General features: G+C 70.7%; 42 protein-coding genes and 4 pseudogenes. 26 read left to right on the top strand and 20 right to left on the bottom strand.

Going from position 1 to position 57,671, the window contains the following annotated elements; all coding sequences use genetic code 11:
- Positions 1-494: 494 nt before the first annotated feature.
- The 5 genes from R2S09_RS27070 (at position 495) to pglZ (ending at position 10,187) form a co-directional block, all read left to right on the top strand.
- The gene (locus R2S09_RS27070; RefSeq protein WP_316743793.1) at positions 495-857 is read left to right on the top strand and encodes a hypothetical protein; all 363 of its coding nucleotides are present in this window, start codon (positions 495-497) and stop codon (positions 855-857) included.
- Positions 854-2,146 carry a hypothetical protein gene (locus R2S09_RS27065; RefSeq protein ID WP_316743791.1) on the top strand — a complete coding sequence of 431 codons (1,293 nt, stop codon included), beginning with the start codon at positions 854-856 and terminating at the stop codon, positions 2,144-2,146. The genes R2S09_RS27070 and R2S09_RS27065 overlap by 4 nt, the downstream gene beginning before the upstream one ends.
- A 22-nt stretch (positions 2,147-2,168) precedes the next feature.
- Positions 2,169-3,158, top strand: coding sequence for a hypothetical protein (locus R2S09_RS27060; protein ID WP_316743790.1), 990 nt, complete (start codon positions 2,169-2,171; stop codon positions 3,156-3,158).
- A gap of 220 nt (positions 3,159-3,378) precedes the next feature.
- The gene (locus R2S09_RS27055) at positions 3,379-7,272 is read left to right on the top strand and encodes a phage resistance protein (RefSeq protein WP_316743788.1); all 3,894 of its coding nucleotides are present in this window, start codon (positions 3,379-3,381) and stop codon (positions 7,270-7,272) included.
- Positions 7,269-10,187 carry a BREX-2 system phosphatase PglZ gene (gene pglZ, locus R2S09_RS27050; RefSeq protein WP_316743786.1) on the top strand — a complete coding sequence of 973 codons (2,919 nt, stop codon included), beginning with the start codon at positions 7,269-7,271 and terminating at the stop codon, positions 10,185-10,187. The genes R2S09_RS27055 and pglZ overlap by 4 nt, the downstream gene beginning before the upstream one ends.
- Positions 10,188-10,374: 187 nt before the next feature.
- Here the strand turns inward: pglZ and R2S09_RS27045 are convergent, their stop codons facing one another.
- The 3 genes from R2S09_RS27045 to R2S09_RS27035 all read right to left on the bottom strand — a co-directional run bounded on the left by R2S09_RS27045 (position 10,375) and on the right by R2S09_RS27035 (position 14,137).
- Complete coding sequence (locus R2S09_RS27045; protein ID WP_316743784.1) at positions 10,375-11,427, bottom strand: CBS domain-containing protein; 1,053 nt, start codon at positions 11,425-11,427, stop codon at positions 10,375-10,377.
- Positions 11,424-13,241, bottom strand: coding sequence for a DUF262 domain-containing protein (locus R2S09_RS27040; protein WP_316743782.1), 1,818 nt, complete (start codon positions 13,239-13,241; stop codon positions 11,424-11,426). Before R2S09_RS27040 ends, R2S09_RS27045 begins: the two co-directional genes overlap by 4 nt.
- Before the next feature lie 170 nt (positions 13,242-13,411).
- The gene (locus R2S09_RS27035) at positions 13,412-14,137 is read right to left on the bottom strand and encodes a DUF4839 domain-containing protein (RefSeq protein WP_316743780.1); all 726 of its coding nucleotides are present in this window, start codon (positions 14,135-14,137) and stop codon (positions 13,412-13,414) included.
- A gap of 286 nt (positions 14,138-14,423) precedes the next feature.
- Here R2S09_RS27035 and brxD point away from each other — a divergent pair, with 286 nt between their 5' ends.
- Entirely contained in the window at positions 14,424-15,773 is a 1,350-nt protein-coding gene (gene brxD / locus R2S09_RS27030; RefSeq protein WP_316743778.1) for a BREX system ATP-binding protein BrxD, read from the top strand.
- A complete protein-coding gene (locus R2S09_RS27025) occupies positions 15,773-17,980 on the top strand; it encodes a DEAD/DEAH box helicase (RefSeq protein ID WP_316743774.1) in 2,208 nt (735 codons plus the stop codon). The genes brxD and R2S09_RS27025 overlap by 1 nt, the downstream gene beginning before the upstream one ends.
- Positions 17,981-18,102: 122 nt before the next feature.
- Here R2S09_RS27025 and R2S09_RS27020 read toward each other — a convergent pair whose 3' ends face one another.
- The 3 genes from R2S09_RS27020 to R2S09_RS27010 all read right to left on the bottom strand — a co-directional run bounded on the left by R2S09_RS27020 (position 18,103) and on the right by R2S09_RS27010 (position 25,987).
- Positions 18,103-18,672, bottom strand: a complete 570-nt coding sequence (locus R2S09_RS27020; protein WP_316743772.1) for a hypothetical protein — start codon at positions 18,670-18,672, stop codon at positions 18,103-18,105.
- A 119-nt stretch (positions 18,673-18,791) separates the two neighbouring features.
- Positions 18,792-25,070, bottom strand: a complete 6,279-nt coding sequence (locus R2S09_RS27015) for a DUF3320 domain-containing protein (RefSeq protein ID WP_316743859.1) — start codon at positions 25,068-25,070, stop codon at positions 18,792-18,794.
- Positions 25,022-25,987, bottom strand: a complete 966-nt coding sequence (locus tag R2S09_RS27010) for a DUF4011 domain-containing protein (RefSeq protein WP_316743771.1) — start codon at positions 25,985-25,987, stop codon at positions 25,022-25,024. The genes R2S09_RS27015 and R2S09_RS27010 overlap by 49 nt, the downstream gene beginning before the upstream one ends.
- Between R2S09_RS27010 and R2S09_RS27005 the strand changes: the two genes are divergently transcribed.
- The 4 genes and pseudogenes from R2S09_RS27005 to R2S09_RS26995 all read left to right on the top strand — a co-directional run bounded on the left by R2S09_RS27005 (position 25,971) and on the right by R2S09_RS26995 (position 28,986).
- Complete coding sequence (locus tag R2S09_RS27005; protein ID WP_316743769.1) at positions 25,971-26,426, top strand: Hsp70 family protein; 456 nt, start codon at positions 25,971-25,973, stop codon at positions 26,424-26,426. The two genes, R2S09_RS27010 and R2S09_RS27005, sit on opposite strands and share 17 nt — an antisense overlap.
- Positions 26,427-26,869: 443 nt before the next feature.
- Positions 26,870-27,409, top strand: a complete 540-nt coding sequence (locus R2S09_RS27000; RefSeq protein WP_316743767.1) for a hypothetical protein — start codon at positions 26,870-26,872, stop codon at positions 27,407-27,409.
- 84 nt (positions 27,410-27,493) lie between these two features.
- Positions 27,494-28,198, top strand: a pseudogene (locus R2S09_RS40645) (hypothetical protein); the annotation flags it as partial.
- Positions 28,199-28,239: 41 nt separating this feature from the next.
- Complete coding sequence (locus R2S09_RS26995; protein WP_316743765.1) at positions 28,240-28,986, top strand: YcnI family protein; 747 nt, start codon at positions 28,240-28,242, stop codon at positions 28,984-28,986.
- 211 nt (positions 28,987-29,197) lie between these two features.
- Here the strand turns inward: R2S09_RS26995 and R2S09_RS26990 are convergent, their stop codons facing one another.
- Positions 29,198-30,037, bottom strand: coding sequence for a CDP-alcohol phosphatidyltransferase family protein (locus R2S09_RS26990; protein WP_316743763.1), 840 nt, complete (start codon positions 30,035-30,037; stop codon positions 29,198-29,200).
- Between the two features lie 107 nt (positions 30,038-30,144).
- Between R2S09_RS26990 and R2S09_RS26985 the strand changes: the two genes are divergently transcribed.
- The 5 genes and pseudogenes from R2S09_RS26985 to R2S09_RS26965 form a co-directional block, all read left to right on the top strand.
- Positions 30,145-31,128 (top strand): zinc-binding alcohol dehydrogenase, encoded by a 984-nt coding sequence (locus tag R2S09_RS26985; protein ID WP_316743761.1) that lies wholly within the window; start codon positions 30,145-30,147, stop codon positions 31,126-31,128.
- A 128-nt stretch (positions 31,129-31,256) separates the two neighbouring features.
- The gene (locus R2S09_RS26980) at positions 31,257-31,655 is read left to right on the top strand and encodes a 6-carboxytetrahydropterin synthase (RefSeq protein ID WP_316743759.1); all 399 of its coding nucleotides are present in this window, start codon (positions 31,257-31,259) and stop codon (positions 31,653-31,655) included.
- Positions 31,652-32,836, top strand: coding sequence for a glycosyltransferase family 4 protein (locus R2S09_RS26975; RefSeq protein WP_316743757.1), 1,185 nt, complete (start codon positions 31,652-31,654; stop codon positions 32,834-32,836). Before R2S09_RS26980 ends, R2S09_RS26975 begins: the two co-directional genes overlap by 4 nt.
- Positions 32,833-33,873: an SAM-dependent methyltransferase gene (locus tag R2S09_RS26970; protein ID WP_316743756.1), complete on the top strand. Its 1,041-nt coding sequence runs from the start codon at positions 32,833-32,835 to the stop codon at positions 33,871-33,873. The genes R2S09_RS26975 and R2S09_RS26970 overlap by 4 nt, the downstream gene beginning before the upstream one ends.
- Positions 33,870-34,781, top strand: a pseudogene (locus R2S09_RS26965) (lysylphosphatidylglycerol synthase transmembrane domain-containing protein); the annotation flags it as partial. The gene R2S09_RS26970 and the pseudogene R2S09_RS26965, both read left to right, overlap by 4 nt.
- Positions 34,782-34,876: 95 nt before the next feature.
- On the opposite strand, the gene R2S09_RS26960 reads toward R2S09_RS26965, so the two are convergent.
- A complete protein-coding gene (locus tag R2S09_RS26960; RefSeq protein ID WP_316743753.1) occupies positions 34,877-35,653 on the bottom strand; it encodes a creatininase family protein in 777 nt (258 codons plus the stop codon).
- A 38-nt stretch (positions 35,654-35,691) separates the two neighbouring features.
- On the opposite strand from R2S09_RS26960, the gene ribA reads away from it, so the two are divergent.
- Entirely contained in the window at positions 35,692-36,363 is a 672-nt protein-coding gene (gene ribA / locus R2S09_RS26955; RefSeq protein WP_316743752.1) for a GTP cyclohydrolase II, read from the top strand.
- A 55-nt stretch (positions 36,364-36,418) separates the two neighbouring features.
- On the opposite strand, the gene R2S09_RS26950 is transcribed toward ribA, so the two are convergent.
- A complete protein-coding gene (locus R2S09_RS26950) occupies positions 36,419-37,651 on the bottom strand; it encodes a serine hydrolase domain-containing protein (RefSeq protein WP_316743751.1) in 1,233 nt (410 codons plus the stop codon).
- Between the two features lie 240 nt (positions 37,652-37,891).
- Complete coding sequence (locus tag R2S09_RS26945; protein ID WP_316743749.1) at positions 37,892-38,527, bottom strand: TetR/AcrR family transcriptional regulator; 636 nt, start codon at positions 38,525-38,527, stop codon at positions 37,892-37,894.
- A 123-nt stretch (positions 38,528-38,650) separates the two neighbouring features.
- On the opposite strand from R2S09_RS26945, the gene R2S09_RS26940 reads away from it, so the two are divergent.
- Positions 38,651-39,112 carry a PPOX class F420-dependent oxidoreductase gene (locus tag R2S09_RS26940; RefSeq protein WP_316743747.1) on the top strand — a complete coding sequence of 154 codons (462 nt, stop codon included), beginning with the start codon at positions 38,651-38,653 and terminating at the stop codon, positions 39,110-39,112.
- 30 nt (positions 39,113-39,142) lie between these two features.
- Here R2S09_RS26940 and R2S09_RS26935 read toward each other — a convergent pair whose 3' ends face one another.
- Complete coding sequence (locus R2S09_RS26935; RefSeq protein WP_316743745.1) at positions 39,143-40,015, bottom strand: NAD(P)-dependent oxidoreductase; 873 nt, start codon at positions 40,013-40,015, stop codon at positions 39,143-39,145.
- A 109-nt stretch (positions 40,016-40,124) separates the two neighbouring features.
- On the opposite strand from R2S09_RS26935, the gene R2S09_RS26930 reads away from it, so the two are divergent.
- Together R2S09_RS26930 and R2S09_RS26925 are read left to right on the top strand one after the other, a co-directional pair.
- A complete protein-coding gene (locus tag R2S09_RS26930) occupies positions 40,125-40,733 on the top strand; it encodes a TetR/AcrR family transcriptional regulator (protein WP_316743743.1) in 609 nt (202 codons plus the stop codon).
- Entirely contained in the window at positions 40,730-41,071 is a 342-nt protein-coding gene (locus tag R2S09_RS26925) for a VOC family protein (RefSeq protein ID WP_316743741.1), read from the top strand. Before R2S09_RS26930 ends, R2S09_RS26925 begins: the two co-directional genes overlap by 4 nt.
- A 44-nt stretch (positions 41,072-41,115) precedes the next feature.
- Here R2S09_RS26925 and R2S09_RS26920 read toward each other — a convergent pair whose 3' ends face one another.
- Both R2S09_RS26920 and R2S09_RS26915 read right to left on the bottom strand, forming a co-directional pair.
- A complete protein-coding gene (locus tag R2S09_RS26920) occupies positions 41,116-42,474 on the bottom strand; it encodes an MFS transporter (protein ID WP_316743740.1) in 1,359 nt (452 codons plus the stop codon).
- Between the two features lie 161 nt (positions 42,475-42,635).
- Positions 42,636-43,301 (bottom strand): TetR family transcriptional regulator, encoded by a 666-nt coding sequence (locus R2S09_RS26915; protein ID WP_316743738.1) that lies wholly within the window; start codon positions 43,299-43,301, stop codon positions 42,636-42,638.
- 183 nt (positions 43,302-43,484) lie between these two features.
- On the opposite strand from R2S09_RS26915, the gene R2S09_RS26910 reads away from it, so the two are divergent.
- Positions 43,485-44,417, top strand: a complete 933-nt coding sequence (locus R2S09_RS26910) for a shikimate dehydrogenase (protein WP_316743735.1) — start codon at positions 43,485-43,487, stop codon at positions 44,415-44,417.
- 49 nt (positions 44,418-44,466) lie between these two features.
- Positions 44,467-46,257 (top strand): TIM barrel protein, encoded by a 1,791-nt coding sequence (locus tag R2S09_RS26905; protein WP_316743733.1) that lies wholly within the window; start codon positions 44,467-44,469, stop codon positions 46,255-46,257.
- Positions 46,258-46,289: 32 nt separating this feature from the next.
- On the opposite strand, the gene R2S09_RS26900 is transcribed toward R2S09_RS26905, so the two are convergent.
- Both R2S09_RS26900 and R2S09_RS26895 read right to left on the bottom strand, forming a co-directional pair.
- Positions 46,290-47,504, bottom strand: a complete 1,215-nt coding sequence (locus tag R2S09_RS26900; RefSeq protein WP_316743731.1) for an FAD-dependent monooxygenase — start codon at positions 47,502-47,504, stop codon at positions 46,290-46,292.
- A 153-nt stretch (positions 47,505-47,657) separates the two neighbouring features.
- Positions 47,658-48,023, bottom strand: a complete 366-nt coding sequence (locus R2S09_RS26895; protein ID WP_316743728.1) for a hypothetical protein — start codon at positions 48,021-48,023, stop codon at positions 47,658-47,660.
- A gap of 388 nt (positions 48,024-48,411) precedes the next feature.
- On the opposite strand from R2S09_RS26895, the gene R2S09_RS26890 reads away from it, so the two are divergent.
- Complete coding sequence (locus R2S09_RS26890; RefSeq protein WP_316743727.1) at positions 48,412-48,999, top strand: TetR/AcrR family transcriptional regulator; 588 nt, start codon at positions 48,412-48,414, stop codon at positions 48,997-48,999.
- A 95-nt stretch (positions 49,000-49,094) separates the two neighbouring features.
- Here the strand turns inward: R2S09_RS26890 and R2S09_RS26885 are convergent, their stop codons facing one another.
- The 3 genes and pseudogenes from R2S09_RS26885 to R2S09_RS26875 form a co-directional block, all read right to left on the bottom strand.
- Positions 49,095-50,471 carry an MFS transporter gene (locus R2S09_RS26885; protein ID WP_316743725.1) on the bottom strand — a complete coding sequence of 459 codons (1,377 nt, stop codon included), beginning with the start codon at positions 50,469-50,471 and terminating at the stop codon, positions 49,095-49,097.
- A gap of 141 nt (positions 50,472-50,612) precedes the next feature.
- Complete coding sequence (locus tag R2S09_RS26880; RefSeq protein ID WP_316743724.1) at positions 50,613-51,542, bottom strand: amidohydrolase family protein; 930 nt, start codon at positions 51,540-51,542, stop codon at positions 50,613-50,615.
- 103 nt (positions 51,543-51,645) lie between these two features.
- Positions 51,646-52,672, bottom strand: a pseudogene (locus R2S09_RS26875) (amidohydrolase family protein).
- A gap of 372 nt (positions 52,673-53,044) precedes the next feature.
- Between R2S09_RS26875 and R2S09_RS26870 the strand changes: the two are divergent.
- From R2S09_RS26870 to R2S09_RS26860, 3 genes are read left to right on the top strand one after another with little or no spacing between them, the layout of a single operon-like run.
- Positions 53,045-53,704, top strand: a complete 660-nt coding sequence (locus R2S09_RS26870; RefSeq protein WP_316743723.1) for a response regulator transcription factor — start codon at positions 53,045-53,047, stop codon at positions 53,702-53,704.
- Positions 53,705-53,715: 11 nt separating this feature from the next.
- On the top strand, positions 53,716-55,119 hold the full coding sequence (locus R2S09_RS26865) for a HAMP domain-containing sensor histidine kinase (RefSeq protein ID WP_316743721.1): 1,404 nt from the start codon (positions 53,716-53,718) through the stop codon (positions 55,117-55,119).
- Entirely contained in the window at positions 55,116-56,111 is a 996-nt protein-coding gene (locus tag R2S09_RS26860) for a TAXI family TRAP transporter solute-binding subunit (protein WP_316743719.1), read from the top strand. The genes R2S09_RS26865 and R2S09_RS26860 overlap by 4 nt, the downstream gene beginning before the upstream one ends.
- 161 nt (positions 56,112-56,272) lie before the next feature.
- Here R2S09_RS26860 and R2S09_RS26855 read toward each other — a convergent pair.
- A pseudogene (locus R2S09_RS26855) lies at positions 56,273-56,712 on the bottom strand (histidine phosphatase family protein); the annotation flags it as partial.
- Positions 56,708-57,592 (bottom strand): phosphogluconate dehydrogenase (NAD(+)-dependent, decarboxylating), encoded by an 885-nt coding sequence (gnd, locus tag R2S09_RS26850; protein WP_316743857.1) that lies wholly within the window; start codon positions 57,590-57,592, stop codon positions 56,708-56,710. The gene gnd and the pseudogene R2S09_RS26855, both read right to left, overlap by 5 nt.
- Positions 57,593-57,671: the final 79 nt, after the last annotated feature.

The following is a 57,671-nucleotide window of genomic DNA, read 5'->3' as shown; positions in this document are numbered from 1 at the left end:
CACTGTCTCCGTCCGGCTTCCGCTTCGCGTCTCCACGCCGTCCGGTTACGTGGCGGACCTGTCGGAGTTCACGCATGCCGGCTGGTCCACGGAAGGCAAGGACCCCTCGGGATTCGGCACCTGGATGGATGGCTGCCCGATCAGCGGCGAAGAAGCCGGCAACCCGGGGTCGTCGGAAGTGGCACTGCACTGAGCTCGCAGCGGGCGTGCGGCGGGCCGTGTCCGCTTGCTGCCCGGTCGAGCCGATCACCGAGTACCGGGAAGCCACGTCCGAGCCTCGGGATGCTGGGGCGGGGCAAGGCAAGCGGAACGATCTCCTGGTTCCCGCCGGGGCGTGCCAGTCTTCGGATCACTTGGCGGGCAGCAGAGCCCTCATCCTTTGCGCGCCTTGATCGGAACTTTGCCACTCCTTGACCGGGATCGCGAGAGCAAACCGGCTCGGTGATCTACCGTCTTCGGGCCGGTCAGCCGACTCAGGGGGAGCAGAAGACGCCATGGGCGACCACAGCGACGGCAAGATACTCGACATCAAGATCGCCGATCTGAAGGCGACGGCCCCGGATTTCCATACGCACAGCTCCGACCTGGCCAAGGCGCTGACCAAGCTCAAGACGGCTCTGGCGGCGACCGGTTCGCCGTGGGGCGACGACGAACAGGGGCAGAAGTTCCACGAGTGCTACGGCCCGCACGTCAAGAGGATGGAGGCCGCCGCCGGGATTCTCGCGCTCGGCCTGGCCAGCATCGAAGCGGCCATGACCGACATGGCCGACGGTCACATCGACAACGAACTACTGGTCCGCTCGATGTTCGGCAAGATCCAGCCCGCCCCACACGACGGCAACGGGAGCGCGCGGTGAGCGCAGCCGACAAGGCCAAAGAGATCGTCCAGGACTTGACCGGCATGTGGTGGCCGGATGCCGACGAAGGGGGGCTGCGCGACGCGGCCAAAGCCTGGCGGGACTTCGCCGACGACCTGGAAGACGTGACGACCGCCGCGAACAAGTCGGCGCGCGGCATCATCGAGCACAACAAAGGCGAGGCGATATCCGCCTTCGACGACCCGTTCTGGCGTCGCTACTACTACGACGGCCACGGCTGGCTCCAGGACATGATCGATGGCGCCCGCGACATGGCCAAGGCCCTCGACCAGTACGCCGACGTCGTCCACAAGGCCGTCAAGCATCTGGAACACGAGCTGGAGATCGTCGGCGCCACCATCGTGGCCGGCACCGCCCTGGCGGTCTTCACGCTCGGCATCTCCGAAGGCGCCGCGGCAGCCGCCACCGCCTCGATCCTGGAGCTGTCCGCCACGCTCGGTGTCACCGTGTCCACCGAGATCGCCACCATCGCCGGCACCACCCTGGCCACGGCCGCCATCGGTGGACTCGAATCGATCACGGTCGACCTCGCCGTGACCCAGCCCGTCGCCATGGCCACCGGCGAGAGCAAGGGCCTCAGCCTCGACGAGGTGAGCGACTCCGCCCGCTACGGCATGGAGTTCGGCGGCGCCTTCGGGGCAGGTGGGAGCACAGCCCGAATCGTCGCCGAGAACGGCGGCATGGAAAGCCTGTTCAACGGCTTCCGGCTGAACAGCGCGGCCCTCGACGAGATGGGCAAGTCTCGTACGTGGAAGCTGATCCAGTCCCCCGACTCGAAGATTCCCGTTCCTCCGGCGCGGGCCGGCGACTACGAGTTGGTCTCGGGCGACCCGGTCTACTTCGGAAAGAACACCACCACGGTGGGTTACGACGAGCGCACCCTGAACAACCTGCAACGGGTCGCCCGTGTCCCCGGCGTACACGACGTGGTCGTCCACGGCACGGACAAGGGGGTGTTCGTACCCGGTCGTATCAATGCCGCAGGAAAAACCCTGACGGACTTCGAAGTTCACCCCAACCACATCGCGGATGCCATCCGCAGCAACCCCAACTATCACGGTGAGCCCGTACGCCTTGTCTCCTGCTATTCCGGGGCTGATGCGAAGCCGCCCGAGCTGCCCCTGGCCCAGTCCGTCGCCAACGAGCTCGGCGTGCCCGTGACCGCACCCACGAGCAAGGTGGGCACGTCCCCCGATCTCGGCCTCAATCAGATCCCCACTATCGGCAACAATGGCTACTGGCGCACCTACCTGCCCATGGCCCACTAGCGGCAGGCACACAGGAGTGAAGATGACCAAGCGAGCGGGCTTCTACCGCGAGACCGGCGGTCTGGACGCCGCGGTAGGCGACGCGCCGTCCCTGCGAGCTGCTGTGCGCAGCAGCGGGCCCTCGGACGAGGACCGCATCCTCGCCTATCTGGAATCGGCTCGGGAGATCTACAGCACGATGGGCGCTCGGCGCGACGCCCTCACCGACGACGAGTGGATCGTGGGCTCCGAATCCCTGCTGACCGACGGCACCTGGATCTGGCCGATCGACCTCGTTCACTACGTGCGCCGTCACCACGTTGCCCTCCCCCAGGAACTCCTGGACCACATCCGGGCCAACAACTACACGGTGCCTGTGGTGCCCGACGAACAGGCCAGGCACATCTTCCAGGAGGAGTTCCCGGACCACGCCCCCGCTACGGCCCCGTCCAAGGCCGCGGGCTTCTTCACCTGGTACGTGCCGAAGCTGGACAGCGCGCGTGCCCAGCAGCTCCTCACGCATCTGGAGAACGCCGGGCTCTCCGCCGTGCATCCGCTGACCAATGCCCTCTTCGGGTTCCGTGAGACGCCGGTCGGAACCCGTGAGCCGCTGATGGGTGATGGCGCGGCCCTGGCCGCCGCCTTGGCCGACGATCGATACTCGAAGGCCGAGTTCACCTGCTGGATGGGCTACGACCAGTCCCTGACCGGCATCGTGCGACGCACGGACGAGACGACGCAGAGCATCACGCTGCGTCTCAGCGACGTTCCCGCGCCCGACCGCGAGGAGGCGGTCGCGGCACTGGTGCGCACGCTCGACCAGGATGCGGCCGACTGCCGTGGGTTCGTCATCGACCGAGCCGGCGTTTCGGCCTCCCAGGATTGGGACCGCATCCTCGTGGGCACCGGAGGGCACTTCACCGTGTGGCCCGACACCGTCGGCATCCTCCGGGACCGCGTGGGCGACCACCCTGAGCTGGCCGACAGCAAGCCGACTGCTTACGGCCCGCTCGACGTCTTCCACCGCGCGTGAACAGGTTTGTGCGGGCCTCGCCGGCGCTTATGGTCGTCTGCGACACCTCATTCCTGGTCGTACCGGAAAATGGTTCCGCACGGGTACCTGTTTTCGGTACGACTGGTGGAGTGGGGTGCCTCCGGCGTCGGCTACATGGCCGCCGGCGGGTGACCCCAGACACCCCACACGATCGAGTACAACGGTGGCGGAGGCCACCAGATGGAGAGCGTGACCGGTAATGGCCCAGCAGCCGCCCCTTCTCCGCGATGTCATCGACATCAAGGAGTCCATCTCCACCTCGGACTTCGTGCTGTCCCTCTCCGAGGCGACGACACCCGAGGGCGCCGAGCACGCGCTCAAGGACTACGTGGTCACCGAGCGGCTGCTGGAGAACTTCGACGAGGCGCTGGACCTCATCAAGTCCGCGCTGGACGGGCACCGCTCCAAGGCGGCATATCTCCACGGCTCCTTCGGTTCCGGTAAGTCACACTTCATGGCCGTGCTGTACGCGCTGCTCAGCGGCAACCCGGCCGCCCGCGCCCGGACCGAGTTCGACCCGGTGCTGACCAGGCACGAATGGCTGAGCACGGACGGCAGGAAGTTCCTGCTCGTGCCGTACCACATGCTCGGCGCGAAGGCCCTGGAACAGCGGGTGCTCGGCGGATACGTGCACCACGTCAAGAAGCTGCACCCGGACGCCCCGACCCCGCAGGTGTACCGGACCGACTCCCTCTTCGCCGACATCCGCGCCATGCGCGCCAACATGGGCGACGAGGCCGTCATCCGCGGCCTGGGTACCAGCGACGCGGACGACGAGGAGGAGGACGAGTGGGGCGAGGGCTTCGCCTGGACCCCGGAGCTCCTCGACACCGCGCTCGCCGCCGAGGAGAACCACGAGGCGGGCGTATCGCTGAATCTCCTCAACCCCTCCACCCCGTCCGAGCTGCGAGCCAAGCTGGTCAACGACGCCGGCACCAACCTCCTCCCCGGCTTCACCAAGAACGCCGCCGAGGACGAGCACGGCTTCATCTCGCTGGACGCCGGTCTGTCCGTCATCGCCGAGCACGCCAAGTCGCTCGGCTACGACGGCCTGATCCTGTTCATGGACGAGCTGATCCTGTGGCTGGCCACCCTCATCCACGACCAGAAGTTCGTGGCGCGCGAGGCCAGCAAGATCACGAACTTCGTGGAGGGCGGCGACGCCCGCCGCGCCATCCCCGTCGTGTCGTTCATCGCCCGCCAGCGCGACCTGCGCGAGCTGGTCGGTGAGGAGGTGTCCGGCGCGGCCGAGTCGTCCATCCAGGACACCCTGAACCTGGCCTCCGGCCGGTTCGACAAGATCACCCTGGAGGACCGCAACCTCCCGCAGATCGCCCACGCCCGCCTCCTCAAGCCCAAGGATGCCGAGGCGGCCAAGCAGGTCGACGCGGCCTTCGAGCAGACCAAGCGGGTCGGCCCGCAGGTCTGGGACACCCTGCTCGGCTCGGAGAAGGGCACGACCGGCGCGGACGCGGAGTCGTTCCGGCTGACGTATCCGTTCTCGCCGGCGTTCATGGACACCCTCGTCCACATCTCCTCCGCGCTGCAGCGCTCCCGCACCGGTCTGAAGCTGATGGGCCAGCTCCTCGCCGACCACCGCGACGAGATCCGCCTCGGCCAGCTCGTCCCCGTCGGCGACCTCTACCCGGTGATCGCGGAGGGCGGCGACAAGCCGTTCACCGACAGCCTGAAGGTCGTCTTCGAGGCCGCCGACAAGCTCTACAAGACCAAGCTGCGGCCGTACCTGCTCAGCTCGTACGACATCACCGAGGACGACGTCGAGCAGTACCGCAACCGTCCCGAGTCCCTCACCGACCCGAAGCGACTGGGCGGCTGCCGGATGTTCCTCGGCGACAACCGGCTGGTGTGCACGCTGCTGCTCTCCGCGCTCGCGCCCAGCGTGCCCGCCCTGTCCGAGCTGACCATCCGGCGGCTCGGCGCGCTCAACCACGGGTCGGTGCTCGCGCCGATCCCGGGCGCCGAGGTCGGCATCATCAAGAACAAGGTCGCCGAGTGGGCCGCCCGGTTCCCCGAGATCAAGGAGACCGGCACCGACGCCAACCCCGGCGTGCGGCTGGAGCTTTCCGGCGTCGACGTGGACTCCGTCATCGCCAACGCGCAGGTCAACGACAACCCCGGCAACCGGGTCGCGCTCGCCCGCCGCCTGCTCTCCGAGGAACTGGGCGTCGAGCACGGCCAGTTGAGCGACCAGCTCAGCTTCACCTGGCGCGGCACCGCCCGCACCGCCGAGATCGTCTTCGGCAACGTCGCCGACGAGGACGAGCTGCCCGACCACGACCTGATGCCGCAGGAGGAGGGCCGCTGGCGCATCGCCATGGACCTCCCCTTCGACGAGGGCGAATGGGGACCGGTCGAGGACGTCAACCGCATCCAGCGGCTGCGCGAACGCCAGCAGGGCGAACGGTCCCGCACCGTCGCCTGGCTGCCCGCGCACCTGTCCGCGCAGCGCTTCGCCGACTTCCGGCGCCTCGTCGTCATCGACAAGGCACTCGCCGACGAGCACCGCTTCGACACCCAGTACGCCGGCCACCTCAACGCCGACAACCGCAGCCGTGCCAAGGGGCTGCTCGAAACACAACGCGAGGCACTGCTCAAGCAGGTCAAGGGCGCCTTCAAGCAGGCGTACGGCCTCGCGCAGAAGCAGCCCGCCGACGTCGTGCCCGACTTCGACGACCACCTCGTCGCCCTGCCCGACGTCGACGGCCTCACTCTGTCCTTCGGGCAGAACATGCACGACGGCATCCGGCACGTCGCGGGCAAGCTGCTCGCCCACCAGTACCCGGCCCACCCCGACCTCGACCCCGACGCCACCGGCACCGCCGTCAAGCCCGCCGACACCAAGAAGGTGTTCACCCACGTCCGGGCCGCCGCCGAAGCCCGCGACGGACGCGTGGAGGTCCCGGCCGCCGACCGCAAGCTCATGCAGCGGATCGCCGGACCCCTGCGCCTCGGACAGCAGAAGGAGGCGTACTTCGAGCTGTCCCGCTACTGGGCCGACCACTTCCGGCAGCTCGCCCGCTCCCAGGGCGTCACAGGTGACCTGTCGCTGATCACGCTCACCGACTGGACCGACAAGCCCGACCCGCGCGGCCTGCCCGACTTCCTCGCCCGGCTCGTCGTCGCCGCCTTCGCCGAGATGGACGACCGGGTCTGGGTGCGCGGTGGCACCGTCCTCGACCCGGCGCCCGAGCTGAGTGCGATCAAGGACCACGACGCGCTGCGCAGCCAGCCGCTGCCCGCCGAGTCCGACTGGGACACCGCACGACAGCGCTTCGAGACGATCTTCGGTTCGAAGCCGCCCGCGCTGCGGCGCGGCCGGATGGTCAACCAGTTCGCCCGCCAGATCATCGAGGCCGCCCGCACCCACCGCGACCACGCGGCCGACCTGGTGCACCAGTTGGAGGCCCACGCCTCCTTCCTCGGCCTGGACCAGACCGCCGACACCGGACGGCTCGCCCTCGCCCGCCGCTCCCTGGAACTGCTGGACGCGGTCACGGCGGAGTCCGGCAAGGGCGCGGCCGGGGCGAAGAAGACCGTGGAGGCCCTCGCCTCCTTCGCCCTGGGCGAGACCAGCGCCGACCGGTACGGCACCTCCATCAAGAAGGCCCGCGCCGTCGCGGAGGCCGTCGCCTCCGCCCCCTGGAGCACCTTGGAGCTTGCCGCCGGACTCGGCCCTGAGGGCGAGGCGCTGCTCGACTCGCTGCGCAACGTGGCCCGCGACGACCAGCGCACCGCCGACCTGCGCGACGCCCTCACCCGCACCCAGCGCGAGGTCGTCGCCCTGATCAAGCGCGCCCAGGCCGCCGCCACCCCGCCGCCCGCGCCCGTCACCCCCCAGCCCTCCTCGGCCGGTGACCTGTCCCTGGACACGCCGACCAGCGACCCGCGCATCCCCTACACCCAGCCGCAGGAGACGCCCTCCCCGGCGAGCGGTGGCGCTACGGCGCGGAAGTCCGGACGCCGCAGCACGACCGTGTCCCGGGCCGCCGCCGACCTCCAGGCGGAGCTGGCCGAACTGGCCGCCCGCCACCCGAACGCGACCATCGAGATCACCTGGCAGGTCATCGAATGACGGACACCGCCACCGCCGCGCCCGGTGCGGTACGACTGAACGCCGCGACCGTCACCCAGTACCTGTCCTCCCAGACGCACCTCGCCGCCTCCCTGACGGGGCAGGAGCAGGGGCGGCGCCGGGTCGTGCTGCTGCGGTCCGCGCCGCAGTGGGACGGCCCCGCCGAACCCGTCTGGGGCGAGGGCCTCACGGCCGGTGTCGCGGTGGCGCCGTCCCCACTCGCCGTCCACGAACTCGTCCTCGACCACCTGGCGGGCCGCCGCCCCGGCCCCGCCGTCCTGGTCGTCCTCACCGACCGCGAGCAGCACGAACTGGACCCGGCGATCCTCGCCCGCGTCCACAAGCTGCGCATCGACACGGTCGACAGCTGGGACGTCGTCCGCGAGGCGTTCGGCGCCCGGCAGATAGACCCCCGGCTCAAGGACGTCAACTGGGCCGCCGAGGCCCTGCTCGACGCCACCCCGCCCGGCGGCTGGCCGGCCGTGCCCGGCGGCTGGCTGTCCCGCCAGTACGCCCTCACCGCGCTCGCCCAGCGCCGACTGTGCCTGGGCCGCTACGACACCGAGGGCGGCACGCGCCGCCCCGGCGACGACCGGCTCGACGCCCAGGCCCTGCTGCACTGGTCCACCCGACCCGGAGCCCCCGAACGGTTCCTGGCCCTGCGCGGCCCCGAACGCTCCGGACTGGCCGCCTTCCTCGGCGAGGAGGATCAGGCGGGCCTCGCCGGACGCGCCCTGCTCGCCCTCGTCGACGCCGAACGCGGCGCGGACGCCGCCGCCTTCGGCCTGGTGTGCGCGGCGCTGTGGCAGCACGCCGAGCCCGCCCCCGAGATCTACCGGGCCCGGGGCCGCGCCGAACGCTACTTCGGCGACCAGCCCCCGGCGACCGGCGAGCAGCTCGACGCCCTGGTGACCGTCCTCGGCCGGGCCGCCGAGGAGTACGTGACCACGCTGCTGGCGACCGGACACCGCACCGGCGGCACCGACGCCGAGCAGGCACGCGAGGCACGCCGCACCACCGGCATCGTGCTCGACCGGGCGTCCGCGCTGGCCCGCCAGTTCGGCGCGGAGGAGGGCGCGGCGGCGAGCCCCGTCCTGCGCGGCGGACTCGAGGCCCGGTTCACCGCCGTCGGCCGAGCCCTCGCGGCGGGCGACACGGCCGCGGTGACGGACGCCGTCCGTCGCCTGGAGGACCACCGGCTGGCCGCCGAACCGGAGGAGTCCGCCCGCATCGAACGCGCCCGCATGGGCCAGCGCCTCGCCCGCTGGCTGGCCACCGACCCGCCCGCCGACGCCCCCACCGTCGCCGACGCCATACAGCGGCACGTCGCCGAGACCGGCTGGGCGGACCTCGCCCTGGAGCACATCGAGGCCGGCGGCGACCCTGACCCCGTCCTCAAGGCCGCCTACGACACCCTCGGCACCCGGGTCAGGGACCGGCGCCGGCAGATCGACGCGTCCTTCGCCCGCTCCCTGGCCGCCTGGACGCAGGCCGGAACCCAGCCCGGCTCCATGCTCACCGTCGAGACCTTCCTCGACCGCGTGGTCGGCCCGGTGGTCCGGCGCGGGGAGGAGCGGCGGGTGCTGCTGCTCGTGCTCGACGGCATGAGCGCCGCCATCGCCAACGAGCTCGGCGAGGAACTGCGCAGCTCCTGGGCCGAGTTCGACCCGCTGCCCGAAGGCGACATCCCGCAGCGACGGGCCATGGCTGCCGCCCTGCCCACCGTGACGGCAGTGTCCCGCACCTCGCTCTTCGCGGGCACCCTGATGAAGGGCACTCAGGCTGACGAGAAACGGCTCTTTCCCGCACTGAAGCTGTGGAGCGGGGCCCCGGCCGCCGTGTTCCACAAGGACGACCTGCGCACCGAGACCGCGGGAGACACCTTCGGCCCGGCGCTCACCGAGGCGCTCGCCGACGGCAGGACCCATGTCGCCGTTGTTCTCAACGCCATCGACGACCGGCTCGCCAAGGAGCAGAAGCTCGGCGACGGCGCCTGGCGGATCGACGACGTGCCCGGCCTGCGCGACCTGCTGCGGGTGGCGGCCGCCCAGGGCATGGCGGTCGTCCTCACCAGCGACCACGGCCACGTCGTCGACCGGCACGGTACGAAGGTCGACACCGCCGCCGATCCCGCGTCCGCCCGCCACCGCCTGCCCGGCGACGGCCCGCTCGCCGAACGCGAGGTCGCCCTGTCCGGACCGAGGGTGGTCTGGCCCGAGCCCGGCGCGTCCGTCGTCGCCCTGTGGGACGCCGATTCCCGCTACACCGCCCTCAAAGCCGGCTACCACGGCGGGGCGTCCCTCGCCGAGGTCACCATCCCGCTGCTCGCCTTCCTGCCCTTCGGCGCGGAGCCCCCCAAGGGGTGGCGGGAACTGGGCGACCAGCGGCCGAACTGGTGGGCCCCGGAGGATACCGGCAGAACGCCGCTGGCGAGTGAGCCCACCGTCCGGCCGGCCGGAACGGTCCCCGCTCCCAAGAAGCCGACCGGGAAGGTCAAGAAGGAGCAGGCGGAAGTCGCCCGGACCCACGACGCGCTCTTCGACGTCGCGCTGACCACCGGGGGAGAGGACTCCCTGCTCACCCCGGCCGTCGTCTCGCGAACCGAGACAGTGGTGACGGCGCTGCTCGACTCGGAGACGTACCAGGCGCAGCTCGGTGGTCTGGCCCGCAAGCCGCAGCAGGAACAGGTGCACAAGGCACTCGCCGCTCTGCTGGACGCGGGCGGCACCCTGCCCGTGACCGCGCTCGCCCAGCGCGCCGGCATGCCGGTCACCCGAGGCGACGGCTTCGCCGCCGTCCTGCGACAGCTCCTCAACTACGACGGCGTACAGGTCCTGGAGACCCTGCCCGACGGCCGCACCTTGCGGCTCCACGGGGCGCTGCTGCGGGAGCAGTTCGCCTTCGGAGCGGGCTGACGACACGGCTCGGGTGCCTCAGGAGCAAGGTCCGAGGCACCCCGAGTGGTCCGTCGTCAGACGGTGATCTCACCCGCGTAGGCGGTGGCCGACGATGGGGCTGCGAGCTACGCGACACCTGCACGAAGACGGTGTGAGCCGAGATCGCGTGCCCGCGGTGAGAGAGGAGCGGCCCCACCCCGCTACCTCACGGCGCGAACTCCCGCAGCACCTTCGCGAAGGTCGTCAGCTCGTCGATCATCTCCGGCGGGAGCGGCTTCTCGTCGAAGTGGGCGATCCGGTTGCGGATGTCCTTCACCCGCTTCAACAGGCCGATGAACTGTTCCCTGGGCATGTTGGGCCACTTCAAGGCCGCCCAGTTGCGGTCGGCCCGCTCGGCGAGGGATTGCTTCGTCTGGTCGCCGTCCAGGAGCCTCAGGTAGTCGCCGAACATCAGGTCCGACACCTGGCCGGTGCGGTGTTCCGGTTTCTTGTTCGTCTGGACCGCCTTGATGGTCTCCGTGTCCAGCGCCGCGCCCAGGCAGCGGCGCAGCAGCGATTCGATCTCGCCCACGATGAAGAAGGGGCGTGCCGCGCCTTCGAATCGATCTGTGACGTCCGCGGCGGTGACGATGCCCGAGAGGCAGCCGTCGTCGCCGCGGACGAGCAGGTAGCCGTGCTCGCGGATGACCGGGAGGGCGGCGAAGAACTCCTGGCGGGCGTCGAAGACGGGCAGTTCGTCCCTCTCCATCGCGTTGTCCAAGGTGGCCGGCTTCCCAGCCCCGTACATCTTGGCCACGGACCCCCAGGTGACCACCCCGTGGACCTGCGCCATGCCGGTGGTCACCGGGATCTGGGAGTAGCCCTTGGTGCGCATAAGGAAGGTCGTCTGGGACAGAGGAGTGCCTGGTCCCACGGACACCAGGCCGCGCCGCGTCGAGGGCATGTCGCCGAGCAGCAGCCGCTGCGGCAGGGCGTGCGAGGGCAGGGCCTCGTCCGCCTCGTCGGCCTCACCCTCCGGTGCGGCCGACGTGCGCTGCGCCGGAACGGCCGCCAGCGGCACGACGTCGACAGTGCTGCGCAGACCGCAGACGGCGAAGTCCGGCAGCGTGGTCAGTCCGACGTCCGTCAGGGCCTGCGAAATCCGGTGAACCGTTCGGTGGTCGCGGACCCTGACCCGGAACAGGTCGAGGATCTCCTGCACGGACACGGTCCTGCCCTTGAGCGAGGCGACGTCCTGCTCGTGAGGCATGGTCGTCATCGGGCGTCGTCCTCCGGCAGGTCGCGGAGCATCGTCTTCTTGCCCATGGCGGAGTGCACCAGGTCCTGCAACTGCTTGGAGCGGTCGTGGTAGAAGCGCTCGTAGTCGTTCTCGCGCAGGGCGTACGGATCGATCAGGTGGGTGGTCAGGACGTCGTCGAACCATTCGGGACGCGTGTCGGACGCGGCGATCATGGTGGCCAGGTAGGACGACGGCGCACCCGTCATGTCCATCGCGGCACGGTACGACAAGGGTGTCTTGTTCACGATCGAACTCGTGGGCAGCCCATGGCTGTTACCTCGCCGGAACCACGTCTTGGGGAAGATCTGCCGGATGTCCACGCTGTACTCGTCCAGCCGGCCGGGACTGAGCGGGGCGTCCGTGTGATGCCAGTCCACGGCCCCCTGCTTGATCAGCAGGGCGTAGATCCCCTTGTAGGCGGCGCTGTTGCGCGTGGTGAGGGTGTCGAGGCGGTCGGCGAAGAAGAACGCCTCCGTGACCGTCTCGGGCGCCCTCTCGTCCTGCGAGATCCAGGGGACGAGCTGTTCGACGTCCTTGGTGAAGCGCGTCTCTGTGGAGCCGCCGTACATCTCACCGAGGACCCCGCACCAGTACCACTGCTCGATCTTCTCCTCCGCCCCCAGCCCGCCCGTCGCCCTGTCCAGGATGGCGCGGACGGCCGCGAGCGGGACGAGCTGCGTCTTGTACGGCAGATCGGCCGGGCGGACGATGCACTGCCGCTCCAGGAAGTCGCCTACCCAGGCGAAGGCGTCGGCGAGCTTGGGTGCCAGGCGCACGAAGTCGGCCAGAGGAAGGTCCAGCAGATCGCGGCGCTTGCAGGACACCGTGGCCCCGAGGCCCTGCTGCTTCCGCTCCCAGGTGCGCACCAGCGCGATGGCCTGGAGGAAGTCGATGCTGCTCAGCCCGTTCTCGAGGCCGCTCTCCAGACGGCCGAAGACCGGGTACTTGCTCGCCAGCGCCTGCTTGATCTCCCGCCACACCTCGGGAAGCTGGTAGTAGTCCCCGGTGCGTTCGACGTAGTCGCGGTCCCCGGCGTAGGTCGCGGTGAGCAGTTCGAAGACGTTCAGGGGCACACCGCCCGTGTTGACCCGCTCGAACACCGCGCAGACGGCGTCCATGGAGGTGGAGGCGGCCAGCCGGATCATCGGCACCTGGAAGGCGCGGACCTGCTGGAGGACCGCCTCGTCGAACTGGCCCCACAGGTCCCAGTTCCGGTCCTCGTCCGCCTTGATGTACGCCTTCTTCCACTCGTTCACGCGCTGGGCGTCGAAGACGAAGTGCAGGGGGAAGAGGCCGGCCGCGCACTCGGCCTCGGTGGTGCTCAGGTCCAGCACCACGGTGCGGTTGAAGTCCGTCCGGAGCACCTTGTCGGCCGGGACGGACACGATGGCCTCGTCGCGGTCCACCGACGGTCCGACGGCCTTCGCGATGTCGACGTAGTACCACCGCTGGATGGGTTTGTTCCGGGCGTCCGCCGTCTCCACCGGGGCGTCCAGCCACAGGGCCTGGAAGAGGGAGGTGAGGCGCTGCTGCCCGTCCAGCAGCAGGAGGTCGGCCGCCGGATCCCCGTCCGGCCGTGCACCGGTGAGGGTCCGGGACCGGAACCGGGTGGCGCCGCCTGTCTGCAGCGTCATCACGACGCCGAGCGGGTAGTCCAGCGTGACCGTCGCGATGATCGCCCGGATCCGGTCGTCGTCCCACTTCCAGTTCCGCTGGAAGTCGGGCAGTTGTAAGGAGCCCGAGGCGACATCCGCCAGTACGTCCTTGAGCTTCACGTTGTCGAGGGCCGCCATGTGACTCCACTCCCCGCCCTGTTGTCTGTACGGAGAGTGATTTCAGCAGTGCTCTGTGGTGGCGGTCAAGGCGGTTCGCAGGGGTAGGTGCCGGGATCAGGATCCACGTCCCGGCCCGGCGCCCGTGAGCGAGTCCGACCAGATCCTGCACGCGTGACGGCCTGTCTTGGTTACCGGGTTTCCGTCGAGATCGGTTCGAGGAAGAAGAGGCACTGGACCGCGTTGAACTCTCCCACCTTGGCGACGAAGCGGAACTTGTCGCCTGTGCCGACGGTGGCGGGGATGTTCTTGCCGGTCAGTCCCAGGTCGGAAATGTTGACGTTCTCGTACTTGAAGGTCGGGCCGGCCGTCGTGTTCGGTCCCTTGTCGCCAGGGCCGAGGAGGAAGTCGTAGCGGGTGTCGTAGTCACCGTGGGGTGTCATGTCCACGATTGAGCCGTTGAACGCGATCGTCTGGCCTTTGTGCCTCGTCGCAAAGTCCAGGTTCGCATCGTCGCACGAGTCCGCCTTCAGGAGTGCTGCGAACTTCGGGTCGTTCTGGGGCGTAGTCACCTTGGTGGCAGCTGCCTTGGTCGCGGTCGGAGTCGGCACAGCGGAAGGCTTCTCGCCCGCAGCCGCTGCCGACTTATCCGCTCTGTCCGTTTTCTCGTCTCCGTTGCTGAGTGCAGAGGCAACGCCGATGACGACGGCCAGGATCACGAGGACGGCGGCCGCCACGCCGATCAGGAGCCACGGCAGCGGCTTCTTCGGCCGGCGGAAGTTGAGGGTGGAACGGAGCTTGCCCTGCGCCTGCTCCACGAGCTCCCAGCCATCCTTCTGCATCTTCGAGATCACCAAGCCGTCGGTGCCGCGAACTGTCCGCACGGTCTTGTACTCGTACTTGATCTCGTCGGCCATGCGGCTCCGCCCCCTGAATCGACTGCTCATACCAACCGCCTTGCGCAGCATAGGGGAGCCCGCGACTTCCGCGCGGAGTGCCGATGCGCCGCCGGTGCCCCGCCGACAGGAGGGACAGATGCGCCACGACGCGGCACATGTCGAGCGTTGCCATCTGGATGACCGACGTGAAGCCTCCGAGGGCACGAACGCGACCTCGCGGTGAGACTGGCAAGGCGCTTACGAACTGCACATCGTGAACCTTTGCCGAGGCACTGATGCGCAAGAAGATGGGACACTGGTCCCCGTGAGCACCACCGGATCCAAGCGCCCCGCCCGGGTCAGCGTCGCCCGCCGCCGTACCGTCATCGACGCCCTGCGCCGCGGGGCCGTGCCCGAGAGCGGACTCGATCTGCTCGCCACCGGTCTCGACCGGTTCGAGGCGGCCCTCGATGGGGAACTGGACACCGTCGCGTCCGGCGGGTCGGTGTTCAAGGCTGTGCGCGGTGAGTACGGCTCCGGTAAGACCTTCTTCACCCGTTGGCTGGGGGAGCGGGCCAAACGCCGAAACTTCGCCGTGGCCGAGATCCAGATCTCCGAGAACGAGACGCCGCTGCACAAGCTGGAGACGGTCTACCGGCGGCTCACCGAGCGCCTCACCACCTCCAGCTTCCCGCCCAGCGCCCTGCGCCCGGTGGTCGACGCCTGGTTCTACGCCCTGGAGGAGGATGCTCTCGCCGCCGGGGCGACCGAGGACGAACTGCCGGGCGAGGTCGAGAAGCTGCTCGTCGCGCGGCTCGCCGAGGTCTCCCGGGACGCCCCGTCGTTCGCCACCGCCTTGCGCGGCTACCGGGCCGCCCTCGCTAACGGCGACGAGGCGACCGCCGCGGCCGTGCTGGCGTGGCTCGGCGGCCAGCCCCACGTCGCGGCCTCCGCACGCAGGGCCGCCGGCGTGCGCGGCGACCTCGACCACTTCGGGGCCCTCGGTTTCGTGCAGGGGCTCCTCACCGTGCTGCGCGATTCCGGGCACACCGGACTGTTCGTCGTCCTCGACGAGGTGGAGACCCTGCAACGGGTCCGCTCCGACGCCCGCGACAAGGCGCTCAACGCGCTGCGGCAGCTCATCGACGAGGTGCACTCCGGGCGCTTCCCCGGCCTGTACCTCGTCATCACTGGCACGCCGGCCTTCTACGACGGTCAGCAGGGCGTGCAGCGCCTGGCCCCGCTCGCCCAGAGGCTCGCCACCGACTTCACCACCGACCCGCGCTTCGACAACCCCCGGGCGGTGCAGATCCGGCTGCCCGGCTTCACCCAGGAGTCCCTCGTCGGCCTCGGCGTCACCATCCGGGATCTGTACGCGGACGCCGCCACGTCACCCGAGCGCGTGCGGACGGTCGTCGACGACGCCTACGTCGCGGACCTCGCGCGGGCCGTCGGCGGAGCGCTGGGCGGGAAGGTCGGGGTGGCGCCCCGACTGTTCCTGAAGAAGCTCGTCGGGGACGTCCTCGACCGGGTGGACCAGTTCGACGACTTCGACCCACGCAGGCACTACAAGCTGACCGTCGCGAGGAGCGAGCTCACCGACGTGGAGCGGAACCTGGCCGCCACGGTCACCGGCGGTTCAGCGTCCGCCGACGACATCGACCTGGAGCTGTGATGGCGGACGTCGACAGCACGGACGCGGCTGGGCCGACCGGGGAGGGGGCCGACGTACTCGACCGGCTCGACCCCGTCGTCCTGCACCACATCGTCAACACCCTCGGCTGGCCCGACCTGCGCCCACTTCAACGTGCGGCGATCGTCCCGCTCATGCAGGGTGAGGACGCCGTCCTGCTGGCCCCGACGGCCGGCGGCAAGACGGAGGCGGCCTGCTTTCCGTTGCTGTCAGCGATGGCCGAACGGCGGTGGACAGGAACCTCGGTGCTCTACCTGTGTCCGCTCAAGGCGCTTCTCAACAACCTGGTCGGCCGCATCGACGCCTACGCCCAGTGGCTGGGACGGCGCGCCGCCCTCTGGCACGGCGACACCAAGGAGTCGCAGCGGCAACGCATCCGCACTGAGGCGCCGGACATCCTGCTGACCACTCCCGAGTCGCTCGAAGCGATGCTGATCGGCGTCAAGACCGACCATGCGCGGCTGCTCGGGAGCGTGCGGGCCGTCGTCATCGACGAGGTGCACGCCTTCGCGGGCGACGACCGCGGCTGGCACTTGCTTGCCGTACTGGAACGCCTCGAGCGGGTCACCGGCCGGCCCATCCAGCGCATCGGCCTGTCCGCGACCGTCGGCAACCCGAAGCAGTTGCTGCACTGGCTTCAGGGCGCGAGGGCGGGAAGCCGAACAGGTCGCGTGGTCGCCCCGGAGGTGAAGCCGCCCGCGTCTAGTGGGAATGGCGACAGCCGGGGGGCCATCACCGCACAGCACCCTCGACCGGCGGGAGAGGTGGAGCTGGACTACGTAGGCTCCCTCGACAACGCCGCCAAACTCATCGCCGCCCTGCACCGGGGCGAGAAACGCCTCGTCTTCTGCGACTCACGGGCACAGGTCGAGCAACTGGGTGCCGCGCTGCGCGCCCGCGAGGTGACCGTCTTCCTGTCGCACGCCTCCCTCTCTGTCGACGAGCGAACCCGCTCCGAGCAGGCCTTCGCCGAGGCCCGCGACTGCGTCATCGTCTCTACCTCCACCCTCGAACTCGGCATCGACGTAGGCGACCTCGACCGTGTCATCCAGATCGACTCACCCGCCTCCGTCGCCTCCTTCCTGCAGCGCATCGGGCGCACCGGCCGGCGTGCGGGGACCGTACGCAACTGTCTGTTCCTCGCCACGCGCCAGGACACGTTGCTGCAGGCGGCGGGGCTGCTCCTGTTGTGGGCGCGCGGCTGGGTAGAGCCCGTCCTGCCGCCGCCCGAGCCCCGTCATCTAGTGGCCCAGCAACTGCTGGCCGTCACACTGCAACAGCACAAGCTGGGCGATCACTTGTGGGATCAGCAGTGGAATGGGCTGGCCCCCTTCGACCGCTCCGCGACACCCATCCTGCGCTTCCTCACAGATGAGGGCTTCCTTGACTCCGACGGTGGCATGCTGTTCGTCGGCCCGGAGGCGGAACGTCGATTCGGCAAACGGCACTTCATCGAACTCACGGCGTCGTTCACCGCACCCCCGCAGTTCACCGTCCTGTCCGGCCGTACCGAGATCGGCCGCAGTGATCCGAGCGTGCTCACCGAGGAACGGCCAGGTCCCCGGCGGCTCCTGCTGGGCGGGCGTAGCTGGCAGGTGACGTATATCGACTGGCTGCGCAAACGCGTCTTCGTCGAACCGGCGGACGGCGGCGGCGTCGCCAAGTGGATGAACGGCGGCATCGCCGGACTGTCCTACGCCCTCACCCGCGCCATGCGTGAGGTACTGCTCGGCGAGGACCCGCCCGTGTCGCTCACCCGCCGTGCCTTGGCATGTCTGGCCGAACAACGTGAGAGCGACGCACCGGACACCGTGCACCCGGGCGGCACTCTGATCACTCGCGTAGGAGCGGACGTCCGGTGGTGGACCTGGGCTGGCTACCGCGCCAATGCGACCCTCGCCGCCACGTTGCAGTCGGTCACCGATCCCCTGCAACGCCCCGCCGATTGCTGGGTGCGGCTGCGTGAGGATCTCACTCCGGCCGCTTGGCGCGAGGCGCGCGAGAACGTCGGCGAGAACCTGGTGCTTCCTGATGTGGACCACCGAGCGGTCCGCGGCCTGAAGTTCTCTGCTGCCCTCCCGGAACGTCTGGCCGTCGCCACGGTCGCGGCTCGGCTCGCGGACTTCGAAGGCGCCCGCACGGTGTTGTCGGAGCAGGTGCGTCTCGTTGCCCCAAGCGGTTCCGTATGAGACCTCGGAAGCATGTGCCTGAGTGCCCGTAAAGCGGCCTTCCCCGGCCGAAGCCACGCCGTTGTTTTGCGCCGATTGCGGCCCGGAACGGAGGGGTCGCCCCGCTGCGGCAGGCACGCCGCTCACCTGCTCGGTGCCTCCACGCGTGCGGTGACGCCAAGGTCACGACGCATCTCGTCACGTAGGCCGGTCAGCCGAACCCAGAGGCCGTCCATCCGTCGGCTCAGTTCCTGGAGGCTCTCCTCCCGCTCCGACGACCCCGCGTCCAGACGCTTGACCAGTCCGTAGATCTGCCGCAGTGTACCGTTGGCGGCGCCCAGAACGGGCAGCACAGCGTCGGACACGATCATGTGAGACTCCGCATGTTGGACGACGTAGGCAATCCAGCGCTCCTCCAATTCCGCCCTTTGCGTATCGTCGAGGGTGCCGACTTGGCGAAAACCGTGCATGCACGCCGCCAGAGCGTCCCGAGCCGCTCGCGCCGTGGCGTTCAACCGCGTGTACGCGGACCGCCGTTCCTCGAGCAACCGGCTGTCCCACTCACGGATCCGATCCTCCTTGCGATGCCGCTCTATCCGCTCTTGGTCACGAGCCCATACACGTTCCGCCCCACGCTGCGCAAGGAACGCGGAAGCCAGGGAAACCCCGCCCCCGATCGCCGCAGCCGCGAGCGCCAACAACGCCGCACCCATCACTCGTCTCCCTCGCCCAGCGATTTCACAGCTTTCTTGCCGACATCCCCGTCCCCCCCCGGCCTTCACCGCCGTCGACGGGTAGCGGTCCTCTCAACAGCACATCCAGCGGTGGATCGTCACCCGGCGGCATTGCCCGTCGGCACGAGTCCCGACGGCCCCGTGGTGACCAACCCGCGGGCAATCAACTCCTCGACGTCCGCCTCGAACCCCGCCCGGATGTCCGGTCCCAGGCGTAGCCACCCGAAGAACCGGGCTGCCTCTCTGGCCAGTTCTTCGCTACGCATGCCCGGCGATTCGGACAGAACGCCCAGTAGGGCGACCTGACGTTCGGCCGGGGGCACCTGTGAGACCTTCTTACGATCGAAGTCCGCACTCGGCGTACGGGCCGTCGTCACCTCACGATCCGGCAGGTCCCACGCCGTTCCCACCCTCACTGCCCGCTTCTTCTTGCCCAGCCGCGTCAGTGCCTTTCGAACACTGGCTTGCACGATCTGCCCGGCCCGCTCGAGGCCCCAGGCCTCCCGCATCCTTCCGATCAGCACTTCCTCCTCGACGGGGCCCTCAACCGAGATGATGTGGCGAGCCACCTCCGCCACCAGGCCGAGTGCCTGGGGCTCGCGGAGATCGATGCGACCGAGCCCCGTCTGCTTGCCCAGAACGCGCCGCAACTCGTACAACTCCTCGCGACGCATGGCGCGGTACGGCCGGCTCCACGCCGAGCGGTCCGACTCCTCGACGGGAACGATCTCGATGCCTGCCGACGTCGGTTCGGACACGACGACCGGGACCGGTTCGACGGCCGGTGCGTGAGGGTCGACGGCGCAGGCGGCCTCGACCGCCTCACGCAACCGCCGCTGTGCGTCCTTGCGGTTGCGGTACCAGTCCGTCCCCCAGATCCGGTGGAGGTTCCACCCCAGGCCGCGCAGGATCTCCTCTCGCAGCCGGTCACGATCGCGGGCCGCGCGCGAGGAGTGGTACATCGCCCCGTCGCACTCGATGCCGAGCGCGTACGAGCCGGGAGCTTCCGGGTGCCGGACGGCCATGTCGATCCGGAAGCCGGCCACGCCCACCTGGGGCTGAACGTCGTAACCCCAGCCGCGCAAGGTGTCGAGCACGTCCTCCTCGAACGGGCTCTCCGGCGCGGCGCCCGCGTCGGGTGCCGCCGTGGCCAGGATCGTGGGGCCCTGTTCCGCGTACTGCAGATACCGCTTCAGGTGCTGAACGCTCTTGTTCGTGCTGTCGGGGAGTTCCGATCCGTGGAAAGAGGCCACGACCTCCACCCGGTGCCGTGCGCGGGTCACGGCGACATTCAGGCGCCGCCAGCCGCCCTCGCGGTTGATCGGACCGAACTGCGCACGGAGCTTGCCCTGCGCGTCACGGCCGTAACCGACCGACAAGATGATGACGTCGCGTTCGTCACCCTGCACCGTCTCCAGGTTCTTCACGAAGAATCCGCCGAGACGATCCTCCGTGAAGTACTCGTCGAGGTCGGGCCGGGTCGTGCGGGCCCGGGCGACCGCGTCCTCGACGGCCTCGGCCTGAGCCTTGGAGAGGGTGACGATCCCCAGGGTCAGATGGGGCCGCGTCGAGAAGTGGTGGATGACCCGCTCGGCCACCACCTCGGCCTCACGAACGTTGTCGCGCCGATTGCTGCGGTCGTACACGCCGTCGGCCTTGTAGAAGGCGACGCCCACGTCGCGGCCGTCGGTGACCGCACCCGGGAACACGACCATGGAGTCGTCGTAGAACTCGTGGTTGCTGAAGGCGATCAGGTTCTCGTGCCGGCTGCGGTAGTGCCAGCGCAGCGACAGCTCGCGCAGCACTCCACTGGCCTTGCAGGCGTCCAGGATGGACTCGAAGGAGTCGGGCGTCTCCTCGTCCCACTCGTCGTCATCGTCAGAGTCACCGCCGGCACTGAAGAACGACGTGGGCGGAAGCTGCCTCGGGTCGCCCGCCACGATCAACGCGTCGCCGCGGTAGACCGCGTTGACAGCGTCCTGCGGAAGGACCTGGGACGCCTCGTCGAAGATCACCACGTCGAAGCAGAAGTCGGCGGGCAGGTACTGGCTGACCGTCAACGGACTCATCATCAAACACGGTTTGAGTCGCTGCACGACATCGCGTGTCTCGTCGAGCAGCCGTCGTACCGGCATGTGCCGTCGCTGCAGCTTCGCCTGGCGGCTGAGAATCGCGGCCTGCCCCGTCGTAGCCCTACGAGGGCGGCGCGCATTGCACGCGGCGATCACCGTTGCGTGGGCGGCCTGTACCAATCCTTGGTCCAGTCGCCGGTACCGCTCAACCAATTGATCCCGATCGGTGGCCCGCCCCGCCGTGAGCCTGCTGTCGACCGCCAGCTGATCTTCCACCCAGGCGCGCAACACGGTGCGTTCCACGGCCACGGGAAACAAGGAGGCCGGTACGTTGCGGTCGGCCAACTGCGCCGGCAGATCCGCCAGCCCGTAGCCGCTGAGCACGTCGCGGGCCTCGGCGGAACGGATCCAGGCCTCCGGGCCGTACGGATCGTGGGACATACGGTCCAGCAGTGCCTGAGCGGAAGGGAATCCGGCTTCCAGCTCGTTGTGTATTTCCGCCGCCCGAACCGGTTCGAAGCGGCCTGAGAGAAGCTTCGCCCGGTCCAGCCAGTCGCGGTAGCGGCGATGCACCGACGAATCGGCGCTCGTGCGCAGCAGCAGACGAGCGGCCTCGAAACTCAAGGAAGCCCCCACACCGCTGACGGAAGCCGCGCGCCTTACATCGAGGGTCCAGTCCAGAGCGCTGAGGACCGTCTCGCGAGCGGTGTGGATTCCTTCGTACAGGGCACCGAGCAGACGGCGGTGTTCCCCGTCGGCGTTCAGGAAGTCCTCCTCGACGGCGCGGGCCGTCACCACCGCTGCCACCGAGGATCGCGCAGCGGCCAGTGTCAGCCAGTCCGTGCTGCTTTCCGAGGGGCCGGTGGCACGAGCCACTGAGTGAATCAGGGAGACTGACTCCTCCAGGGGATCGAGGTGGGCGCGCAGCCAGGCCATGCTCTCGGGGAGGGAACGGGCCCGCAAACCGAAGGCGGCAGGAGCCAGGGCAGGAGTTTCGGTGAAGGTCTCCCAGTCGTCGCACTCGGCACGCAGGCGGGCCGCCGCCTCCAGCAGGCCCGGAACGGCGGGCCGTCCGGCGCAGAGGGTACGGACAAGACCGCCGCACCGTGCCGGTTCAGCCAGTTGCGGTCCGGCGAGACGGTACGCGTCGGACGCGGCGGCGAGCGCCGTCGCCAGGGCGGTGGTGCGGGGTCGGCCGTCGGGAGCGTATTCGCCCAGGAGCCCAACTGCTTCAGGAGCAGCTGGTTCCATCCTGGTCCCGTCGCCCGCGGCCGACATACGCACGGCTTGGCGCAGCAGTTCCTCCTCCACCGACGCTGTGCCGCCGGTGGCCAGTTGCTCGTCCAAACGAGTGTGCAGGCCCGCATACCAGGAACACAGCAGTTCCCGATCGCGGGCCTCCTCGGACAGGAAAGCCGTGTCCTCCCGCTGAGCCGCATGCGCTGCGACGACCGCGGCGCGCGCAGAAGCGAGGGTGTGTCCCTTGCCCCTGGCGAACTCCCGGCCTCCGATGGACTCCACGGCGTCGATGTATCGCACGGCGTTTTCCAGTGCCGGGACATGGGCGCGCAGCCAAGTGGCTGCTGCGGCCGGTCCGAGACGGCCCAGTGCCGTGCTGTGCTCGCGCAGTCGCGGTTCCCACAGTGCCGAGGACCAGCTGCTGAGGTCGTTCTCCAGCTGCTTGCCCCACTCGAGAAGGGCGGCATCGGGAGCGCGTCCATGGGCCAGTTGGGCAGTCAGGAAGCGGCGTCGGTTCGGGTCGGCCAGCACAGTCGGTGCGAGTCGATGGGCCTCCTCGGCCTGTCGTAGCGCGCCGTTCAATGCGTCGAGATCGGGTAGATCGTCACCGGCATGGGCACCGAGCAGTTCCGCGTTTTCGGTCACCGCGATACGCACAGCGTGGTGTGCCTGCCACCAGGCCGCAGCTTTGGGGAGCTCCTCCTGCAGACCGCTGCTCCAGGATCCGCCAGTACTGATCTGTCCGATCGTCTTCCGGTCGGCCCGGACCTGCGAAGACAGTCCCGCGGCGAAGCGCCGGCCGTTCTCCGAGAGGCGGCGCGCAACGTCGGTCAGGCCCGGCGTGTAGGGCGTGTCGGGCCCGAACAGCCCGTGGGCTTCCTGCCTGGCCCTGTCCAGGACGTCCATAAGGTGATGCAGTTCGTCGACCGTGCGACGAGCCCGCGGCAGTACAGCTGGGTCGAACCAGGCCTCGGGGGCTCGGTGGCTTGCGGTGGCCAGTGCGACCAGCTCCGCTACCGATCGCGTCCCGGACGCGGTGTCGCACAGCTCGCAGCCCAGCAGCTGCGCTGCTTTCCTCGCGCACTCGGCGGTGCCCTGGAGCATGTCGGCGAGATCACCCCAGCGCGAGGCGAGAGCGTCTGCCTCCTGCCGGTTGAGGACGGTGACATGGACACCGGCCGGTTCCAGAGTGGTGAGCGCGAGTTCCGCGGACTCCGGCTCCTGGGGCAGATGAGGCGGCATGTCCGCCCATCCCGGACCCGCGTGCTCCTGCGCGGACATCCGCGCCGCGATCGTGCGGTCACGACGGGCCTCGAACTCTCCTACTGCCGTGGCCAGGAGTTCGAGGGCCGCCTGGTGCGCGGCTGTGAAACCCTCTGGAGTGAACCATGCCTCCAGCGGGCGGTGCGGGACAGCGGACAGGTCCGCCAGATCGCACAGCGCTCGTGCCTCGGCAAGTGAGCCTGGTTCGTCAACGCCCAGAATCCGGACCAGCTCGCGAGCCGAGGCGATGGCACCCTCCACAACGTCCACGGCCGCCCGGATGTCCCGAGCGAGGTACGTGGCCCGTGGCTCGGTCAGGCCGGTCAGGTCCAGGCCTCGTGGCTCGAGGGAGGCCAGAGCCCGCTCAGCGGCAGGTGCTTCCGAGTGAAGACGCGGGGAGACCTCCTGCCAGCGAGCACCGACCAGGTCCTGTGCGGACTGCTGGGCGCTTCGGAGACGACGCAGCGCCTCAAGGAAGGACTCGACCGGATCGGTCACGGCGTGCGCGATGTCGGCATCGGTGAGCCACCACTCGGGCACGGGTTGCCGCTCTTCCAGCAGGCCGAGCAGCCGGACGAGCCGGTCGACCTGATCCGACGTCGTGAACGGCGCACCGTCGGTGTTGAGGGCCTCGTAACCGTCCAGGACAGACACGAGTCCGCTCAGGGCCGTGCGCGCTTCCTCCAGTGCGGGACCGGGGTGAGGCAGGTCCGTTCGCAGGCCGCGCCACGGGAAGTCCGGGTCGGCCACGGCCTGCCAGGCGTCCGCGATGGCGCCAGCAGCATGGAGTATGCGTTCCAAGTCTGTCGCGGCCAGAGAAGATGCGTCGAACCGCGGAGCTAGGCCCGCATCAGAGCTGGAGAGGTAAGCGACGGGGGCGTCATCGAGCCGTCCCACCTGCCCGATGACGTCGTGCAGCGTGCGGCCCAGGGGCTGACGGGTCTCGTTCATCGCGGCGGCGTAAGCGGACAGCGCCTCGCGGTCGAGGCGTGCCTGAGCCCTCTCCTGGGCAGGCAGCTCGGCGGCGTGCGGCTGCTCGGAGAGGGCTCGGCCCAGTTCCTGCGCCACGGCCTTCCGACTGGTGTTGCGGCTGTGCAGGGCGAAGGCGTACGAATCCAGCCCCACGGACTTCAGACGCTGAAGCACGACGTCCAGCGCCGCCGCTTTCTCACTGACGAACAGCACACTGCGGCCGGCGTGCATCAGTCCGGCGATGATGTTGGTGATGGTCTGGCTCTTGCCCGTCCCTGGAGGACCATCGAGCACGAAGGACCGTCTCGCCACAGCAGCTGCGACAGCCTGCCGTTGCGAGGTATCCGCGTCCAGGACCAGCGGAGTGTCCTCCGGAGGCGCCAGTTCATCGACCCGCTCCGCAGGCACTTCCTCGAAATCGAAGCGGTCGGAGGCGAGGGCGTTGTCAGGCCCCACCGCGATCGCACGCACCAGATCGCTCGCCAGAAGCCGATCCTCGTTCTCGAGCAAATCCCGGTACATCGACTCCTTGTGGGAGGCGAAGAGCGCCATGACGGCCCGTTCTTCCACCTCCCACTGCGACTTGCCGGACACGGCCTTGCGCACGGCTTCGACCACCGTGGTCACGTCACGGCAGTCCGTCTCCGCGACGGCGGCCCAGTCGATGCCGAACTGCTCCAGCTTGATGGGCAGCGCCGGATTGAGCTGTGGGTCTTCGTCGTCGTTCGCCTGGAGCAGCAGCTGTCCGGTGGGGGTCCGTACGAGTTCCACAGGGAAAAGGATCAGCGGTGCCTGACTGCTGGTGTTGGCACCGTCCTCGCGCCAGTGCAGGATGCCGACGCCCAGGTGCAGGGTCCACAGACGTAGTCGTTGAACACTTGCGTCGCCTTGGAGCGAAGAGAGCGCAACGCTCGCTGCAGGGCGGGCGCTGTGGTCTTCTGCGTGACGACGTCGTTCTCGCCGGGGGGAGGCAACTCTGCCTCCTCGCCTTCCGAAGACACCTCGTCGGGCAGCGCAGCGAAGTGCAGCGCACGGTTCTCCAGCAAACTCACCAGGTCCGCCGGCGAGGGGGCCGACACCTCCAGTGTCGAACTACGGGTGTGCCTGAAGTTCAGCAGCCGGTTGCGTCCGCTGAGGTCCACGAGTGACGTTCGCCAGCCTGCGAGGACCGCCTTGAGGCGTTCCAGGTCGCTGCTGCCCCCGACTGCACCCGGATTTGTCGTCACGGTCGTCCCTGCTCTCACGTTGCACACCTCGGGCCCGACGAGGGAAAGCACAGACGTGTTCCTGGGGCATGGCAACGTGGGCAGGCCCAGCGTTGTCTCAATGATCCCCTCCGAGCGACCTGTTCGCCTTGTCGCCCTCGCCCCCCACGGACGGAGAGATTCTATGGTGATGCCATGGAAATCAGAAGTGCGTCTGGTGTTCACTTCTGCACCAAGGCTCCACGATCTTCTGATCCACCGTCTGTCCGCAAGCCTGGATGCACCTTCAGGTAGGCCGGGCGCACTCCGAGTGAGTCGTCGCTCCCGAAGCAGGGAAGCGGGTAGCCGCGACGGGCGTTTTCGCTGGTGGATGACATCCGGGCAGACTGACCCGGCAGGAGGCCCGCCGCCGGAGACGGCACGTGGAACTGACGAAGATCGTGCTGTCCCAGCGGGGGACGGATCAGGTGCTCTTCGAGCCGGTGGTGCTTTACCGGGACGAGTTCGAGGATGCCGTGCAGCCCTGGTGCGCCGCGCCCTCATCCCGCTGGAGGAGTGCCTGCGGGACGTGGGCCTCACCGCACACGATCTCGACGCCGTGCTGATGATCGGGGGAACGTCGCAGGTCCCGTTGGTGCGGCGTGAAGTCGAGAGGGCTCTGGGCAGGGAGGTGGTCGACCCCCTGTTGTGCAAGCCGATGATGGCGGTCGCCAGAGGAACCGCCACCACGGCGGCTGACATCGACGGTCTCATCCCGGAGGCGACCATCTCGGTGACCACCAGCCATGACCTCGGTCTGTCCTTCGAGGCGGGTGACCGCCGTGGCTTCGACACGTTGATCCCGAGGTACTCGACCCTGCCCGCGCGAGGCATCCGCAGCGCCATGCCCTCCGTTCGTGGCGCCTCGAAGGTGATCCTGGAGGTCGTCGAGGGTGATGGACAGCGCGCTGCCGACGACGAACGGACGTTTCCGCTGGCCTGATTCAACTGCCGGTGCCCCACTCACACGCCGAAACGTCGAGCAACGTGTTCGACGTCGATTACCACTACGACCGCAGCGGCATCCTCAAGATCCATTCCAAGTCCCGTCACGCGGGCGGCGTGTCGAGGAGCCTCCGTCTTCCGCGCCCCAGTCCGTGCTGAGCGTGGCACAGCAGCTCGACGCCGTCATTGTGTCCGTGGACGATCTGACACAGCTGCGCACCCCGCACCCATGGGTGATGGAGAAGGGTCGCTTCGTGAAACTGGCTCGAGTGGAACGCAATTGGGTCTTCGTGTAAGCGGCCGGTGACGGGGGCAGTCACCGGATCCGGTCACCATCACGCGATCAGGTGACATCGTCCGGCATGGGCACAAGCGGTGGGGGCGGCTCGTTCGACGCGGTGAGGGGATCTTCCTGCTCATCGGGAATCGAGGGAGACGCGCATGGGACTGTCATTCCACCGGAACGACGACGGCACCGTGACCGGTCGGAACGAGGACACGGGGTTCACCGTGACACTGGCCGAGGAGGAAGAGGTCAAGCGGCAGTTGTACGAGGACGCCGGATGGGAGTACACGCCCCCGCCCCCGCCCGTCCCAGCGGGTTTTCACCGGTTCTGCCTGATGGACGATTCCTTCGACGCCGGCGGGTTCCAGGACGTGCGGTACGCGGCCCTGCGGGCGCATCCGCCCGAGGGCTGTGTACCGGCCGACAGGGGTGGCTTCGCCCTGGAGTGCGAGCGCCCGGGGAAGTCGCTGTTGGACGCCGTGGCCGGCACGATCGCCGAGATCCGCCGTGAGCACGGGCTCGTGATGAACAGCCTGGGCATCGAGAAACCCCAGGAATGGCTCGGCGACGACAGGAACGGCCACCCGGCGCAGATCGTGGCGCACCTGCTGCTGACGGCCGCTCACCGTGCCTCCTTGCTGGGATACGGTCGCAAGGACCTGGTCCGGCTCCTCGACGCGGCGGGCGTCGTGTAGGCGACCGCCCGGCCGCTACGGCTGAGGGGCTGAACCGGAGCGTCACGCCGTACGTATGCGCCGTGCGTGGGAGGATGCCGGACGATGGGCGCGTCGTCGGCGGTACGGAGTCTTCGCGCCGTGGTGTTCGCCGCGGTGTGTGTACTGCTCGCCGCCACCGGACACGGGCTCTCCATGGGCGCCATGCCACCGCTGTGGGCGGACGGCGTCGGATTCGCCGGCGTGTTCGTCGCCGGGTGGGTGCTGGGCGGCCGGGAGCGGTCCCTGCCGGGGATCGGCGCGGCGATGCTCGCCACGCAGGCGGCGCTGCACTTCGGCTTCGACGCGGCACGGGCGCGGACGGGGCATCCGGGCGGGCACGGTTCCCTTCCCGCCCTGTCGCCGATCCAGCCCATGCCCTCCATACCGGCCATGCCGAGGCCCGGCCACGGTGTCCACGCCGTGGCCGCGCACGGCGTGCACATGGTGTCCGCGCACGCCCACGCCGTGCCCTTGCCGGCCATGCCCTCACACACGCTCAGCCCGTACGCCGTGGCCGCCCACGTCCTGGCCGCGCTCGTCGCGTCCTGGTGGTTGCGGTGCGGTGAGGCGGCGTTGTGGTCGCTGCTGCGCCGGGCCGTCGCCTTCGTACCCGGGCTCGTGGCCTGGTGGCGGGCCGCGCCCTCCCCGCTGCCCGCACCGGCCGTGCGAAGTTCCCGTACGTTCGCCGTGGCGTCGCTGTCGCGGTCGCTCCTGCTGCGGCACGCCGTGAGCCGGCGCGGTCCGCCGGTCCCGATCCCGTACCCGGTCCGAACCCCCACACCGCCTTCACGTACGGAGATCCATCAGTCATGTCCACCACTCGTACCGCCGCCGGCGCTCTGCGCCGGGCCGGCCTCGTCACCGCTCTCGCCGCCGCCGGAGTGCTCACCGCCGCGGGTGCCGCCTTCGCGCACGTCACCGTCCACCCCGGCACTTACGCCAAGGGCGCCACGGACGGCGTCCTGACCCTCCGGGTGCCCAACGAGGAGGACTCGGCCGACACCACCAAGGTCCAGGTGTACCTGCCCACCGACCACCCCCTCCTCGGCGTGCTCGTCACCCCGCGGGACGGCTGGACCGCCAAGGTCACCAACACCAAGCTCAAGAAGCCGGTCAAGACCGACGACGGCACCATCACCGACGCGGTCTCCGAAATCACCTGGACCGGTGGGAAGATCGGCCCCGGCCAGTACCAGGACTTCGACGTCGCCTTCGGTCAACTGCCCGACGACACCGGTCAGCTGGTCTTCAAGACCCTGCAGACGTACTCCGACGGCAAGGTCGTCCGCTGGATCGAGGAGCCGCAGGGCGGCGACGAGCCGGAGAACCCCGCGCCGGTGCTGAAGCTCACCGCCTCGGGTGCCGGGGACGGCACGGAGGCGTCCGCCGCCTCGGACGGCGGGGCTGGGGACCAGGGATCCGCCCAGGCCGCCTCCGCCTCGTCCTCCAGTGACTCCACCGCCCGCGGCCTCGGCATCGCCGGACTGGTCGTGGGCGTGCTCGGTCTCGCCGCGGCCGTCTTCGCCGTCGTACGGACGCGCTCGCCGCGGTCGTAGCACCGCACCCCCGGGACACGGCGCCCCGGCGCTGTGTCCCGGGCACAACCGCCCCAGGCCCGCTGAGCGCGGTGTCCCGGGCACGCCGCCCGGAAGCAGCGCCCGGGACCTCGGGACACCGGGACACAGAAACGGCCCGGATCACATCCCCCGTGATCCGGGCCGTTTCCCGTGTCGCGAACTCTCTGCTGCGAACTCTGTGCCACGAACGTCACGCCGCCCGCGCGGTCTCCAGCATCTCCTCGGCGGGGACCTTGACCGGCCCCTCGACGCGCTCCTCGACGGGCATCTCCAGTACCGCGTCCACCCCGGCCGCAGCCGCCCGCAGCCGCGACCTGCGCCACAGCCACGCCACGTCCCGCCCGAACGACCACACCAGCAGCGCCAGGGCCAGCAGCACCACGCCCACGTCGGCCGAGTGCGGCAGCAGGCCCGCGCCGGCCAGGAGCAGGAGGATGCCCTGGAGGGCGGCCACCGTCTTGCGGGCCGTGCTCGGGGGAAGCGGGGCGTTGAGCCAGGGCAGGACGCGGGCGGCGGCGACGAAGGCGTAGCGCATGGAGCCGATCAGCAGCACCCACGGGCCCAGGTCCATCGACACGTAGACGCTGAGCACCAGGATCAGGAAGGCGTCGACCTCCATGTCGAACCGCGCGCCCAGCGCCGTGGACGTGCCGGTGCGGCGGGCCACCTTGCCGTCGACGCCGTCCAGGATCAGGGCCACCGCCGTCAGACCGACCAGCAGCGAGACCGGCGGCGAGCTCTCGAAGGAGTCCGCGACCAGCGCCGTCACACCGCCGACGAGGGTGGCCCGGCCGAGTGTCACCCGGTTGGCCGCGCCGAAGGAGCTGAGCCGCGACCGGTGCAGCGCCCGGGAGAGCACCGCCCAGGTGGCGATCGCGAAGACCAGGCCGGTCACCCAGCCCGCCGGGCCCATGCCGATCGCCGTGCCGAGCAGGGCCAGGAGCAGGATCTGCACGCCCGCTCCCACCGCGGTCTCCTGCTGGGCCGGCCTGAGGCCTGACCTTGCGTCGTACGTGTTGTTCAGGGCCACCGCACACCCTCCGGCCGAGTGACAGAGTCGATCAACGCCGCGTACTGTGCGCGGCCTGTGCACATCTCCGTACGTGAACAACTTCCCGATCGTTCAGGAGGCCGCCCATGAACCGTTCCGCACGTGCGTTCTGGCTCCGTTCGCCAGGCCGGGGCGAGGTGCGTGACATGCGTCTTCCGGAGCCCGGCGAGGGCGAGGTCGTCGTCCGGGCGCTGTACTCGGGGATCAGCCGGGGCACGGAGACGCTGGTGTTCCGGGGCGGGGTGCCCGCCGGCCAGTACGAGGCCATGCGGGCGCCGTTCCAGGAGGGCGACTTCCCCGGGCCGGTGAAGTACGGCTACCTGAGCGTGGGGGTGGTGGAGGAGGGCCCGGGCGAGCTGGTCGGGCGTACCGTTTTCTGCCTCTACCCGCACCAGACCCGCTACGTCGTCCCGGCCGCCGCCGTGACCCCCGTACCGGACTCCGTTCCGGCCGGGCGGGCCGTGCTCGCGGGCACCGTCGAGACCGCCGTCAACGCCCTGTGGGACGCCGCGCCCCTGGTCGGCGACCGGATCGCCGTGGTCGGTGGCGGGATGGTCGGCTGCTCGGTGGCCGCGCTGCTGGCCCGGTTCCCCGGTGTGCGCGTCCAACTGGTGGACGCCGATCCCGCCCGCGCCAAGGTCGCCGAGGCCCTCGGTGTCGGCTTCGCCCTGCCCGGGGAGGCGCTCGGGGAGTGCGACCTCGTGGTGCATGCCAGCGCCACGGAGCAGGGCCTGGCCCGTGCCCTGGAACTGCTCACCGCCGAGGGCACGGTCATCGAACTGAGCTGGTACGGCGACCGCAGGGTCTCTCTGCCGCTCGGCGAGGCGTTCCACTCCCGCCGGCTGGTCATCCGCAGCAGCCAGGTCGGCACCGTCTCCCCGGCCCGCCGCGGCAACCGTACCTACGCCGACCGGCTCGCCCTCGCCCTCGACCTGCTCGCCGCCCCGGAGCTGGACGCCCTCGTCACCGGGGAGTCGGCCTTCGAGGAACTGCCAGAGGTCATGCCGGAGCTCGCCTCCGGGCGGATACCGGCGCTGTGCCACCGGATCCGGTACGACACGAGTGCCTGACCTGAGAAAACCCGAGCGAAGTCGGTGCGGGAGGACTGAACAACGGGAAGCCAAGAGCCGTACTACTCGGCATCCCCCGGCAGGGATCGGCCGAGGGACCAGACGTGCCGTACCTGGAGGGTCGTTCGTTGTTCAGCATCACCGTCCGTGATCACATCATGATCGCCCACAGCTTCCGCGGCGAGGTGTTCGGGCCCGCGCAGCGACTGCACGGAGCCACCTTCCTCGTGGACGCCACGTTCCGGCGCGAGCAGCTGGACGACGACAACATCGTCGTCGACATCGGGCTGGCCACCCAGGAGCTGGGTGCGGTCGTGAGCGAGCTGAACTACCGCAACCTCGACAACGAACCCGACTTCTCCGGGATCAACACCTCCACGGAATACCTGGCCAAGGTCATCGCCGACCGGCTCGCCGAACGGATCCACAAGGGCGCCCTGGGCGAGGGCGCCAAGTCACTGGCCGGCCTCACCGTGACCCTGCACGAGTCGCACGTCGCCTGGGCGAGTTACGAGCGTGCCCTGTGACCGACACGACCGTGCACCGCCCTTCGTCCCTCACCTTCGTGCCCGCGCCGCGCTCGGGCCGCCATCACGTCGGGATCACCCCCATGTCCCTGCGCACCGTGCACTTCGTTCTGCCGGGCGGTGTCGACGACCCGGCGACACCGAGCGGCGGCAACGCCTACGACCGCCGCGTCAGCCTCGACCTGCCCGGCTTCGGCTGGCAGGTCCGGCCGCACCCCGTGTACGGCGAATGGCCGCTGCCGGGCGCCCGGGCCCGCACCGAGCTCGCCCGCGTCCTGCGGGAGTTGCCGGACGGCTCCGTCGTCCTCCTGGACGGGCTCGTCGCCTGCGGCGTCCCCGAGATCGTCGTACCCGAGGCCGAACGGCTGTGCCTGGCCGTCCTCGTCCATCTCCCGCTCGGCGACGAGACCGGGCTCGAGCCCGCCGTGGCCGCCGAACTGGACGTGCGGGAGCGGCAGGTGCTGCGCGCCGTGCCCGCCGTCGTCGCCACCAGCGACTGGGCGGTCCGCCGTCTCGTCTCCCACCACGGGCTCGTCCCCGACCGGGTCCACGTCGCCGCGCCGGGCGCCGACATCGCGCCCCTCGCCCCCGGCACCGACGGTGTCTCTCGGCTGCTGTGCGTCGCCGCCGTGACTCCGCGCAAGGGGCAGCACCGGCTGGTCGAGGCCCTGGCCGCGGTCACGGACCTGCCGTGGAGCTGCGAGTGCGTCGGCGCCCTGACCCAGGACCCCGCCTACGTCGCCCGGCTGCGCGACCTCATCGCCGGGCACGGCCTCCAGGACCGCTTCCACCTCGTCGGACCGCGGGCCGGCGCCGACCTCGACGCCCGCTACGCCGCCGCCGACCTGATGGTCCTCGCCTCCTACGCCGAGACCTACGGCATGGCGGTCACCGAGGCGCTCGCGCGCGGCATTCCCGTGCTGGCGACGGACGTCGGCGGCGTCCCCGAGGCGGTCGGCCGCGCCCCCGACGGCGGGGTGCCCGGCATCCTCGTCCCGCCGGAGGACCCCCTCGCCCTCGCCGCGGAGCTGCGCGGCTGGTTCGGCGAGGCCGACGTGCGCCGCCGGCTCAAGGCCGCCGCCCGGGGCCGCCGCGCCGCCCTCGACGGCTGGGCGACCACCGCCCGCAGCCTGGCCGGCGTCCTCGCCCGGCTCCCCGAGGAACCCCGGAGGGCGGCATGAGGAAGACGACCGCGCTGTCCGCCGGCCCCGGATCGGCGACCCCGGGAAAGGACCGCACACCCGGGTCCGACACGGTGATCCCCGGCGCGGGTCCCGCCCCCCGGCCCGGCGAGCGGGCCACCGTGCGTCTGCGGGCGGACACGCCCGAGGAGCCGGCGGCCCAGCACGGGCCCGGGGAGCCGGCGGCCCAGCACACGCCCGAGGAGCCGTCCCGGTACGCGCCCGAGTGGCTGCGGCTGCGGGAGGCGGCCGACGCGGCGGCACGGGCCACGGAGCTGCTCGATCCGCTGCGGACCCGGCTCGCCGGCCGGCCGGACCCGCACGGCGGGCTCGTCGTGCACGACCTGGGCTGCGGCACCGGATCGATGGGCCGCTGGCTCGCCCCCCGCCTGGACGGCGCCCAGCACTGGATCCTGCACGACCGCGACCCCTACCTGCTGCACTTCGCCGCCGTGGGCGCCGCGGGCACCGCCGCCGACGGCAGCCGGATCACCGTGGAGACACGACGCGGCGACGTCGCCCGGCTGACCCCGGACACCCTGGCCGGCGCCTCCCTGGTGACGGCGTCGGCGCTGCTGGACGTCCTCACCCGTGACGAGGTCGGCGCCCTCGCCGCCGCCTGCGCCGGGGCGGGCTGCCCCGCGCTGCTCACCCTGTCCGTGGTCGGCAGGGTCGAGCTGACCCCGGCCGACCCGCTGGACGCCGAACTCACCGAGGCGTTCAACGCCCACCAGCGCCGCAGCGGACTGCTCGGCCCGGACGCGGTGACGGCGGCCTGCGAGGCCTTCGCCGCGAGCGGCGCCACCGTACGCGTGTGTCCGAGCCCCTGGCGGCTCGGACCCGATCAGCGCGAACTGACCGCCCAGTGGCTGCGCGGCTGGGTCGGCGCGGCCGTCGAGCAGCGCCCCGGACTGAGGCCGCGCGCCGACCGTTTCCTCGCCGAGCGTCTGGAGGCCTGTGCGGCGGGGGAGTTGCGGGTGGTCGTCCACCACAGCGACCTGCTCGCGCTGCCGGGGTCCACGGGCGGTGACGCATGAGCGCCCAGACGGTGGACGTACGAACCGCACCACCCCCGCCCCCGCCCGCAGCGCCCTCGTCCCGGCGGCCCGCCCTTCTGTCCCGCCCCCGGGCCCGCGCCCTGCGCGCCCACGTCGGCACCGTCACCGGTGTCGTGATCCTCGCCGTGCTGCTGTGGCGGCTGGGCACCGGAGTGCTCCTTCAGGGGCTGCGCCGGCTCGACGCGCCCTCGCTGACCGCGGCACTCGCGATCGGGCTGGTCACCACCGTGTGCAGCGCCTGGCGCTGGCAGTTGGTGGCCCGCGGCCTGCACATCCGGCTGCCGCTCGGCGCGGCCGTCGCCGACTACTACCGTGCGCTGTTCCTGAACGCGGCCCTGCCCGGCGGTGTCCTGGGCGATGTGCACCGGGCGGTGCGGCACGGTCAGAGCGCCGGTGACCTCGGCCGCGGGGTGCGGGCCGTGGTCCTGGAACGGGTGGCGGGGCAGCTCGCGCTCGCCGTCACGGGTACGGCGATGCTGCTGACCCTGCCCTCCCCGGTCCGGGCCCAGGCCCTGCACCTCGCACCGCTCGTCGCACTCGCCGTGGTCGGGGCGCTCGCGGTGCTGCTCGCGCTGCGGATGAACCGGGCGGCGCCCTCCCGCCGCGGGCGCGCCCTGGAGCGGATGCTCGGCGAGGCGCGTGCGGGGCTGCTGTCCCGCCGTAACGGGCCGGGTGTGGTCCTGTCCTCCGCCGTCGTGCTCGCCGGGCACTTCGCGACGTTCGTGGTCGCCGCCCGGGTCGCCGGCTGCACCGCCCCGGTGTCCGTGCTGCTGCCGCTGGCGGTGCTCGCGCTGGCCGCCATGGGACTGCCGCTGAACGTAGGCGGGTTCGGGCCTCGGGAGGGCGTCACCGCGTGGGCGTTCGGCGCCGCCGGACTGGGGGCGAGCACCGGAGTGGCCGTGGCGGTGGTGTACGGGGTGCTGAGCTTCGTGGCGAGCCTGCCGGGCGCGCTCGTCCTGGTGGCCCGCCGCCGCACCGGCGCCTACTCGCCGGCGGCGCCCGCCGACGTCAGCAGCGAGAAATACGGTGCGAAGGAATCCGCGAGGCTCGCCAGCAGTTCCTTGCCCTTTTCCGGAGCCCCCAGGGAAGGACGGCCGATGACGCCCGATTCGGTATAGGCGGACATTCCGGAGGTCAGCAGATGGCGTCGGTCGTCCGCGACGAAGTCGGCCTTTTCGTAACCGGCCCGGACCATTTCGGGATGAGCGTGCAGAAGAATGGAGGTCTCGATTTCCCCCGCATGCATGTCGGTGAGCAACGAGGTACGGACACCGGCCCGTTCCCGGGCGGTTTCCCAGTCCTCCGCGGCCGGGAAGAGCGCCATGCGCTCGCCGCGCGCGGAGGCCTCCTGGACCACGTTGCCCAGCACGTAGTTCCCGCCGTGGCCGTTGACGACCACCAGGGCCTCGACGCCGGAGCGGCGCAGTGAGTCCGCGATGTCCCGCACCACCGAATGAAGGGTCACCGAAGAGATGCTGACGGTCCCCGGCCAGGCCGCGTGCTCGTGCGAGCAGGAGATCGTCACCGGCGGCAGCAGGTGCACCGGGTACGCGTCGGCGATCTCCCGGGCGATGGCACAGGCGACCAGAGTGTCGGTGGCCAGCGGCAGGAACGCGCCGTGCTGCTCGAAACTCCCCACCGGCAGCACGGCCACCTCCGGTGAGCGGCCCGCCCCCCGATTCCGTACGTCTTCCGTGGTGTCCGCCGGCAACAGGCCACCCGCACCAGGTGCCGTCGGCCGTGTTTCCGAACCACTCATAGTTTCCCGGCCTTTCGTCTCTGCTTAGGATCCAGATCATGACAGAAAACCTCGGCGTACTCGGCAAGAAGTCCTCACGGAAGTCCGCACGGCGCACGGGTGTGGAACGCGTCGTGAATGCCCCGCTGCCCACTGTCTACGGGAAATTCCAGGCGATCGGCTACCTGGACCACGACCGCGGGGACGAACAGGTGGCCCTGGTCCACGGCGACATCGGCACCGAGCGCGTCCTGGTCCGGCTGCACTCCGAGTGCCTGACCGGGGATGCCTTCGCCTCCCAGCACTGCGAGTGCGGCGACCAGCTCGCCGCCGCGCTGCGTGCCGTCGTCGCCGAAGGCAGCGGGATCGTCGTGTACTTGAGGGGCCACGAGGGCCGGGGCATCGGACTGCTGGCCAAGCTGCGGGCGATGGCGCTGCAGGCGGAGGGCCTGGACACGGTGGAGGCGAACCTCGCCCTCGGCCTGCCCGTCGACGCCCGCGACTACGGTGTCGCCGCCGGGATCCTGCACGACCTGGGGGTGGGCTCGGTGCGCCTGATGTCCAACAACCCGCGCAAGCGCGAGGCGTTGGTACGGCACGGCATCCAGGTCGCCGAGCAGGTTCCGCTGCTGATCCCGCCGTGCGAGAACAACATCACCTATCTGCGCACCAAGCGGGAACGCATGGACCACAACCTGCCCCATCTGGACGCGGTGGCCCACCTCTCCTGAGGCGGGAGGGTGTCTTCGGGCCCGGCGGCCGTCCCGAGGCCGGGAACCCGCAGCCTCAGCCGGTGACCGCCTCGTGCACCAGCCGCCTCAGCTCCGGATAGATCCGCAGGGAGGTCCTCGGGCGGAGCTGGGTCATGAACTGGAAGGTCAGGTCGCGCCCCGGATCGACCCAGAAGGTCGTGGTCGCCGCCCCGCTCCAGCCGAAGGTGCCGAGGCCGGACGGCGCCTGGGTGCGGGCGGGGTCGACGACGACGGAGACGTTGAAGCCGAAGCCCACGCCGTCGTTGCCGGGTTCGTCGTGGGCGGGGCGGCTGCCGTAGGACCGCAGGTCTGCGCCGCCGGGGAGGTGGTTGCGGGTCATCAGGTCGACCGTGCCGGGGGAGAGCAGCCGGGTGCCGTCCAGTTCGCCACGGCGGCGCAGCAGTTCCATGAAGCGGTGCCAGTCGTACGCGGTCGACACCAGGCCGCCGCTGCCCGAGAGGAAGCGGGGGCGGCCGTCGAGGGGCAGGCCGGGGATCGGCTCGATGGCGGCCTCGTCGTCGGTCTGCCCGTACAACTCGGCCAACCGGTCGGCCTGTTCGCCGGAGACGTGGAAGCGGGTGTCGGTCATGCCGAGCGGACCGAGGATCCGCTCGGTGAAGAACAGGTCGAGCGGCTGCCCGGACACCACCTCGACGACCCGGCCGAGGACGTTGCTGGCCACGGAGTAGTTCCACTGCGTGCCCGGGTCGAACTGCAGAGGCAGGCGCGCGTACACGTCCGCCGTCTCCGCCAGGTCGGCCCCCGGCGGCACCGACGACGCCAGACCGGCGGCGCGGTAGAGGGCGTCGACGGGGTGGGAGTGATAGAAGCCGAACGTCAGACCCGCGGTGTGGGTGAGCAGATGGCGTATGAGGACGGGCCCGGCGGCGGGGCGGGTCGTCACGTCGTCGCCCGAGCCGCCGACGTACACCCGGGGGCCGGCGAAGGCCGGGAGATGCCGTTCCAGCGGGTCGTCCAGGGACAGTCTGCCCTCCTCCACCAGTTGCAGTACGGCGACGGCGGTCACCGGCTTGGTCATGGAGTAGATCCGCCACACGGTGTCGCTCTCGACGGGCAGCCCGGCCGCCACGTCCCGCCGGCCGTACGTGGTCAGGTGGGCGACCCGGCCGCCGCGCGCGAGCGCCACCAGGTAGCCGGGCAGGCGGCCCTCGTCGACGAAGCGGGCCAGATACCCGTCGAGACGGTCGAGCGCCTTCGGATCCAGCCCGGCCTCGCCCGGCTCGACCTCCTGTCGCAGCTGTGCCATCGCTCTCCTCCGGCCCTGTCCGGTCGGTCCTGTCCCCGTGTCGCACGCGGACCACCGCTGCCTACCCGTCCGAGGGTGCGCTCAGGCCTCATGGTCGCGCGAGAACACGAAAACGGCCCAGCGAACCACGCCCGTCGACGGCCTGGGACCGCGCCCGTCGGCGCCCGAGGCATGCGCACGCCCGGGCAGCACACGGCCGCCGCGAGCACCATCAGGCGAGTGCCGCCGCCCGCCGTTGGTTCACCGGCCGCTCTCCGGGCCGAGGTGCGCGTCCAGGGCGGTACGCAGCAGCGGCGTGAAGTCGTCGGCGTCGGTGGCGAGTTGGAGACTGCCCCAGCACCACAGCTGGGCGATGCCGTGCAGGTTGGCCCACAGGGAGGCGGCGACCGTACGGGCGTCGGCGCCCGGGCGGGCCCGGCCGACCAGGTCGACCAGCACGCCGAAGAGCGGCAGGCTGGTGTCCCGCAGTCCCAGATGCCCGCTCTCCAGCAGGTCATGGCGGAACATCAGCTCGTACATGCCGCGGTTGCCCAGCGCGAACTCCAGGTAGACCCCGGCCAGTGCGGTCAGCTGGGCGCGCGGGCTCTCCCCGCCGTCGCCGATCGCCGCCGCGGCCCGTTCGGCCAGCTCGCCGAAGCCGCGGCGCGCGATGGCGGAGAGCAGCTCCAGGTGGGTGGGGAACCAGCGGCGCGGCGCCCCGTGCGAGACGCCCGCCCGGCGGGCGATCTCCCGCAGGGTCAGGGCCTGGGAGCCCTCCGCGGCCACGAGCTCCACCCCGGCGTCGACCAGGCGCTCCCGCAGCCCCTTCGGTCGGTTCTCGTGCCCGTCGGCGCCGTGCTTGTCGTCTTCGTGCTCGTTGTTCCCGTGGTCGCTCATAAACACTGTCTACCAGCGGGCGTAGACAGTGTCTGCTCATACGGGCCCGCATCGCGCCTCCGGGGTGACTCCGGGAGGGTGACACCGGGAATGGGAAGCTCTTCCGCGAGAGTTGAGGAACGTATGACTCAGGACACGACGCACGACCCCGTGCCGGACGCGCTGCTCGCCCTGCTCGCCGAGGGCCACGGCGGGGTGCTGGTCACCCTCAAGCGCGACGGCCGCCCCCAGCTGTCGAACGTCAGCCACGCCTACGACCCGGACGAGCGCGTCATCCGCGTCTCGATCACCGACGACCGCGCCAAGACCCGCAACCTGCGCCGCGACCCGCGTGCCTCCTACCACGTCACCGGTCCGGACCGGCGGGCGTACACGGTCGCCGAGGGCACCGCCGAGCTGTCGCCGGTGGCCAGGGACCCGCACGACGACACCGTGGAGGAGCTGATCCGCCTGTACCGGGACGTGCTGGGCGAGCATCCCGACTGGGACGACTACCGCGAGACCATGGTCCGAGACCGGCGGCTGGTGCTGCGGCTGAAGGTGGAGCGGGCGTACGGCATCCCGAAGGGTGCCAACGACGGCTGAAGGGTGCCGACGACGGCTGACCGGGCGGCCCTATGCCTGCGTCCGTGCCCGGATCGCCCGGAGGACCGCCACCATGTCCTCGTCGCCGTGTCCGAGCGAGACCGTCTCCTCGAACAGGGCGTGGCACACGTCGAGCAGCGGGGAGGCGATGCCGGCCTTGCGGGCGGCCTCGACGATCAGCCGGTTGTTCTTCAGCACGTCGAGTGCCGCCGCCTGCACGGAGAAGTCCCCGGTCAGCAGCTTGGGTGCCTTCATCCGCGAGACCGGGCTGGCCATCGGGCCGGCGTCCAGCACGTCGAGGAACAGCCGGCGGTCCAGTCCCTGCCGTTCGGCGAAGTGGAACGCCTCGGTGAATCCGGTCACCAGCGTGATCAGGAACAGGTTCACCGACAGCTTCATCAGCAGTGCGCTGGGCGCCGGGCCGCACACGAACGTCTCGGCGCACAAGGGGGCGAGCAAGGGTCGTACGCGGCGCACGGCCGGCTCGTCCCCGGCCAGCATCGCGACCAGCTCGCCGTTCTCCGCCGGGACGCGGGAACCGGAGACGGGCGCCTCGACGTAGCTGCCGCCCGCCGCCCGGACGTCCGCCTCCAGCGCGCGTGAGTACTCGGGCGAGGTCGTGCCCATGTGGACGACCGTCCTGCCGGCGACCAGCGCGGCGAAGTCCGGGCCGCCGCGGCCGAGGGTGGCGTCGATCGCGAGGTCGTCCGCCAGCATCAGGAACACCACGTCCGCGCGGGCGAAGAGCTCGCCGGGGTCCGAGGCCACCTCCGCGCCGGCCGCGCGCAGGGGGGCCGTGCGGGCGGCCGTGCGGTTCCACACGACCAGGGGAGTGCCGGAGCGGACCAGCCGGAGCGCCATGGGCGTGCCCATCACGCCGAGACCGATGAAGCCGACGTTCACGAGACACCGCCCTGGGGTCGAGACCTTTCCATGACAGCGGTCATAGTAGCCGCGCCTATGACGCACGTCATAGGCTGGAGGGCGGAAATCCTGGTGGAGGAGGTCGACGATGGCGGGGGTCCAGCGCGGGCCGCGGGAGCGGATGGTCTTCAGCGCGGCCCAGCTGATCCGGCACGACGGCGTGGGCGCGACCGGCATGCGGGACGTCGCCGAGCACGCGAACGCGCCGCGCGGATCGCTGCAGCACTACTTCCCGGGTGGCAAGGAACAACTGGTCGGCGAGGCCGTGGCCTGGGCGGGCCGGTACGCCGGCGGGCGCGTCGCCCGTTTCATGGCGGACCTCGCCGAGCCGACGCCGAGCGCACTGTTCGCCGCGATGGTGCGGCAGTGGACCGACGAGTACGAGACGGCCGGCGTCCTGGGCGGCTGTCCGGTCGCCGCGGCCACCGTCGACTGTGCCGCCTCCGACGCGACCCGGGAGGCCGCCGCCGCCGCGTTCACGACCTGGCGCGGCCCCGTCGCCGAGGCTCTGACGGAGCTGGGCGTACCGGCCGAACGGGCGGAGCCGCTGGCCACGCTCATGATCAGCTCCCTGGAGGGTGCGATCATCATGGCCCGCGCCGAGGGCGACGTACGCCCGCTGACCACCGTGGCCCGAGAGCTGGGTCCGCTTCTCGACGCGGCCGTGCTGCCCGACGACAGGAGAGGTGAAGCATGATCACTGGGGCACATCTGGTGATCCACACCCGGGACGCGGAGGCCGACCGGGCCTTCCTCCGGGACGTACTGGGCTGGTCGTACGTCGACGCCGGGCACGGCTGGCTGATCTTCGCGGCGCCGCCCGCCGAGGTCGCCTGCCACCCGACCGAGGACGAGCCGGCGCACGAGCTGATGCTGATGTGCGACGACCTCGACGCGACGACCGCGGAACTCACCGCGAAGGGTGTCCAGTTCACCCGCCCGGTCCAGGAAGCGCGGTGGGGCCGGGTGACGGCCCTGCGGCTGCCCGGCGGCGGCGAACTCGCCCTGTACGAGCCCCGGCACCCACGGCCCTGAAACGGGCCGTGGGTGCCGGACTGTTCGTTGTGGTGCGGTGCGGGTCAGGCCGAGACCGTCTCCGGCCGTGACTCACGCCGGAGCCCGCGCTCGCCGAGGCGCGCCGTGGGAATCCGGTGGGTCTCGCGGGCCGAGAGGGCGGCGATCACCGGAGGGACGCACAGAGCCGCCGTGAACAGGGCCACCGCAGACCAGTCGGTGCCGCCGGGGCCCGCGATCTCGGCGGCGAAGGTGACCGCGAACCCGGCCACCGCGAAACCGATCTGGGTGCCGACCGCCATGCCCGACAGGCGCACCCGGGTGGAGAACATCTCGCCGTAGAAGGCCGGCCACACGCCGTTGGCGGCGCTGTAGACCACACCGAAGGCGACGATCCCGAGGACCAGCGTCAGCGGGTAGGAGCCCGTGGAGATCGCCCACAGGTACAGGAACATCGCCACCGCGCTGCCCGCCGCCCCGATCAGGTACACCGGGCGCCGGCCGATCCGGTCCGACAGCGTGGCCCACAGCGGGATGGCGGCCAGCGCGACCAGGTTGGCGAGCGCGCCGACCCACAGCATCGACGAGCGGGACATGCCGACCGCGTCGCTGGTCGCGTACGCCAGCGACCACACCGTGAAGATGGTGCTCACCGAGGCGATGAGGGCGCCCGCGACCACCCGCAGCACATCCGCCCAGTGCTCGCGCATCAGCACCGCCAGCGGAAGTTTCGCGACCCCCTCGCGGGCCGCCTGCTGCGCGAACGCCGGCGTCTCGGCCAGCCTGCGCCGGATGACGTAGCCGACGACGGCGACCACGACGCTCGCCCAGAACGGCACGCGCCAGCCCCAGGAGAGCAACTGGTGCTCGGGCAGCGCGGCGACCGGGAGGAACACCAGCGTGGCGATCAGCTGTCCGCCCTGGGTGCCGCTGAGCGTGAAGCTGGTGAAGAAGCCGCGCCGGCCGTCGGGCGCGTGCTCCAGACTCATCGAACTGGCACTGGCCTGCTCGCCCGCCGCGGACACCCCTTGCAGCACCCGGCACAGCACCAGCAGGACCGGGGCCACGCCGCCCACCTCGGCGCGGGTGGGCAGACAGCCGATCAGGAACGTCGACAGGCCCATCAGCAGCAGCGTGAAGACCATGATCTTCTTGCGGCCCAGCCGGTCGCCGAAGTGGCCGAGGAACAGCGCGCCGACCGGGCGGGCCGCGTACGCGACGCCGAAGGTGGCCAGCGACAGCAGGGTCGCGGTGGCCGGGTCGGAGGAGTCGAAGAAGACCTTCGGGAAGATCAGCGCCGCGGCGCTGCCGTAGATGAAGAAGTCGTAGTACTCGAGGGCACTGCCGATCCAGGCGGCCGCGGCGGCCTTTCCCGGCTGACCGGGCGGAGCGGCAGGGTCGTGGGGCGGGGCGGGGACGGACACGGCGGGCTCCTTCGGGGGGACTCCACCCTAGGCGGAGTGAGCGGAAAGCGAGAGTGCGGGAGAGGGGCCGGATCCCGGCTAATTAACCCACTGGGTAGTTAGTAGCGGTGGGTGGGATGTTGCGCTCGTGTTTCCGCCGTGTCAAGGGGTGGGGTGCGGACTCAGTCCGCGGCGCGCTCCGCCGTGAGGTAGGCGATCACCATGTCGCCGAGCATGGTGCGGTAGTGCTCGCGCCGGGCCGGATCGACCAGGTCGCGGCCGAACAGGGCGCCGAAGGTGGACCGGTTGGCGACCCGGAAGAAGCAGAACGAGCTGATCATCGCGTGCAGGTCGACGGCGTCCACGTCGGCCGTGAACAGGCCCGACTCCTGCCCGGCCGCCAGGATCCGGCGGATCACGTCCAGGGCCGGGGAGCCGATCTTCCCGAGCTTCTCCGAGGCGGCGATGTGCTCCGCCCCGTGGATGTTCTCGATGCTCACCAGGCGGATGAAGTCCGGGTGCCGCTCGTGGTGGTCGAAGGTCAGTTCGGCCAGTCGCCGGATGGCCGCGACCGGGTCCAGATGCTCCACGTCCAGTCGCTGCTCGGCCTCGCGGATCACCCCGTACGCCCGCTCCAGAACGGCCGTGAACAGTTGCTCCTTGCCGCCGAAGTAGTAGTAGATCATCCGCTTCGTGGTGCGGGTCAGGGCGGCGATCTCGTCCACCCGGGCGCCGTCGTAGCCGGCCCGGGCGAACTCCTGCGTGGCCACGTCGAGGATCTCGGCCCGGGTGCGGGCGGCGTCACGGGTGCGCCCGCCTGTTCGTGCCGGTTCGTCGACGCTCGTCATCACGTTCCTTCGGAAGCGGGGTGCGGGGCCTGTGCTCTGGCTCGTGATTGTAGAAGCAGGGGCACGCGGCCCAGGAGGGGTCTTCCCCGGGGCCTCTGTGGCTGATATAGCTAACGTACTGGTTCGTACATTGGTGGGCTCGATGATTCGGCATCGGCGCTCGCCCGCTCAGGAGGTTCCCCGGTGGCCAAGGAGTCGTATCTCGTCGGACTGATCGGTTCCGGCATCGGCCCGTCGTTCAGTCCGGCACTGCACGAGCGGGAGGCGGACCGGCAGGGGCTGCGCCTGGTCTACCGGCTCATCGACATCGACGCCCTCGGGCTGCCGCCCGAGGCTGTGGGCGACCTGCTGCGCTCCGCGCGCGACGTGGGCTTCGACGGGCTCAACATCACCCACCCCTGCAAGCAGCTCGTCCTCGAGCACCTGGACGACCTCGCCCCGCAGGCCGCCGCGCTCGGCGCGGTCAACACCGTGGTCTTCGAGGGCGGCCGGGCCATCGGCCACAACACGGACGTCACCGGCTTCGCCGCGTCCTTCGCGCGCGGCCTGCCCGACGCCCCGCTGGAGCGCGTGGTGCAGCTCGGCGCGGGCGGTGCGGGAGCCGCCGTCGCGCACGCCCTGCTGACGCTGGGGGCCGAGCGGGTCACCGTCGTCGACGCGCTCCCCGAGCGGGCCGCCGCCCTGGCCGACTCCCTCGACGCCCACTTCGGTGCCGGCCGGGCGGCCGCCGCGGCCCCGGAGGCGCTGGCGGACCTGTCGGCCCTGGCCGACGGTCTCGTCCACGCGACCCCCACCGGCATGGCCGCCCACCCCGGGATGCCCCTCCCCGCCGGCCTGCTGCACCCCGGCCTGTGGGTCGCCGAGGTCGTCTACCGCCCGCTCGAGACCGAGTTGCTGCGCACCGCCCGCGCGGCCGGCTGCCCCACGCTCGACGGCGGCGGCATGGCCGCGTTCCAGGCCGCGGACGCGTTCCGCCTGTTCACCGGGCGGGAACCCGACAGCGCCCGGATGCTCGCCGACATCGCCCACATCGCCGGCACGGCCGATGCCGCCGACGCCGATGCGGCCGACGCCGACGCCGACGCCGTCGGCGACGCGATCGCGGCGCGGCAGTAGGAAGCGCCAGGAACAGAGGAGCCGGAGAGCAGGAGAAAGAGGTACCCAGGTGCGTACGTCCATCGCCACCGTCTCGCTGAGCGGTTCGCTCACCGAGAAGCTCACGGCCGCCTCCCGGGCGGGTTTCGACGGGGTGGAGATCTTCGAGAACGATCTGCTCGCCGGCCCCCGTACCCCCGAGGAGATCCGCGCCCGCTGCGCCGACCTCGGCCTCACCATCGAGCTGTACCAGCCGATGCGGGACATCGAGGCGGTGCCCCCGGCCGAGTTCGCGCGCAACCTGCGCCGGGCCCGGCACAAGTTCGAGCTGATGCGCCGGCTGGGCGCGGACACCGTGCTCGTCTGCTCCAGCGTCTCCCCGTCGGCCCTGGACGACGACGCCCTGGCCGCCGAGCAGCTGAGCCGGCTCGCCGACCTCGCCCAGGACTTCGGGATCCGGGTCGCCTACGAGGCGCTCGCCTGGGGCCGGCACGTCAGCACCTACGACCACGCCTGGCACATCGTCGAGACGGCCGGTCACCCGGCGCTCGGCACCTGCCTGGACAGCTTCCACATCCTCTCGCGGGGCTCGGACCCCAAGGGCATCGAGGACATCCCCGGCGAGAAGATCTTCTTCCTGCAGCTCGCCGACGCCCCACGGCTGGCGATGGACGTGCTCCAGTGGAGCCGCCACCACCGCTGCTTCCCCGGGCAGGGCGGCTTCGACATCGCCGGGCTCCTGCGGCACGTGCTGCGCACCGGCTACGGCGGCCCGCTCTCCCTGGAGGTCTTCAACGACGTCTTCCGGCAGGCCGAGGCCGGCCCCACGGCCGTCGACGCGCACCGCTCGCTGCTCGTCCTCCAGGAGGCCGTCGGCGCGGTGGACCTTCCCGCGCCCGTCGTCCCCACCGGCATCGCCTTCGCCGAACTGGTCACCCCGGACACCGAGCCGGTCGAGGCCGTGCTGGGCGCGCTGGGCTTCGCCCGCACTGCGCGCCACCGCGCCAAGCCCGTGGACCTGTGGCAGCGGGGCGAGGCCAGGATCCTCGTCAACACCGCCGGGGCCGTACGCCGGGACGGCACCCAGCTCGCCGCGATCGGCCTGGAGTCACCCGACCCGGCCGCCGCCGCCCGGCGCGCCGAGGCCCTGCTGGCCCCCGTGCTGCCGCGCCGCCGCGCCCCCGAGGACGCACCGCTCGACGCGGTGGCGGCCCCCGACGGCACCGAACTGTTCTTCTGCGCCACCGACCGGCCGGACCTGCCCAGCTGGCGGGCCGACTTCGAGGACACCGCCGCCGCGCCCGCCGCCCCGGGAGCGGAGCGCATCGACCACCTCGCCCTCACCCAGCCCTGGCACCAGTTCGACGAGGCGGCCCTCTTCCACCGCAGCGTCCTCGGGCTGGACGCCCAGGAGAGTGTCGACGTCGCCGACCCCTACGGGCTGCTGCGCAGCCGCGCCGTCACCAACCCCGACGGCAGTGTCCGTATTGCCCTCGGGGTCGGCGCCGCACCCTCCGACGACACTGTCCACGCCCAGCACCTCGCGCTGGCCACGGACGACGTGGTCGCCGCCGCTCGCCGCTTCCGGCAGGCCGGCGGCCGGCTGCTGCCCGTGCCCGCGAACTACTACGACGACCTGGCGGCACGGTTCGAGCTGGCCGACGAGGAACTGGAGACCTACCGCGGCCTCGGCATCCTCTACGACCGCGACGCGGGCGGCGCCTTCCGGCACTGCTACACCGAGACCGTCGGCCGGGTCTTCTTCGAACTCGTCCAGCGGGACCCCGGCTACCGGGGGTACGGCGCCCCGAACGCGCCCGTACGGCTGGCGGCCCAGCACGCCCGGCGCCCAGCACGCTGACGGACCGCCGCCGCGCGGGAGCCGGTGGTGGCCTACCCGTCCGGGCCGGACCGACGTGGCTGGTTGTCCCTCCCTTCGCCGCGCCGGCGGGCGAGGTACCAGCGCCGGCCGGTGGCGAAGGCGCGCCGTGTCGTGCGAACGGCAGCGATCTGGCTGGCAAGGTGGAGTTGATGATGCCAGGGGTTCTGACCACCGTGGCGTACGGACATGGCGTGCGCGAAGGCCACGGCATCGCGGTCGGCGTACTGGTCCAGGTGCTCGAACCACGCCATGCTGGTACGCGCGGCCGCCTGCACCGGATGGAGCTCCGCGCGGCGGTGGTGGTCGTACTCCCGCAGCGCGTCCTCCACATCGAGGTATTGCTGCAGGCTGTGTGCGAGGACGATCGCGTCGATGATCGCCAGTCTGGTGCCCGAGCCCAGCGTGAAGTGGGTGGTGTGGGCGGCGTCGCCGACGAGTACCGTCGTGCCCTCGTACCAGGTCTTGTTGGTCACGTGTGCGAAGCGCTGCCAATACGGCGACGCATCCCGTGATCGGCTGATCAGGCGGTGGCCGTCGAGTGCGCGTCGGAAGATGTCCTCCAGCAGTCGCATTCCCTGGCCGTGGGCCGGTACGTCGAGTCCCAGACCGTGCCAGGTCTGCGGTGAGCATTCGACGATGCAGGTGCTGATTCCCGCGACCGACGGATAGGCGTGAAACCAGATCCATCCGGCCGGCGTCCGCTCGAAGTCGAACACGAAACTGCGGAACGCCTGGTCCGTGCCGAGCCAGGTGTAAGGGTTGAGACCGACCTCGATGCGCGTTCCGAACGCGGCGCTCTGTCCACGGATCCGGCTGTTCGCGCCGTCGGCGGCGACGAGAAGGTCGGCCTCGGGAAGCGTCGAGGCATCGGCGACACGTTGGCCGTACCGGACATCGACTCCGAGTTGGGCGGCACGCCGGGCCAGGACTTCGAGCAATGCGGATCGGCTGATGCTGTATCCGTAACCCCCGAAGTACGCCGTCTGTTCGCCGCCGGAACCGTGCACCCGCACCTCCTGGTCCTGCCACAGCACGGACCTGGCGGTGACTTCCCGGGCGCTTTCCGGGTCGTTGCGATAGAGGACGTCCAGCAGGTCGTCCCAGTACACGACGCCCCAGCCGTAGGTGGCCGCGGGCGGGTCGCGGTCGTACACCCTGATCTCGTGCCCGGCATCGCGCAACTTGGCCGAGATCGCGAAGTACAGCCCGGCAGGCCCCGCTCCCACACACACGATCCTCATCGCCGAACACCGCCCGGCGACCGGTCGAACGGGACACCTGCCGCTCCGGACCGGTCCGGATGCCCGAGTCGGCCGGGCATCCGGACACAGCACTCACACAACTGCCGCACGTTGATCGGGGCTCACTGCGCTGGAGGGTCAGTAACCATGCCCGCCGCCGTGATCACCGCCACCGTAGCCGCCGTGGTCACCACCGTAGCCGTGGTCGCCACCGTAGCCGCCGTGGTCGCCGCCGTAGCCGTGGTCGCCGCCGTAGCCGTGGTCACCGCCGTAGCCGTGGCCCCAGCCCCAGCCGTCGCCGTAGTAGCCGTAGTAGCAGTCGTCCCCCCAGCCCCAGCCCCAGCCGTCACAGCGATCTCCCCGGTAGGAGGGAGCCGAAGCGACATGGGTCGACGAGGGGAGAGCGGCCGCGCTGGCAGCGCCGGCTCCGGCCGCGATGGCGAAGATGGGAGCCGTGCACACCACAGCGGCTATGCGCCGCATCTTGCTCTTGGTCGCGCGCATTTCAAGCGCCCCCTTCCGGGGGTCGAAACAGGAAGCTCGGGCGCTCAAGGGGAACGCCCGCACGCGTCAGATCCTGCGCGCGGGTCCGGCGCGCGGTGACCCACCCGCCCGGAGGTGCCGAACGACGCCACAGTGCTTTCCGGGCGGGCTTGCGGATCTACTATTGAGTACAAGGCGAGGCTTTACGGTACGAAACGCCCCGTTTCGTCAACATTGACTCGTTCCGTGGGCAAAGTCAACGGGGGTGTCAGAGGCTCACACAGGGAGGCATGCCGTGGACGCTCCCAGGTCGCAGGACGGCCGTCCGAACCCCTTGATTCCCGAGTGCGACGAGCCCGACCGCATCAGTCATGACTCGCGGCGGCGCCGCCAGGAGCCTCACAGGGCCGTGCTCAGAGCCACGAAAGACCTCCTCGGCGAGGTCGGATACCAGCGGCTCGCCTTCGAAGGCATCGCCCGGCGGGCCGGAGTCAGCAAGGCCACCATCTACCGGTGGTGGCCCAACAAGGCCGCACTCGTGATCGAGGCCCTCAGTGGGGAGGTGCCCCTGCCTCCGCTCCACGAGACCGGCGATCTGGAAGCCGACCTGCGCACCGCCGTCCGTCTCGTCGTCGACCTCGTCTCCGCCATGCCCACGTGCCTGATCCTTCCGGCGCTTCTCGCCGACGTGATCGAGGATCCCACCGGCACCGGTGCCTTCGCCGAGCTCATCGAACCCCGCCGCGCCTCTGTCGTGAACCTGCTGGAGCGGGCCCGCCTCGCAGGCCGGCTGCCGCCGGACACCGATACGTCACTGATGGTCGACATCTACTCCGGAACGGTCGTGTACCTGGCCGCGGTGAACCGCGTCGCGCCGGACGAGGCGGTGGTCGACCAGCTCGTCAGCCTCATCCTGCACGGCCGTCTACCGGTCTCCCGTGAACTCGCCGCCGCGGACCGGAAGGGACCGCCGAGCGGGGAGGTCGGCCCCGCGTAGAAGTCGCCCCCGCGGGGACGGTCCCTGCCGAGGGGCGTGCGGCGAGTGCCTGCTCGATCTGCTCCATCCGGCTGGCGACGACGATGGGATCGGGGTCACGGTGTTCCCACGGCCTCGTGCTGCTCTTGCTGGACGACCACGCGGCTCTGACGGGTGCGACGGCCGAACACGGCCAGGACGATCGCGCCGACCAGCCAGGTTCCGGCGATGAAATAGAAGACGCTCCGGTAGCCACTGCTCTGGTAGATGGCAGCGACGATCAGCGGGCCCGCGGCGTTCGACAGCCGGCCGAGGCCGTAGGAGATGCCGGTGCCCAGCGAGCGGCTCCGCGTGTCGAACAGCTCGGGGGAATAGGCGTAACCGAGTGCCGTGTAGCCGCGCTCGAACAGGTTCACCAGGAAGCCGAAGACGATGATCAGCACCGGGTTGAACGTGAGCCCGTACAGCAGACCGCACAGCGCGATGACCGTGCCGAAAGCGGCCAGGCACCACTTGCGCTCGAAGCGGTCGGTGACCAGTGACGCCAGGTAGGAGCCCAGCGGCGCACCGACCGTCGTGAGCGCCACGTAGAAGACCGACTTCTCGACGCTGAAGCCCTCCTTGGCGAGCAGGGTGGGCGCCCAGCTCGAGTAGCCGAAGAAGCCGATCGTCTGCGTCACCCACACCACCGTGAGCAGCAGCGTCGGGAACAGGTACTTCTTCTGCAGCAGCAGCCGCAGCGGGGCGCGCGTCGCCGGCGCCTCCTGCACGGGCGGCAGCGGCTCGGGCAGCGGGCCCTTCTCCGCGGCGACGGCCGCCTCGATCTCCTGCAGGACCTCGTCCGCCTCGGCATACTGCCCACGGCTCTCGTACCAACGAGGCGATTCCTTCAGCCGCTTGGTGAACAGCACGAGCAGAACGCCGAGTGCTCCCCACAGGTAGATCAGCCGCCACGACCAGTCGCTCAGCGGCACCACACCGCTGGCGACGAGGTTGGTGGCCGGGGTGCCGACGATGCCGATGACGATGGCGTACGCCTGGAACTTGCCGCGCACGGCGGCCGGATACATCTCATTGACGTAGATGACCGCGACGACGGTCATCGCGGCCAGTCCCGCCGACGTCAGGACGCGGAACACGCCCAGGGAGACGATGTCCCAGGAGAACACCGACGCGAACGAGAACGCGCCGAACCACAGTGTGGTCAGGAGCAACGCCCGTTTGCGGCCCCACCGGTCGGCGATGGCACCGGCGACGACCGACCCGATGAACATGCCGACGAACGACAGCGAGGTGACGTAGGCGATCTGGTCGATCGTCACACCCCACAGGTGGATCAGCTTGGGGGCGGTCGTCGCGAAGGTGTTGATGTCCGCGAACTCGAAGAAGTAGGCGAAGGACACGGCCAGCAGGGTGACCTTGTGGAACCGGGAGATCGGCAGTCTGTTCAGCCGGTTCAGCGCATTGGAGTGCGGTGCCGCGGAGTGGTGCATGGGGACGCCCTTGTCACAGTCGAAGCGGTCGGAGTGGTGTAGCGGTCGCAGGGGGGAGGCGGTCGGAGCGGGGCCCGATCGCGGCCGTGGCCGGGCGGCCCGGGGACCGGAGCCTCGAGGCGGTGGTCGCGGAAAGGGGGGTCAGGCCGCTTCGCCGGGCCAGTACAGGTGCATCGGGTTGTCGACGAGCAGCTTGTGCCGCTGTTCGGCCGTGACCGCCACCTGTGGCAGGTAATCGACCAGGAGCCCGTCGTCGGGCATGTGGTCCGTGAGGTTGGGGTGGGGCCAGTCCGTGCCCCACAGCACTCGGTTCGGGAACTCGTCCACGATGCGGCGGCCGAAGGGCACGACGTCCGTGTAAGGGCGCCGTTCGCCGTCCAGGGCGGCGGGCCCGGTCACGCTGAGGCGCTCGGGGCAGGTGACCTTCACCCAGACGTCGTTGTTCTCGACGAAGCGCAGGAAACGGCTGAACTCCGGCCCGTCCACCGGCCGTGTCACGTCCGGCCGACCCATGTGGTCCACCACCAGCGCGGTGGGCAGCGAGGTGAAGAAGTCCTCCAGGTCCGGCAGGTCGGCGCTCTCGAAGTAGAGGACGATGTGCCAGCCCAGCGGGGCGATCTTCTTCGCGATCAGGCGCAGGTCGTCCTGGGGTGAGGCGTCGACGAGACGCCGCACGAAGTTGAACCGCACCCCGCGTACACCGGCGGCGTCCAGTTCCCGCAGCTCGCTCTCGCCGACGTCCGGCCGTACGGTCGCGATGCCGCGCGCTCTGCCTTCGGACGCCCGTACGGCGTCCACCATCGCGGAGTTGTCCGCGCCGTGGCAGGTTGCCTGCACGATGACGTTGCGGGCGACGCCCAGGTGGTCGCGGAGCGCGAACAGCTCCTCCTTGCCGGCGTCGCAAGGCGTGTACCTGCGCTCCGGCGCGAAGGCGAAGTCGGCCTGGGGACCGAAGACATGACAGTGCGCGTCGACGGCGCCCGGCGGCAGCCGGAAGGTGGGCCTGGAGGGGTTCTGGTACCAGTCCAGCCAGCCGGGAGTCTTGGGAGAGAGGGGGGTCCGGTCGGTCATGCGTTCTCCAGGGGGCGTCCGCCGGCAGGCGGACGGACGGGATGGACAAAGGGGGATGCAGAAAAGCGCGAAGGGCGCCGGGGGGGGCGGTTGGCGCCGCGGGTCAGCGGCCCTGCCGCTGCAGCAGCGCGTCCAGGCGCGGGTACACGGCCCGTACGTTGTGCTCCTGGATGGCGGCCAGGTCCTCCGTCGGCAGCTTGGCCGCCTCGGCGTAGCGACCGGTGTCGTCGAAGTGGCCGTCGGTGCCCGGGTCGACGCCGCGGACGGCGCCGATCATCTCCGAGGCGAAGAGAATGTTCCTGGTGGGGACCACCTCGAAGAGCAGGTCGGAGCCGGGCTGGTGGTAGACGCAGGTGTCGAAGAAGACGTTGCCCAGGACGTGCTCCTCCAGCGGCGGCTTGCCGAGAGCCATCGCCAGCCCCCGGAACCGGCCCCAGTGGTACGGCACCGCACCGCCACCGTGCGGGATGACCAGGCGCAGTGTGGGGAAGTCCGCGAACAGGTCACCCTGTACGAGCTGCATGAACGCCGTGGTGTCGGCGTTGAGATAGTGAGCGCCGGTCGTGTGGAAGGCCGGGTTGACGCTGGTACTGACGTGGATCATCGCCGGGATGTCGTATTCGACCATCTTCTCGCAGAGCGGGTACCACGAGCGGTCCGTGAGGGGCGGGGCGGTCCAGTGGCCGCCGGAGGGGTCGGGGTTGAGGTTCAGCGCGACGGCGCCGTACTCCTCCACACAGCGCGTGAGTTCGGGGATGCAGGTGGCCGGGTCGACGCCGGGGCGACTGCGGGAGCATCGCGGCGGGCGCGAAGCGCTCCGGGAACAACTGGCTGATGCGGTAGCAGAGTTCATTGCAGATGGCCGCCCACTCGGACGATGTCCGGAAGTCCGCGATGTGGTGCGCCAGGAAGGAGGCGCGGGGCGAGATGACCGTCAGGCCGATTCCGCGTTCGTCCATCAGCCGCAACTGGTTCTGCTCGATGGTCTCACGCAGCTCTTCGTCGCTGATCCGCAGGTCCGCGCGGGCGGGCGCGGCGGCGGGGTCGGTGAGCCCTGCGATCTGCCGGTCGCGCCACGCCGCCAGGGCCGGCGGCGCGGTCGTGTAGTGACCGTGGACATCGATGATCATTGAGTGTTTCCCGTCGTCCGGCGTCGTCGTCGACCGCTGCAGCCTCGTGCCGCCGGGTACGGCGGCACGAGAGGACCGGACACGGAACTAACGTCCCCTTAACATTCCCGGTCCTCGCTGACCTGCGCCTGTGTGTCCCGGCACACAGAACCCGCCCCCGGTCGTGGTCTAAGTTGGGGCCGTGGCGTGCGCCGGTCGGAGCCGGTTCGTATGCCTGCCCAGGGGCCGCGGCGTGCGGCCGCACGGGACCTGGGCGTCCGTCCGTGGCTACGCCGACGACCGTCTTCGGGCGGAAACCCCGCAGAGGCCGTGTCCAAGACCGACGCCGCCGAGAGCCGAAAGGGCGGACGCCGCTGAAGGGAGGTGTGCGGGATGCAGATACTGCTGGCCGAGGACGACGACGGGGTCGCCGCCGCGCTGGTGGAGGTCCTGTACGACCATGACCACGACACCCGGAGGGTCCGGCACGGCAAGGACGTCCTGACCTACCACCGCAGCGCCGATCTGCTGCTGCTCGACCTGGGCCTGCCCGATGCCGACGGCCTGGACGTGCTGCGCGAACTGCGAGCGGTCAGCCACCTGCCCGTGGTGGTGCTCACCGCCCGCGGCGACGAGCGGTCCGTGGTGCGCGGACTGCGCCTCGGGGCCGATGACTACGTGGTCAAGCCCGTCCGTCTCACCGAACTGCTGGCCCGTATCGAGGCCGTCACCCGACGGTCCCCGGCGCGCGCTGCCGCGGCGGTACGCACGGTCTGTGTCGGAGACGTCGAGGTCGATCTCAGTGCGCGCCGCGTCCGGGTGGACGGGGTGGAGGTCGAGCTGACCACGAAGGAGTTCGACATCCTCGCTGTGCTGGCCGCGCGGACGGGCACAGCCGTCAGCCGCGAGCAGGTCCTGGACGAGGTGTGGGGCCACGCCCACCACGCCGTGTCCCGCTCCCTGGACGTCCACCTCACGCAGCTGCGCGCCAAGCTGCGACGCCCGGAGCTGCTCACCACCATCCGCGGCTTCGGCTACCGCTTCGGGGACTGAGGAGCCGGCGCGTGCGTACCCGGGTCCAGGCCGTGCTGCTGGTGTTCGGAACCCTCGCGGTGGCCGCCTTCGCCGTGCCTCTGCTGCTGTTCACCGCCTCGGACCGCACCCAGCAGCTGGTACTCGCCCGCAGCGCCGACCTCGACCGCTTCGCGTCCCTCATGAACCAGGCGGCCGCGACCGGGGACACCTCCGGGCTCAAAGCCGAGGCACACCGTTACACCCAGCTGTACGGCGAAGCCCTCGTCGTCACCGACGCACGCCGCGGCGCCGTCGTCCAGACCGGTGGCATGCTCGCCGCCGACCCCGCCGTCTCCCGGCTGGTCGACGCGGCCTTGCGCAACCAGACGGCGCACCCCAAGGGCACGCTCCGTCCCTGGTCACGCGGGAACCGGATGTTCGCCGAACCCGCGGGCACCGGCACGCAGGTCACCGGTGCCGTCGTGCTGCGCGCCTCGGTGGGGACCGCGGCCGACGACATCACCCGGCGCTGGGCCGTGGTCCTGGCCGGCACGGCCCTCGTCGCCGTCGCCTGCACGGCCCTCGCCCGTGCCGCCACCCGCTGGGTGGTCAGCCCGCTGCGCCGCCTCGACCGCGCCGTCGGCCGGCTCGCCGCGGGACTACCGCACGAGCAGACCAGCGCCGGCGGTCCCCCGGAACTGCGCCAGCTGGCCATCGGCTTCAACCGCATGGCCGGCATCGTCACCGCGGCTCTGGAGCAGCAGCGCCGGCTCGTCGCCGACACCTCCCACCAGATGCGCAACCCCATGGCAGCGCTCCGGCTCCGCGTCGACGCCCTGCGTTCCCATCTGCCGGCGTCCGCCGACCGCACGTACGCCGGCGTCACCACCGAACTCGACCGCCTGGAGACCTTGCTGGACGACATGCTGGCCCTTGCCACCGCCGAACACCGAGCCGGGGAACTGGCGGTGAGCGACGGCGCGGACGCCTACTGCGACGCGGCCGAGACCGCCCGGACCCAGTACCGGCGGTGGGAACCCGTCGCCCGGCGCGCCGGAGTCCACCTGACCACCGAGGCCGCAGGGCCCCTGACGGCTGCCTGTACGCAGGGGGAACTCGCCCAGGTCACGGACATTCTCCTGGACAACGCCATCAAGTACGCGGGGCCGGACGCCACGATCGTCCTCAGCTGTACCGCGGAGGGCGATCACGTGGTCCTCACGGTGGCGGACGACGGTCCCGGCCTGACACAGGAGGAGATCTCCCAGGCGACGACGAGATTCTGGCGTGCGGCCCGCCCAGGGGGTACGACGGGCACGGGTCTGGGCCTGGCCATCGCCGAACAGCTGCTGGCGGGCCGCGGAGGCCGCCTGGAACTGTCCCCCGTCCGGCCGCACGGGCTGCGGGCCCGGGCTCTCCTGCCGGGTGTGCCGACCTGCGGGGGTGCGTCGTGAGCCGTCCCGTCGATCGCCGTACCGTCCTGCGGGCCGCGACCGGCTCGGCGGCCGTCGCCGCACTCGGCGGCGCGCTCCTGAGCGACGCCTCGCGGCAGAACCCTGAGCTGAGCGGCGCCCTGCGCCTGGCGACCGGTGAGCCGACGGCGTTCTACGCGGCCTTCGGGCGCCGCGTCGCCGACGAGCTCGAACGTGCCCACCCCGGACTGAGCTGCCGCATTCACACCACCGCGGGCAGCGTCACCAACATCGAGCTGCTGCGCGACGGTGAGGCCGACCTCGCGCTCGTCCTGACCGACACCGCACGGGCCGCACAGGGCACCGGCCTCTTTCCGCGTCCGGTGCCGCTGCGCGCGATCGGCAGGGTCTACGAGACCTACCTCCAGCTCGCCGTCCGCGCGGACTCCTCCGTGGAATCGGTGACCGACCTGGCCGGGCACAGCGTCTCGCTCGGAGCCTTCGGATCAGGAGCGGCCGTCCTGGGCGAACGGCTGCTGGACGCGGCGGGTCTCTCCACGGGCAAGGACGTCTCCGTACGGCACCTTCGGCTGGCCGCCGCGGCGGACGCCGTGCGGGCCGGAACCATTGACGGCCTGCTCGTAGCGGGTGGGGTACCGCTGCCCACGCTCTCGAATCTCGACACGGACCTTGGTCTGCGGTTCCTGCCACTGGCGGGCCTGCTGCCCCGGCTCGGCGGTGGCGACGGCTCCCTTGCCGACGCGGGCCTGGAGCAGGTGACCTTCCCGCAGAGCGCCTACCGGGAGTCGGGCGGCGTCACCACCATCGGAGTGTCGAACCTCCTGGTGTGCCGCCCGGACCTGGATCCCGCCGTGGCCGGCGCCCTCACACGCCTGCTGGTCCTCCGCGCCACCGACCTCGTCCCCGACAACGCCGTCGGAGCACAGTTCCTCGACGTCCGCAGTCTGATCGGCACGGGCAGCATCGCGCTCCACCCGGGGGCGGTGTCGGCCTACCGCTCACTGCACGGGTGAGCGGCCGTCCCGTCCGCCGTCGCCGGGTTCCACGAGGACGGACACGACGGTTCCACCGGTGAAGACGAATTGTTGTGCGAGGCCTTCCAGTACCTCGCGAGCGAGGTGGCAATGCCCCGGCCCGGGCCGCCTCAAGGCGGTCAGGGCCGGGGCAGCGGCGGTCAGGGCCGGGTGTTCCACTCGGCGATCACCGGCCGGTCGTGCTCCGTCGACAGCCGGCTGAGCGTGCCCGTCGCGAGCTGGAACAGCCGCCCGTCCGTGGGCGGCAGACCCAGCCGGCGGGCCATCAGCACCCGCAGGAAGTGGGCGTGCGCGCCACCAGGACGAGGTCACGGGCGTCCTGCGCGAGCGTGACGTCGAGCCGGGCGAGCACCCGGTCCGCCCGCCGACCGACCTCCTGTGGTGACTCGCCGGGTCGGCCGTCGTCGTCCGGCGGCACCCTGTCGGTCCACAGATCCCAGCCGGGCCGGGTGCGGTGGATGTCGGCCGTGGTCACGCCCGCGTAGCCGCCGTAGTCCCACTCGTGCAGGTCCGCTTCCGGTACCGCCCCGGTCAGGCCCGCCAGTTCGGCCGTGCGCACCGCGCGGCCGAGCGCATCAGTCCTTCTTCGCCACCTCCACGGCGTGGCCGCCGAACTGGTTGCGCAGGGCCGCGACCATCTTCATCTGCGGGGAGTCCTCCTGGCGGGAGGAGAACCGGGCGAAGAGGGAGGCGGTGATCGCGGGCAGCGGCACGGCGTTGTCGATGGCGGCCTCGACGGTCCACCGGCCCTCGCCGGAGTCCTCCGCGTAGCCGCGCAGCTTCTCCAGGTGCTGGTCGTCGTCGAGGGCGTCGACGGCGAGGTCCAGCAGCCAGGAGCGGATGACGGTGCCCTGCTGCCAGGAGCGGAAGACCTCGCGGACGTTGTCCACGGAGTCGACCTTCTCCAGGAGCTCCCAGCCCTCGGCGTAGGCCTGCATCATCGCGTACTCGATGCCGTTGTGGACCATCTTCGCGAAGTGCCCGGCACCCACCTTGCCCGCGTGGACGTACCCGTACGGGCCCTCGGGCTTGAGCGCGTCGAAGATCGGCTTGAGCTGGTCGACGTGCTCCTTGTCGCCGCCCACCATGAGCGCGTAGCCGTTCTCCAGGCCCCACACACCGCCGGAGACGCCCGCGTCGACGAAGCCGATGCCTCGCGCGTGCAGCTGCTTGGCGTGCTTGACGTCGTCCGTCCAGCGGGAGTTGCCGCCGTCCACGACGAGGTCGCCGGGCTTGAGCAGGGTCGCCAGCTGGTCGATGACGTGCTGGGTGGCGCCGCCGGCGGGGACCATCACCCAGACCATGCGAGGCTGGGGGAGCTGGTCGACGAGGTCCACCATGCTGGGGACGTCGGACACTTCGGGGTTGCGGTCGTAGCCGACCACGGTGTGGCCGGCGTTGCGCAGGCGCTCGCGCATGTTGCCGCCCATCTTGCCCAGGCCGATCAGGCCCAACTGCATCGATGCCATGTCAGTTCACTTCCTGAGTGTGCGGTACGCGGCCACGAGGGCGGCGGTGGAGGTGTCGAGACCGGGCACG

The organism is Streptomyces sp. MK7, from assembly GCF_032658145.1.
Taxonomy (GTDB): Bacteria; Actinomycetota; Actinomycetes; order Streptomycetales; family Streptomycetaceae; genus Streptomyces; species Streptomyces spiralis.
The sequence above is the reverse complement of the archived record's forward strand: the minus strand, read 5'-3'. Positions and strand labels throughout refer to the sequence as shown.

Coding starts and splice junctions, on each gene's coding strand:
- R2S09_RS26950 (WP_316743751.1), bottom strand. CDS start 37,651: ATGGCACAGCTGCGACAGGAGGTCGAGCCGGGCGAGGCCGGGCTGGAT.
- R2S09_RS26930 (WP_316743743.1), top strand. CDS start 40,125: ATGGCGGGGGTCCAGCGCGGGCCGCGGGAGCGGATGGTCTTCAGCGCG.
- R2S09_RS26895 (WP_316743728.1), bottom strand. CDS start 48,023: ATGCGCGCGACCAAGAGCAAGATGCGGCGCATAGCCGCTGTGGTGTGC.
- R2S09_RS27010 (WP_316743771.1), bottom strand. CDS start 25,987: ATGAGGGCGCGGCGCACCAGGGCTGCACGGCATCCTCGAACTCGTCCC.
- R2S09_RS27025 (WP_316743774.1), top strand. CDS start 15,773: ATGGCGGACGTCGACAGCACGGACGCGGCTGGGCCGACCGGGGAGGGG.
- R2S09_RS27040 (WP_316743782.1), bottom strand. CDS start 13,241: ATGGCGGCCCTCGACAACGTGAAGCTCAAGGACGTACTGGCGGATGTC.
- R2S09_RS27020 (WP_316743772.1), bottom strand. CDS start 18,672: ATGGGTGCGGCGTTGTTGGCGCTCGCGGCTGCGGCGATCGGGGGCGGG.
- R2S09_RS26885 (WP_316743725.1), bottom strand. CDS start 50,471: ATGCACCACTCCGCGGCACCGCACTCCAATGCGCTGAACCGGCTGAAC.
- R2S09_RS26985 (WP_316743761.1), top strand. CDS start 30,145: ATGAACCGTTCCGCACGTGCGTTCTGGCTCCGTTCGCCAGGCCGGGGC.
- R2S09_RS27070 (WP_316743793.1), top strand. CDS start 495: ATGGGCGACCACAGCGACGGCAAGATACTCGACATCAAGATCGCCGAT.
- R2S09_RS26925 (WP_316743741.1), top strand. CDS start 40,730: ATGATCACTGGGGCACATCTGGTGATCCACACCCGGGACGCGGAGGCC.
- ribA (WP_316743752.1), top strand. CDS start 35,692: ATGACAGAAAACCTCGGCGTACTCGGCAAGAAGTCCTCACGGAAGTCC.
- R2S09_RS27045 (WP_316743784.1), bottom strand. CDS start 11,427: ATGACGACCATGCCTCACGAGCAGGACGTCGCCTCGCTCAAGGGCAGG.
- gnd (WP_316743857.1), bottom strand. CDS start 57,592: ATGCAGTTGGGCCTGATCGGCCTGGGCAAGATGGGCGGCAACATGCGC.
- R2S09_RS26880 (WP_316743724.1), bottom strand. CDS start 51,542: ATGACCGACCGGACCCCCCTCTCTCCCAAGACTCCCGGCTGGCTGGAC.
- R2S09_RS26995 (WP_316743765.1), top strand. CDS start 28,240: ATGTCCACCACTCGTACCGCCGCCGGCGCTCTGCGCCGGGCCGGCCTC.
- R2S09_RS26940 (WP_316743747.1), top strand. CDS start 38,651: ATGACTCAGGACACGACGCACGACCCCGTGCCGGACGCGCTGCTCGCC.
- R2S09_RS27035 (WP_316743780.1), bottom strand. CDS start 14,137: ATGGCCGACGAGATCAAGTACGAGTACAAGACCGTGCGGACAGTTCGC.
- R2S09_RS26960 (WP_316743753.1), bottom strand. CDS start 35,653: ATGAGTGGTTCGGAAACACGGCCGACGGCACCTGGTGCGGGTGGCCTG.
- R2S09_RS27000 (WP_316743767.1), top strand. CDS start 26,870: ATGGGACTGTCATTCCACCGGAACGACGACGGCACCGTGACCGGTCGG.
- R2S09_RS26870 (WP_316743723.1), top strand. CDS start 53,045: ATGCAGATACTGCTGGCCGAGGACGACGACGGGGTCGCCGCCGCGCTG.
- R2S09_RS27055 (WP_316743788.1), top strand. CDS start 3,379: ATGGCCCAGCAGCCGCCCCTTCTCCGCGATGTCATCGACATCAAGGAG.
- R2S09_RS27060 (WP_316743790.1), top strand. CDS start 2,169: ATGACCAAGCGAGCGGGCTTCTACCGCGAGACCGGCGGTCTGGACGCC.
- R2S09_RS26945 (WP_316743749.1), bottom strand. CDS start 38,527: ATGAGCGACCACGGGAACAACGAGCACGAAGACGACAAGCACGGCGCC.
- R2S09_RS26915 (WP_316743738.1), bottom strand. CDS start 43,301: ATGACGAGCGTCGACGAACCGGCACGAACAGGCGGGCGCACCCGTGAC.
- pglZ (WP_316743786.1), top strand. CDS start 7,269: ATGACGGACACCGCCACCGCCGCGCCCGGTGCGGTACGACTGAACGCC.
- R2S09_RS26970 (WP_316743756.1), top strand. CDS start 32,833: ATGAGGAAGACGACCGCGCTGTCCGCCGGCCCCGGATCGGCGACCCCG.